The sequence below is a fragment of the Mycobacterium aquaticum genome, assembly GCF_002086485.1.
In the GTDB taxonomy this organism is placed as follows: Bacteria; Actinomycetota; Actinomycetes; order Mycobacteriales; family Mycobacteriaceae; genus Mycobacterium; species Mycobacterium aquaticum.
On sequence record NZ_MVHF01000027.1, the window covers coordinates 56656 to 104162 of the forward strand.

The following is a 47507-nucleotide window of genomic DNA, read 5'->3' on the forward strand; positions in this document are numbered from 1 at the left end:
CGTTGGGCCTGGTGATCCTGTACCGCGTCGGTGCGTCGATCCCGTCTCCCGGGGTGAACTACCCGAACGTGCAGAAATGCATCGAGCAGGTCAGCGGGGGTGACTCGGCGCAGATCTACTCGCTGATCAACCTGTTCTCCGGCGGCGCACTGCTGCAATTGACCGTGTTCGCGGTCGGCGTGATGCCCTACATCACCGCCAGCATCATCGTGCAGCTGCTGGTCGTGGTGATCCCGCGGTTCGAGCAGCTGCAGAAGGAAGGGCAGGCCGGCCAGGCCAAGATGACGCAGTACACGCGTTATCTGTCGATCGCGCTGGCCATCCTGCAGGCCACCAGCATCGTGGCGCTGGCCGCCAACGGTGGCCTGCTGCAGGGCTGCTCGCTGAACATCATCCAGGACAGCTCGATCTTCGGATTGATCGTCATCGTGCTGGTGATGACCGCGGGTGCCGCCCTGGTCATGTGGATGGGTGAGCTGGTCACCGAGCGCGGCATCGGCAACGGCATGTCCCTGCTGATCTTCGCCGGTATCGCCGCCCGCATCCCGTCCGAGGGCAAGACCATCCTGGACAGCCGCGGCGGCCTGGTCTTCACCGCCGTCTGTGCGGCCGCGCTGGCCATCATCATCGGCGTGGTGTTCGTCGAGCAGGGGCAGCGCCGCATCCCGGTGCAATACGCCAAGCGCATGGTCGGCCGCAAGATGTACGGCGGAACGTCCACCTACCTGCCGCTGAAGGTCAACCAGGCCGGCGTCATCCCGGTCATCTTCGCGTCCTCGCTGATCTACATACCGCATCTGATCACCCAGCTGATCCGCAGCGGGAACCCCAATGGCGGCAGTGGCTGGTGGGACAAGTTCGTAGCCAACTATCTGACGAATCCCGCCGACCCTGTCTACATCGCCATCTACTTCGGCCTGATCATCTTCTTCACGTACTTCTACGTGTCGATCACGTTCAACCCGGACGAGCGCGCCGACGAGATGAAGAAGTTCGGTGGCTTCATCCCCGGTATTCGGCCGGGTAAGCCGACCGCGGACTATCTGCGTTATGTGCTGAGCCGGATCACCCTGCCGGGCTCGATCTACCTCGGCGTGATCGCAGTTCTGCCGAACCTGTTCCTGGAGATCGGCAATACCGGGACGGTACAGAATCTGCCGTTCGGCGGAACTGCGGTTCTCATCATGATTGGCGTCGGGTTGGATACCGTCAAACAGATCGAGAGCCAGCTCATGCAACGCAACTACGAAGGGTTCCTGAAGTGAGAGTCGTTCTACTCGGACCGCCCGGCGCGGGCAAAGGCACACAGGCCGAGAAGCTGTCCGAGAAGCTCGGCATCCCGCAAATCTCCACCGGGGACCTCTTCCGCAAGAACATCGGCGACGGCACGCCCCTGGGCGTCGAGGCCAAGCGTTACCTCGACGCGGGTGACCTGGTTCCGGCTGAGCTGACGAATCGCCTGGTAGAGGACCGGATCGACCAGCCGGACGCGGCCGGCGGGTTCATCCTCGACGGCTACCCGCGCTCGGTCGAGCAGGCCCGCGCACTGCACGACATGCTCGAGGCCCGTAACACCAAGATCGATGCCGTGCTGGAGTTCGCGGTCTCCGAGGACGAGCTGCTCGCCCGGCTCAAGGGCCGCGGCCGCGCCGACGACACCGAAGAGGTCATCCACAACCGGATGAAGGTCTACCGCGAGGAGACCGAGCCGTTGCTGGAGTACTACGGCGACGAGGTCAAGACCGTCGCAGCGGTGGGCGCCCTCGACGAGGTGTTCGCCCGCGCCCTGAGCGCGCTCGGTCGGTGATCTCCCTGCCGGGGCTGCGCAGCCGTAAGGTCGTCGCGCAGCGCAGCGCAGGAGAACTCGACGCCATGGAAGTCGCGGGCGCGCTCGTCGCGTCCGCGCTGCGCGCGGTTCAGGCCGCGGCCGCGCCGGGCGTCAGCACACTTGAGCTCGACCGGATTGCCGAATCCGTCATCCGCGACGGTGGCGGCATCCCATCGTTCCTCGGCTATCACGGCTTCCCGGCCAGCATCTGTGCATCGGTCAATGACCGTGTGGTACACGGCATCCCGTCGGCCGGCGAGGTGCTGGCCGCCGGCGATCTGGTCTCGATCGACTGCGGCGCGATCGTCGACGGCTGGCACGGCGACTCAGCCGTCACCTTCGGCATCGGGCCCCTGATCGACGCCGACGAGGCCCTGTCCGAGGCCACCAAAGCCGCCATGGAGGCCGGGATCGCCGCGATGCTTCCCGGCAACCGGCTCACCGACGTCTCGCACGCCATAGAGGTCGAGACCCACGCCGCGGAGGCCCGGCACGACCGCAAATACGGAATCGTCGCAGGCTACGGCGGGCACGGTATCGGCAGGCAAATGCACATGGACCCGTTCCTGCCCAACGAGGGTTCCCCCGGGCGCGGGCCCTATCTGGCTGTCGGATCCGTGCTGGCCATCGAGCCCATGCTGACCTTGGGCACCACCAAGACCGTGGTGCTGGAGGACGAGTGGACCGTCATCACCGCCGACGGGACCCGCGCTGCGCACTGGGAACACACCGTGGCCGTGACCGAGGACGGGCCCCGGATCCTCACCCGCTGATCTCCGCATCAGCAATCGCCCGGCGTGATGTTCCCCGAACTGTCACGCACATGCGGGCGCAAAGGTCTAATTGAACTGGATCACCACCAACGTCGTATCTAAGACGGAGGTTGGTTAATGGACGATCCGGAGGCCGCCATGATGCGGGGGCTCTACGATGAGCATGCCGCGGCCTTGTGGCGATACGCGTTGCGCCTCACCGGCGACCAGGCGCGCGCCGAGGACGTGGTGCAGGAGACGCTGCTGCGCGCCTGGCGACATCCCGATGTCACCGCGGATACCGACCGGTCGGCAAGGGCTTGGCTGTTCACGGTGGCGCGGAACATGATTATCGATGAACGCCGCAGCGCCCGGTTCCGCAACGAGACGGGTGTTCCGGACCCAGAACTGGTGGCCGACCACGCCGCCCCTGACCAGGTGGACACCGCATTGGACCGGTTGTTGCTGAGCACCGCACTCAGTCAACTGTCCGAGGAGCATCGGGCCGTGGTGCGTCGCGCCTATTACCAGGGCTGGACCACCACACAGATCGCGGCCGACCTTCAGATACCCGAGGGCACTGTGAAGTCGCGGCTGCATTACGCCGTTCGCGCATTACGACTCAACTTGCAAGAAATGGGGGTGACACGATGACGCAGTTCGGTGCACCCCGCATTGATCCTGTGGATGGCGACCGCTACCTCACCTGGGACGCGGCCTATGTCCTCGGCTCATTGACGAGCACCGAGCGCCGTGAGTACGAAGGCCATCTCGCGGGATGCGAGCGGTGCCGCGCAGCTGTCGCTGAGCTCAGCGGCATGCCGGCGCTGCTGGCCCTGCTCGACTTCGACGATGTGCGTGCGCTCGATGAGGAGCAGCCCGATCCACCGCTTCGACCCGAAGTGCTGGAGTCGGTGCTCGCCAAGGTCAGCTGGCGGCGGCGCCGGTCCCGGTGGGTGACCTCGGCCGCTGTCGGGTTGGCGGCTGCCCTGCTGGCAGTCGGTCTCGTCGTCGCGATCCGCCCCGAGACGTTCGGTCTGCACACCGGCACCGGGGAGCAGCAGACCGCTCAGATGCTCCAGATGTCCAAAGTGTCGGAGACCCCGATCAACGCCAGCATTGCATTGAGCAGCTACGCGTGGGGTACCCGGATCGACATGGCGTGCACCTACGGGGACTGGGGCAACAAGGATGCGCCGCCGCAGAACCTCGGCATGGTGGTGGTCGGCCGTGACGGAACTCACACCGAGGTCGCGACATGGCTCGGATTGTCCGGTGCGACGGCCCTGCCCAGCGGAAACACGACATTGCCGATCAACGAAATCGCTGCGGTGCAAATGGTTTCGTCGCCCGATGGAAAAGTCCTACTTGAGAAAACCCTGTAAATCCGGCTGCCGGTGAACCGTGCCCCCGCCCGGGCCGTGTCACTAGGCAGAACCGGAAGGCAGGTGGAATATGGCCAGCAGGCACCGAGTGGTCGACCACATCGTCGGCCACCTGGCGGCGAGCGGGGTCTCCCACATCTTCGGCGTCGACGGCGCCAACATCGAAGATCTCTATGATGCGGCGCACTTTCGCGACGACATCACCGCAGTACTGGCCAAACACGAATTCTCCGCAGCCGCAATGGCTGACGGCTACAGCCGCAGCGGGGCGGGGATCGGTGTGGTCGCCGCCACATCGGGTGGCGGTTGCCTGAACGCCGTGCCCGGCCTGGGAGAGTCACTGGCCAGCCGAGTTCCGGTCCTGGCCTTGATCGGTCAGGCCCCGACGGCGCTCGACGGACGCGGGGCCTTCCAGGACACCAGCGGACGCAACGGTGCCATGGACGCCCACGCCCTGTTCTCGGCGGTGTCGGTGTACTGCCGCCGAGTGGTCACCGCTCGAGACATTCTCACGGCACTGCCCGAGGCGCTGGCCGCGGCCCGCACCGGTGGACCAGCGGTGTTGCTGCTGCCCAAGGACATCCAACAGGCCGACCTGGGTGAACCCGTCACCAACGGCAAGGTGAACGGAATGCACGTGGGCGCACAGCTTTCCGATCCCGGTGCACTCGCCACGGCGCTGCGGGAGGCGGCCGGACCGATCACCATCATCGCCGGGGAGCAGGTGGCCAGGGACGACGCCAGAGCCGAGCTCGAGCGGCTGCGGGCCACACTGCGGGCGCGCATCGCCACGGTGCCCGACGCCAAGGACGTCGCTGGCACCCCTGGCCTCGGATCGTCCTCTGCGCTGGGGGTGTCCGGTGTGATGGGCCATCCCGGCGTCGCCACCGCGGTGGCGCGCAGCGCGTTGTGCCTGCTGGTGGGCACCCGCATGACCGTCACCGCGCGGGCGGGTCTCGACGACGTATTGGGCACGGTCCCGACCTATTCGATCGGTTCGGCCGCACCGTACCTGCCGTGCACCCACGTGCACGCCGGCGATCTGCGGGGATCGCTGGCCCTGCTGACGCAGGCACTGTCGGGCAATGGCAGACCCGCACACGTCCGGGTCCCGGATACGGTGCTGCGCAGCGAATTACGGCCGCCGCCGTACCACGGCCCGGGAGTCCGGTACCGCGATGCGATGGCCGTGCTCGACGACGTCCTGCCCGCCGGCACCGACATCGTCGTCGATGCAGGCAACATCGGGGCGTCGGCCATCCACTACCTGCCGGCCCGGCGCGACGGCCGCTTCGTCGTCGCGCTCGGCATGGGTGGGATGGGATACAGCTTCGGTGCCGCGATCGGCATGACCTTCGCCAGGGGCGCGCGCACCGTTGTGATTGCCGGGGACGGCTCATTCTTCATGCACGGCATGGAGATTCACACCGCATTGCAGTACCGGTTGCCTATCACCTTCCTGCTGTTCGACAACCACGCGCACGCCATGTGCGTGACCCGCGAGCAGACGTTCTACGGGGATCGCTACAGCTACAACCGGTTCGGGCCCAGCCACCTGGGGAACGGTCTGGCCGCGATGTTCCCCGGCCTCACCTCACTCGGCGTCGATGACCTCGGGCAATTGTCCGCCGCGTTGCAGTTGGCGCTGGACGACGACGGCCCGTCGGTCATCAGCGTCGAATGCTCCGCCGATGAAATCCCCCCGTTCGCAGCCTTTCTCAACAGATCCACCACGCCGCACACCGAGGAGAACAGAACCCATGTCACTGCCCGCGCTTGATGACATCACCGCCCACCGGGGCACCACCGAAGCCATGGACGGGCTCATCCGTATCGAAACGTCACCGAAAGAGCAGGCCACCCCGATCATCATGGAGATGATGCGGTCGGTGTACCCGCACGACGAGGTGTTCGGCGAGTACTGCACCGTCAACGACTACATCGATTGCCCGCCAGAGGAACTGTTCGACTATTTGTCGGACACCCGCAGCCTGGAGGAGTGGACATACAGCCTGCGCGGATTCACCACCACCGACGAACCGGGCTTGTGGCTGGCGTACGACCGGCTCGGTGCCGGACCGACCGGGCCGGGAAGTGAGATCTACACCCGCACCGTGGCCAACCGCGAGGCGCTGACCGTCGACTACCACTGTGCGTGGGATCAGGGCAAGCACCTGTGGATGATCTACCTGATGCGCATCGTCGACGCCCAGGTGGTGTTCGACAAGCCGGGATCTGTTGTGCTGTGGACGAATTGCCACCACCCGTTCTACGACAACAATCCGTACCCGGAGACCGCACCGCCCGGACGCCCCGTGTGGGTCGGCGACTTCTGGGACATGTTCGGGGCCGGTCACCTGCTCGAACTGCACAACCTCAAAGCGATCGCCGAGTACCGGCACCGCAACGGCCTGCCGGTCACCCCGGCCTGGATGAAATGAGCATGACGATGAGCGCAACCACCAAAACCGTCTCCCTGCTCGACGTGTCGACCTATCTGCCCGGGGAGCCGATCGGCGCCGAATACTACGCACAGTTCGCCGAATCCGACGAGCTGCGAGACAATCTCATGTTCCGGGCGCCCCGGTTTCGACACCACGTGGCGCCCGACGAGACCGCCATCGACATGGTCGAACGCGCCGCCGCGGGACTCATCGACCGGCACGGCCAGGATGCGGTGACCAGTGCCGACATCCTCATCACGCACACCCAGATGCCCGACATGCCGTTCTACGGCGGGGGCGGCGGCATGGCGCATCGCCTTGGCATGAAACCGAACTGGGTGATCGACTTGCACAACGGCGGCTGCGCGGCATTCGTGCTCGGACTCAAGCTGGCGCGCAACCTGCTGGCCTCCGGGGAGGGACGTACCGCGCTGATCGCCGTCGCGCAGAACGCCGCGGGCCAGATCTTCGACCAGGAGAGCATCCGACGCAAGGCCCAGTCCGCTGTGCCCGGTGACGGGGCCGCGGTGGGTCTGGTGGCGCTCTCGGACGTTTCGCCCATCTTGGATGTCGAGTGCCGCACCTACGGCGAGTTCGCCGGCGACATGACCATTGCCGTCGATCCGCCGCGCAAGTGGTGGGAGGCGGGTCCGGGGGAGGGGTGCATCGGGTTCACCGAGAGCAAAATCACCAAGGTGCTGGCCCGCGGCAACCGTCAGGTGCCCGAGGTTTCCTATGCGGTGTGTGATCGAATCGGGGTGTCGCCCAAGGACATCGACCTACTGGTGACCAACCAGCCCAACCGGGCGTTCCTGCGGAACTGGCGTGAGGCGCTTGAGCTGCCTCAGGAGCGGCATGTCGATACTTTCGACGAGTGCGGAAACCTTTTCGCCGCAGGCATTCCGGTGAACTTCGACCGCGCGGTGAGCACCGGTCGGATCGCGGCGGGGGACACTGTGCTGATGGCGGCGTTCGCGCACGCCGGCGACTTCGCCGGAGCAGCCGCCGTCTGCTGGGGCGGGCGCAACTGATGGCCACACCACCCGCCGCACTGCTCGGCGTGGTCGGTTCCATCCCCGATGCGGTCAACCCGTTGGCGTTGTCGCTCAACGAATATCCCTTTCCGCCATTGCCTGCCGTGCGATCGGCGATGGCCGCGTCGATCGATACCGCCAACCGGTACCCCGAGTTCCTGCCGCAGCGGCTGCGGTCGTTGATCGCCGGGCACGTCGGGGTGGCAGAGTCGCAGGTAGTTATCGGATCCGGCGCCACCGGCGTCACCATGCAGGTTCTGCACGCGGTCAGCAGTCCGGGCGACACCATGGTGATGGCGGCACCCACGTTCGACGGATTTCCGATCTTCGCGCAGATGGCCCGGTTACGGTCGGTGACGGTGCCGCTCGACCAGCACGGCCACCACGATCTCGATGCCATGGCCGAGGCCGCCGAGAATGCCAGGGTGGTGGTGGTCTGCCGACCGCACAATCCCACCGGAACCGTCGAACCGGCAGCCGACATCGAACGGTTCCTCACTCGGGTGCCACGGGACACCGTCGTACTGCTCGACGAGGCCTACGTCGAATTCCTGCCCGGTGAACACCGCATCGACGCGCCGAGCCTGGTCCGCCGGTTCGGCAATGTGGTGGTGGTACGGACCTTTTCGAAGGCCTACGGGCTGGCCGGGCTGCGGGTCGGATACGGGTTCTGCGCTCCGGATCTCGGTCGCACGTTGTGGTCCATGCAACTGCCGTTCGGCACCCCGCTGAGCGGTCTCGTCGCAGTTGCCGCCTCATACGACGCGGAAAGTCAACTCCGGCAGCGGATTCGGATGATCGCCGCGGAACGCCGCTACCTACAGCTGCGGTTGCGGTCGATGGGTCTCTACACCACCGAAGGGCAGGCCAACTTCGTCTACCTACCCGCCTGCGGGCGGCGCTGGCAGGCCGTGTTCGACGGTGCGGGCCTGCAGGTCCGGCACTACCCCGACGGTGGTGTGCGAATCACGGTGGGATCGCGGGAGTCGACGCGGGCGGTGCTGCGCGCGGTGCGGACGGCGATGCACTGAGTTCGCCGCGCTGTTCGCACCGCGGGCAACGGTGATGCGGTATGAAGAAGCGTGCCCTCACCACCCGACAAGCGTGATCCCATCGCACTGGCCCGTGCCAACTGGGAGGCGGCGGGCTGGGGTGACGTGGCCGACGGGATGGTCGCGGTGACATCGGTGATGCGCGCGCACCAGATCCTGCTGGCCCGGGTCGAGACCGCGCTGCGGCCCTACGACCTGAGCTTCTCGCGCTTCGAACTGCTGCGGCTGCTGGCCTTCAGCAGGGCGGGTGCACTGCCCATCACCAAGGCGTCGGACCGGTTGCAGGTACACGTCACCAGCGTCACGCACGCGATCCGCCGGCTGGAGGCCAGCGGGCTGGTGGAGCGCATACCGCATCCGACCGACGGCCGCACCACCCTGGTGCAGATCACCGAGCTGGGGCGTGCCACGGTCGAGGATGCCACCGTGACCCTCAACGATCAGGTGTTCGGGGACGTCGGGATGTCCGCGGAACAGTCCCGCGCGTTGGTGGAGTCGATCGAGACGCTGCGCCGCAACTCCGGCGACTTCTGAAGATGTCAGGTCGGGCCACCGCTGCGGGCGTACTGCCGCGGTGAGCTGCCGGTCACTCGCGTGAACGCGGTAGTGAACGCACTCGCGGACTGATAGCCGACCCGGTCGGCGATCTCGGCCAGCGAGAAGCGCTTCTCGCGCAACATGTCCTTGGCCAGTGCTACGCGCCATTCCAGGACGTACTGCATCGGCGGCATCCCGATCGTGCGGGCGAACCGTTCGGCGAACACTGCGCGTGACATGTTCGCGGTGCGCGCCAATCTCTCGACACTCCAGCTTCGTGACACGTTCGCGTGAATCTCACGGAGGACGCCGGCCAGCTGTGGGTCTGAGAGTCCGGCAATCAGGCCGTGCCCCCCGGCGCCGGGATGTTCGGTTCGGAACCGGCAGGCCTCGATGAGCAACACCTCCACCAACCGCTCCAGTATCAGCTCACGGCAGGGATGTTGTGCGACCGCTTCCTCGGTGATGAGGTCGACAATCTGACTCAGGCGGCCGATCCGGGTTCGTCGTGACAGACGAGAACCGTTGGTGGTAAGAGCTTTACCAAAAGCCTGGCGTTGGCTCGATCGAAGCGGAAGTAACCGCCGAGCATTCGCATGGACGCTGGGCCGTCGGCCGGGCCGTAATGCGCGTCGCCGGGCGGGTAGAGCTCGACGTCGGCCGGGGTCAGTGTCGGGTCGCTGGCCATGACGAAGCTCGGCGTTTCCGGGAGCAGTAGGAAATCGCCCTGAGCGAGCTCGAAGGGGTCGATGCCGTCGGGGTGGAGCCAGCAGCTTCCCTCGAGGATCAGGCAGAACGACGGATCGGCGTAGCGCGGCTTGCGGATGCTCCATTGCCCGGTACCGCTCACCACCTTCGACAACACGACTTGCGGGCGCAGCAACGGAATGATCGATTCCAGCGGGTCGGTACTGCGCGCGATATCTGCCGCCATTCCGGCTCCGGGATTCCGGACGTGCATGCCGACAAGATATCGCCTGCGCTGAGCCTATGTTCTAACGCGCCTGCGCATCCGCCAGCGCCACGGCGTCCGCGCCCGCTGGGAACCGGAGGCGGCCGGAATCGTCGGTCGCGGCGCGATAGACGGCCTCTGCCACGTCGGACTCGACTGTGAAGACGGCGGTCTCCCCGAATGCGGCGAAAACCGGCTCGGCGAATGCCCGATACGGCTCGGGAATCAGGCCGTCCATCCGTGACGCCCCGTTGCTGGTGAAGCTCGTCGTCGGCCCGTAGCCCGGTTCGACCAGCTTGGCCGTCACGTTCACCGCGGCGAGCTCGAGTGCGAGCGACGCGGTGAATCCTTCGATCGCCATCTTGCTGGCCGTGTACACGGCGGCCAGCGGCATCGCCGTCAATGTCACGCTCGAGGTCACGTTGACCACTACCCCCGCTCCGCGGTCGCGCATCTGGGGCAGTACGGCCTGCGTCATCGCCATGACACCGAATGTGTTGGTCTCGAACACTTCTCGGATCGTGTCCATCGGCATCGGTTCGAACGCGCCGACCACTCCGATTCCCGCGTTGTTGACCAGGACATCGATCGGACCGCTCTGCTCGATCGCCGAGGCGATACTCTCGGGCTTGGTCACGTCCAGCGCCACCAACCGAATTCGGTCCGACTCGGGCAGAAGGCCTTCGCGGGGCGTACGCATGGTGGCGATGACCTTCCAGCCGTTGGTGTGGAAGTGCCGCGCGGTTTCGAGTCCATAACCTGACGAACAACCAGTGATCAGTACCGTTTTCATGCTTTGACAGTAGGGTCGTCAAATCAGACGATCAATGGGAAGCAATCCGGAAAACATTACTCATCGTCTGGTTGTGCCGCGGCCGCGGCATGGGCGCCGGCTCGACGCACGGATCCGTCTACTCGAGCACCGCGGGCAGCGGAATGCTTGCGGTGACGGCGGTCCCTGCGCCCGGCCGGGAGCGGATGTTCAGCCGACCACCGACGATCTCGGCGCGCTCGGCCATCGACAGCAAGCCGTAACCGCCCATCTCGTCACTGCCCAGCGGATGCTCGAACGTATCGAAACCTTTTCCGTCGTCTACGATTTCGAGCCTGGCCACGTTGTCCTCCAAGGTGAACGTGAGCCGGGCCCGGCTCGCGTCGGCGTGCTTGACCACGTTCTGCAGGCATTCCTGGGCGATCCGGTAGAGGGCCAGCTCGATGTGGTCGGGCACCCGGGTCTCGGCGAGTTCGACTTCGAGATCGATTCCGGGGATGGAGCGCGCCAGGCTCGCCAAGCCGCCGGCCAGGCCGAGGTCGTCGAGTACGGGTGGCCGCAGCCCGCTGATCGCGGCGCGGGCCTCCTGCAGGGTCAGGTCGACCAGTTCTCGTGCCTTGTCGAGTTGTTCGGCCAGCGCGCGGGGGTCGTCGACGGCGCGTGCCGCGGCGTCGAGCCGGTACGACAACGTCACCAGCCGCTGCGAGATGCCGTCGTGGATGTCGCCCGCCAGCCGGCGCCGCTCGATCTCCTGCGCCTCGATGACCTGCTCGACGAAATTCTCGTGGGCCCGTTCGCGGGCCACCAGCTGCCGGTGCAGCCGGGCCTGGTGCAGCGCCCCGGCGATGAGCCGGCCGATCACGACCAGCAACTCGACGTCGCGTTCCCCGAACTCCCGGCGATTGACGGTGTGCACGTTGAGGACGCCCACCAGCCCACCAGGATCGGTCTCCATCGGCACCGACACCATCGAGGTGAAATCGCGTCCGCGCAGCGTTTCGAACGGTAGATAGCGGGGATCGGCCTCCTTGTCGTGGCTGATCACCACAGGCTCGCGGTGGCTGGCCACCCAACCCGAGATGCCCTGCCCGAGCGGCAGCCGGATCTTGCCGACCTCGGCGTCGAACGGCGGGGTGGCGCCGGCCAGCGTCAGGGCCCGGTCGGAGTCGTCGAGCACGTGCACGAAGCACACATCGGTCGCGGTGGCCGCGGTGATCATCCGGGCTGCCGCGGCCGCGAGGTGCTCTACGCCGGGGCCGCTGGAGGTGGCCTGGATGAGCTCCCGCAGCAGCGCGAGCTCGCGGTCGGCGGTGAGCACCATGGGGCCGAATTCACTGGTCATTGGTAGATGCCTTCGCGTAGGGCGGTGGCGACGGCGCCGGCGCGGTCACTGACGCCCAGCTTGCGGTAGATGGACCGCAGGTGGGTCTTGACGGTCTCCTCGCCGATCACCAGCTTGGTGGCGATACCGCGGTTGGAGAGGCCCGCCACCACGAACGAGAGGATCTCGCTCTCCCGCTGGGTGAGGCCCTGCCGGACACCCGGCCAGAACTCGTCGCGCTGCAAGCGCGCGGCCGTGTCGGCGGCGCGGGCGGCCATGCCCGGATCGATCGCGGTGGCGCCACCGTGGGCGAATTCGATCTGGCGGACCAACTCGTCGCTGCTGATGCTCTTGAGCAGGTAACCCGATGCGCCGACCCGCAACGCCTGGAACAGGTACTGCTCGTCGTCGTACACGCTCAGCATCACCACTTTGCGGTCCGGATCACGTTCCCGCAGGTCGCGGCACAGATCCAGACCGCTGGAGCCCTGCATACGGACATCGCACAGCACGATGTCGGGGTCCAGTTCGGCGACAACGCTGAGCGCTCGCTCAGCGCCGACCGCGTGGCCTACCACCAGAACCCGGTCTTCGAACGCGGCGAGCATGGCCTTGAGACCCTCGATGACCATTTCGTGGTCATCGACCAGCACAAGGCGCACTGGGGAGGGCGCCATGGCATCACCTTATGTGGCTGCGCGTGCGAGGAGCAGATACATCCAGCGGACGAAGTTCGCATGCCCAATCACCCCTAGGGGGGAGGCGCAGGGCTTGTGACGTGGGCCACTCTCAGGTGGTGTCCTCACCTCAGGAGAAAACATGGCGTGCCGGACGGTTCTGGTGGGACTGTCCTGAGCCGACAGATGCAGGAGCGTTCCCGCTGCGTGCGGTGATCTTCGATCTCGACGCGCTGTCAGACCTGGATGTCGACGGTCATCGGGTCGTGTTCAACGCGGCATTCGCCGCGCACGGCCTGCCCCTGGAATGGAGCGTGGCGCGGTACCGGCAGCTGTTGGCGCTGCACGACGAACGCCAGCGGGTCGCTGCCGAGCTCCGCAAGCGCTGCGTGGGACCAGAATGCGACGTGCTCACCGAGGTGCTCGCCGACGAGATCTGTGCCACCAAGGACATGATGTTCGACGAGATGATCCTCGACGCCGGCCTGGCTCCGCGGCCCGGTCTGCTCGACCTGGTCATGGACGCCTTCGCCGCCGAGGTACCCGTGGGCGTGGTGTCGAGCGGCCGGCGCCGGTGGGTCGAGCCGCTGGTGCGCCAGCTGGTCGGCGAGGGCCTGGTGGAAACCGTCGTCACCGGTGACGACGTCACCTCGTCGAGGCACGGCGCCGCCCACCAGCACGCCCTGGCCGAGCTCGGCGTGTCCGCGCACGAGGCGCTGGGCGTCGCCGGATCGAGCGCCGGGCTGCGGGCCGCGAACGCAGCGGGGCTGGCCAGCGTGCTCGTCGGCGCCGACATGGGCGCGGCCCTCCCGGCAGTCGCGGTACGCCCGGATTACACGGGCACGGACGACGCGCTGCGGTTGGCGACCTGCCGACGCCTACACGCCTCGTGGTGGGCGCAGCACAGCCCGACGGCCGCCTAGGGTGCTCAGCCCCGCAGCGTCTCGATCACCGCGCTGAAATCCAGATCGGCGTGGTCGACGGCGAACTTGGCGTAGATCTCCGCGGCATGCGTGCCCAATGGCGCCGATGATCCCGTCGACTCAACGGCTGCCATCGCCAGGCCGAGATCCTTGTTCATCAGTGCGGTGGCGAACCCCGGCTTGAAATCATTGTTGGCCGGGGAGGTCGGAACCGGCCCTGGCACAGGGCAATTGGTGTGCACGGCCCAGCAGTTGCCGGTCGCGCCCGTCATCACGTCGAACAACGACTGCTTGTCCAAGCCCAGCTTCTCGGCCAGTACGAATGCCTCACCGACAGCGATCTGCTGCACCGCCAGCACCATGTTGTTGCACACCTTGGCGGCCTGGCCCGCGCCCGTTGCACCGCAGTGAATGATCTTGCCGGCCATGGGTTCCAGCACCGTACGCGCCGCCTCGACAGCGTCGTCGGGGCCCCCGACCATGAACGCCAAGGTGCCGGCCACCGCACCCTTGACGCCACCGGACACCGGGGCGTCGAGCTGGTTGAAACCGTGCTCGCCGGCCAGCTTGTGCACCTCACGCGCGTCGTCGACGGAGATGGTGGAGCTGTCGATGAACAGCGCGCCTGGCGTCGCGGCGGGCAGCACCTCGGCGTAGCAGCTCTTCACCTGCGCGCCGCTGGCCAACATGGTGATCACCACGTCGGCACCCGCAACGGCCTCGGGCCCGCTACCGAAGATGGTGACACCGTTGGCCTTAGCGGCTTCCTGCGCCGCCGGAGCAGGGTCGAACCCACGCACGGTGTGCCCTGCGGCCACCAGGTTGGCAGCCATCGGACCGCCCATGTGCCCGAGACCCAGGAAAGCGATTGTGCTCACGTGCAACTCCTATCCCACGCGGGCTCTGCCCGCTTATGCCGAATTGCGGGCTCGGCCCGCGGTCGCGCGCCCGATCACCACGCGCATGATTTCGTTGGTTCCCTCAAGGATGCGGTGCACCCGTAGATCACGGACGATTTTCTCCAACCCGTACTCCCGCAGGTAGCCGTAGCCACCGTGCAGTTGCAGGGCCTGATCGGCCACCTCGAAGCAGGTGTCGGTGACGTAGCGCTTGGCCATCGCGCACAGCGCCACCTTGTCGGGGTGGTTGCCGTCCAAAGCGGAAGCGGCCCGCCACAACATGTTTCGCGACGTCTCCAGTCCGGTGGCCATGTCGGCCAGGGCGAAGCGGATGGTGGGCTCGTCGAGCAGCGCCCCGCCGAACGCCTGCCGGTCGGCCAGATAGGCCACCGCCTTGTCGTGCGCGGTCTGCGCCCCGCCGAGCGAACAAGCGGCGATGTTGATGCGCCCCCCGTTGAGTCCGTTCATCGCGATGCCGAACCCGGTGCCCTCGGTGCCGCCCAGCAGCGCATCGGCAGGGACCCGCACGCCGTCGAAGATCACCTGCGCCGTGGGCTGGGCATTCCAGCCCATCTTCTGCTCCTGTGCGCCGAAAGTAAGTCCGCGCGTGTCCTTTTCGACCACAAACGCGGAGATTCCCTTCGGGCCCTCTGCGCCGGTACGGGCCATCACCACATAGACATCCGAGCTGCCCGCACCCGAGATGAACTGCTTGTCTCCGTCGAGCACCCAGTCGTCGCCGTCGCGGACTGCCCTGGTGCGCAGCGCGGCGGCATCCGATCCGGCGCCAGGTTCGGTCAGGCAATAGCTCGCGATGGCATCCATCGACGCCAGCCGCGGCACCCAGGTTTTGCGCTGCTCCTCGGTGCCGAAGCTGTCGACCATCCAGGCACACATGTTGTGGATGGACAGGAACGCCGCGATGGCCGGGTCGGCGGCTGCGAGCTGCTCGAAGATGCGCACGGCATCCAGTCGTCGCAGCCCGCTGCCGCCCGCATCCTCCTGGCAATAGATCGCCGCCATGCCGAGCTCGGCCGCCTCACGCAGTACGTCAACAGGGAAGTGGTGCGTCTCGTCCCACTCCAACGCATATGGCGCGATGCGCTTTTCGGCGAACGCGCCCGCCGTCTCGGCGATCACACGTTCGTCGTCATCCAGTTCGAAAAGATCCACGATGGGTCTACTTCATGGTGGGGATGACGAACTCGGCCCCGTCCTTGATGCCCGACGGCCACCGCTCGGTCACGGTCTTGACCTTGGTGTAGAACTGGATCGACGCGGGACCGTGCTGGTTGAGATCGCCGAAGCCGGACCGCTTCCAGCCGCCGAAGGTGTGATACGCCACCGGCACCGGGATGGGCACGTTGACGCCGACCATGCCGACCTGTACGCGGGACACGAAGTCCCGGGCGGCATCGCCGTCGCGGGTGAAGATCGCCACGCCGTTGCCGTACTCATGCTCGGTCGGCAGCCGCAAGGCGTCCTCGTAATCGTGGGCCCTGACGATGCACAGCACCGGGCCGAAGATCTCGTCGGTGTAGATCGACATGTCGGGAGTGACGTGGTCGAACAGGGTGGGGCCGATGAAGTAGCCGCCCTCCAGGCTCACGTCGCCGAAAGTCAGCTCGTCGCTTGTCCGTTCGCGACCGTCGACCACCAGCTCGGCACCGGCGTCGACGCCCTGGCCGATGTAGTCCTTGACGCGATTGAGCGCGGCTTCGGTGACCAGCGGTCCGTAGTCGGCCTTGGGGTCGAGGCTGTGACCGACCCGCAACTGGTTGACCCGTTCGACGAGGCGCGCGCGCAGCCGGTTCGCGGTCTCCTCGCCCACCGGGACGGCGACGCTGATGGCCATGCAGCGTTCGCCTGCACTGCCGTAGCCCGCCCCGATCAATGCGTCGACGGCCTGGTCGAGGTCGGCGTCGGGCATCACGATCATGTGGTTCTTGGCGCCACCGAAGCACTGGGCGCGCTTGGCGTGTGCCGCTGCGGTGGAGTAGATGTACTGCGCGATGTCGGAGCTGCCGACGAAGCCGACGGCCTGGATGTCCGGGTGCGTCAGGATCGCGTCGACGGCTTCCTTGTCGCCCTGGATCACCTGGAACACGCCCGCGGGCAGACCGGCTTCGATGAACAGCTCGGCGAGCCGTAACGGCACCGAGGGATCGCGCTCAGAAGGCTTGAGAATGAACGCATTTCCGCATGCCAACGCGGGGCCTGCCTTCCACAGCGGGATCATGGCGGGGAAGTTGAACGGGGTGATTCCGGCGACCACGCCGAGCGGCTGACGGATCGAGTACACGTCGATGCCGGTGCCCGCCCCCTCGGTGAACTCGCCCTTGAGCAGGTGCGGGATACCCACCGAGAACTCGATCACCTCGATGCCGCGCTGGATGTCGCCCAGCGAGTCGGCGACGGTCTTGCCATGCTCGAGAGACAGCAGCTGGGCCAGTTCGTCGGCGTTCTGATTGACCAGATCGATGAAGCGCATCAGGATGCGGGCCCGGCGCTGGGGGTTGTAGGCGGCCCACGTCTTCTGCGCCTCGACCGCGACGGCGACGGCGGCATCCACATCGGCCGCAGAGGCCATCAGGACCTGGGCCGCAACCTCGCCGGTGCTGGGATTGAGCACATCGGCAGTGCGGGTCGACCCGGCCGCGGACCGCTCGCCGTTGATGAAGTGGGGAATCTGTGTAGTCATGACGTCCGTCCCAGGATTGTGCGCAATGGAGGCAACTCGGGCCACACCCGAGATACTTGCATATCCTAGTAATTGGTCGCGTGGTTTGGCAAGGGCTGGTACCGCAAGGGTTCTGATGCTTCAAGGGCTGCTCGCGCCGCAAAGCGTCGTCAGCCCGACACCATCCACGGGCTGACGCCGTGCTCGTCGAACCACGCCTGCTCGGCCGGGCGGACAGCCGCCAGCAGTCGGGAGTGCAGGGCCGCGCCGCGCTTGCTGAGATTGACGCGGACCTTGCGACGGTCGTCGGCGTCGACCTCCCGGAACACCGCGGCACGGGCCACTAGCCGGTCCACCACGCGGGTCAGGGTCGGGGCGGCCGTCAGGGTCTGCGCGCGCAACTCTGCCATCGTGAGCCCCGGTGAAGCCCCCAGAGCTTCGAGCACCAGCCAGTCGTCGAGGGTCAGGTCCTCGCCGGCGAGCTCACGCTCGATGACCGCGCTGATCATGCGGGCCACCCGCACGACGTCACTGCCGGACGGTGTGACCGGGCCGCCAGGTGGGAGCATGTCTGTCACAGGTCGACCGACCTCCCAACTGACGATTGCCTCGCGCCGCCGACGCGAGGATACTTCCAAGTGGAATGATTCTAGCTGATCGCCTCGACTGCCGGTCCAATTGCTCCTCGCGTGCGCACCGGTCCATTTGCTCCTCGCACCCGGCACCGTCGAAGGGAACACGCGGGTGAGCGCAGGCGTGCGCACGCGGGGCCGCGACGCCGAATGGCGTTTGGGAATGGTGGTGCCGCTGCAGGGGCCCGCCGGTCTGTTCGGCCCGTCCTGCGAAGCCGTCGGCGATCTGGTGGCCCACGATCTCAATGCCGCGGGCGGTGTGCTGGGCCGCGAGGTGCAGATCGAAGTGATCGACGGCGGCGCGCACCCGGCCACCGTTGCCGCCGACGTCAAACGGCTGATCGACGAGGGGCGTATCGACGCGGTCAGCGGCTGGCACATCTCGTCGGTGCGCAATGCGCTGGCGCCCGTCGTCGTCGACCGGGTGCCGTACTCGTATCCGGCGCTCTACGAGGGTGGCGAGCGTCGACGCGGAATCTATTGCTGCGGTGAGACTCCCGACCAGCAGATCGCCCCCGCGCTGCGATGGATGCGCGACAACCTCGGAATTCGCAAGTGGTTCGTCGTGGGGGACGACTACGTCTGGCCGCGCACCTCGCTGGCCGAGGTGCGCCGGTATGTCCGGGAACTGTCACTCGATCTGGTCGGGGGATCGTTCGTGGCGCTCGGGCACGGGGACATCGACCGCCTCGTCGACAAGGTCGCGCAGTCGCGGTGTGACGCCGTGCTCATGCTGCTCGTCGGGCAGGACGCCGTCGAGTTCAACCGGACATTCGCGCGCCGCGGACTGCAGGACGACAAACTCCGGTTCAGCCCGCTCATGGACGAGAACATGCTCATCGCCAGTGGACACGACGCCACACAGGGGCTGTTCGTGGCCGCCTCGTACTTCCGCTCGATGATCGGCCGCAATTCGATGGAGCTGCTCGACCGCTACCTCGAGGTCAACGGGTCGAGCGCTCCGGCACTGGGAAGCGCGGCCGAATCATGTTACGAGGGAGCCTATTTCCTGGCCGAGATGATCCGGCGGGCCGGGGATCCGCTCGAGATCGACGCCGTGGCGGACGGCGTCGCCTATGAGAGCCCACGCGGCACCGTGGAATTCCTGGAGCACCGCACCAGTCAGCCGGTGCACCTGGCCGTGGCGGCCGGCGTCGACTTCGAGATCGTCACGACGCTTCCCGGCAGTCTGATCGGCTGACTGCCTGCGTCTGTTGACACTGTGGCGCCCGTCACTTACTTTCAAATAGATCTATTCCATTTGGAAGTAATTGGAGGTGTCCGGTGGGCAGCGTCGGTCTCCTTTACGTCGGGGCAGTGCTTTTCGTCAACGGGCTGATGCTGTTGGACGTCGTCCCGGCGCGCTCGGCCGCGGTGTTGAACCTGTTCGTCGGAGCCATGCAATGCGTGTTGCCGACCATCATGCTCGTGTTGGCACACGGCGACGCCGCGGCCATCCTGGCCGCCTCGGGCCTCTACCTCTTCGGGTTCACCTACCTCTACGTCGGGATCGTCAACCTCGCCGGCCTGGAACCTGAAGGCATCGGCTGGTTTTCGCTCTTCGTCGCAGGTGGTGCCGTCGTCTACGCCGTGCTGTCGTTCACCGTGGTGCACGACCCGGTGTTCGGGGTCATCTGGCTGAGCTGGGCGGTGCTGTGGCTGCTGTTCTTCCTGGTGCTCGGTCTGCATCGCGATCAGCTGACCCGATTCACAGGATGGTCCGTGGTGCTGTTGAGCCAGCCGACCTGCACGCTGCCCGCCTTCCTCATGCTCAGCGGCACCTACCGCACGTCGCCGGGCATCGCGGCCATCTGGGCGCTGGGATTCGTCGCGCTGTTCATCGCGGCCAAGGCACTCAGTACGCGCCGTTCACACCGATCACACACCGCTGCAACACAACCCGTCTACAGCTGATCGAACAACCAATGACAAGGAGAAAACCATGAGGCACGGAGACATCTCGTCGAGCAACGACACTGTCGGCGTCGCGGTCGTCAACTACAAGATGCCCCGGCTGCACACCCGGGCCGAAGTCCTCGACAACTGCCGCAAGATCGCCGACATGCTCATCGGTATGAAGTCGGGACTACCGGGCATGGATCTCGTTGTGTTCCCGGAGTATTCGACTCAGGGGATCATGTACGACGAGCAGGAGATGTACGACACCGCCGCGACCATCCCCGGCGAGGAGACCGCGATCTTCTCGGCCGCCTGCCGGGAGGCCGGCACCTGGGGCGTCTTCTCGATCACCGGCGAGCGCCACGAAGACCACCCGAACAAGCCGCCCTACAACACGCTCGTGCTCATCGACGACAAGGGCGACATCGTGCAGAAGTACCGCAAGATCCTGCCGTGGTGCCCGATCGAAGGCTGGTATCCCGGTGACACCACCTATGTCACCGACGGGCCGAAGGGCCTCAAGATCTCGCTGATCATCTGCGATGACGGCAACTACCCGGAGATCTGGCGGGACTGTGCGATGAAGGGCGCCGAGCTGATCGTGCGGTGCCAGGGCTACATGTACCCGGCCAAGGATCAACAGGTCATGATGGCCAAGGCCATGGCGTGGGCCAACAATTGCTATGTGGCCGTTGCCAATGCGGCCGGCTTCGACGGCGTCTACTCCTACTTCGGCCATTCGGCCATCATCGGTTTCGACGGGCGCACCCTCGGCGAGACCGGCGAGGAGGAGTACGGCATCCAGTACGCGCAACTGTCGCTGTCCGCGATTCGCGATGCCCGGGAGAACGACCAATCGCAGAACCATCTGTTCAAACTGCTGCACCGCGGCTACTCCGGGGTGCATGCCGCAGGCGATGGTGACAAGGGCGTCGCCGACTGCCCGTTCGAGTTCTACAAGCTGTGGGTGACCGACGCGCAGAAAGCCCAGGAGCGGGTCGAGTCGATCACCCGGACCACGGTCGGGGTGGCGGACTGCCGGGTCGGATCGCTTCCGGTCGAGCAGACCGCCGAAGCCTGAGAGACGACGCATTGCCGTTCCTCACCGATATGTACCACGAGCAGAACCGCAATTCTGCCCGAGTGGCCGATGAGCCCGCCACTGCCGAAACCGTGGATGGCTTTGACCCCGAAGCTCTTTCGCGACGGCTGAACGCCGCGATCCTGGGGCAGGCGCACGCCGTCGACGCGGTGGTCCGCGCGGTGTCCATCGCCCATGTCGGCGTTGCCGACCCCGGTCGTCCCCTGTCCAGCGTGCTGCTGGTGGGGCCGACCGGCGTCGGCAAGACCGAACTGGTCCGCCAGGTCGCCGCGGCGCTGCGCACGGGTCCCGACGATCTGTGCCGCATCGACATGAGCGCACTGGCGCAGGAACATTACGCCGCGTCGCTCTCGGGTGCGCCGCCCGGCTATGCGGGCAGCAAGGAGTCCTTCACGCTCTTCGACAGGGCCAAGATCGAAGGTGGGCCATATATGCCCGGCATCGTGTTGTTCGACGAGGTCGAGAAGGCCGACGCCAGCGTGCTGCGGGCCCTGCTGCACGTACTGGACACCGGCGAGCTGCGCTTGGCCAACGGGCAGCAGAAGATCTCGTTCCGCAACAGCTACATCTTCCTGACCTCTAATTTGGGTTCGCTGGAAGTTGCTGCGCGGCAACGGGCCCGGCGCAAGCGGTGGCAGTGGCCGGCACGCCGCGCGGCGTCGCACCAGAGTGTCGTGCGCGGGGCAGTCGAGGAGTTCTTCGACCCCGAGTTCTTCAACCGCATCGACGAAACCGTGGTGTTCGACGCATTCGACGACACCACAGCCGAACGGGTGACGCGCAAGGAGATCGGCGACCTGGTGCGGCGGCTCAAAGCCCGCGACGTCGCGCTCGAGGTCGACGACAGCGTGGTGGACTTCGTGCAGCGCAGGGGATTCGACCCGGTTTACGGAGCCCGCGGGCTGCGGCGCACCATCCGCACCGAGCTGACCGAACCGGTCGCGTGGGCGGTTCTCACGGCGTCGCGAAAACCCGTCGCGCTCAAGGCGCAGGTGCGCGATGGTGAGCTGACCGTCACCTGACCGGCGCGAGCAGTCACGGCGGTACCCGAAAACCGGCGTGTCGCGGACCTACGTGTCTGCTCGCGGGAAAAGGTGACTTACCCGAGCGGTTCGGTAGGTCCGGCGTGCGCTGTGCGGACCGCGCCGACGCTCGCGACGGTCACCAGTACGACTCCCACGTACCCGAGCACGCCGATCTGCTGGCCCAGCACCACAAGCCCGGCCAGCGCGGCGGTGACCGGTGAGAGGCAGGTGAGCACGGCGAAGGCGGCGGGGGACAACCTTCGCAGGGATATCAGCTCCAACGAGTACGGGATCACCGACGACATCACGCCGACGGCAAGGCCCACACCGAGGACATGCCAGTGCAGCGCGTCGGACAGATTCACCGCGACCATCGCGAACGGCGCCACGACGATCGCTCCCATGGCTGTGGCAAGGGCCAGCCCGTCGACGCGGCGGAACTCGGCCGCGGTGCGTGCCGAGGCCAGGATGTAGCCAGCCCACGCGGCCCCTGCGGCCGCGGCGAACACGAAACCCATCGGGTCGTAGTGCCCGCCGCCGCCGTGCGGAAGGCCGAGCAGCGCGACGCCGGCAAAGGCCAGGACGGCCCACAGCCACGCTATGCGCCGCGTGCTCGTCACGACCGAAAGGATCAGTGGCCCAAGTGCTTCGACGGTCACCGCGACACCGAGCGGGATCCGGGCGATCGCCAGATAGAAGCAGAAGTTCATCACGGCCAGCGTCGCCGCCAGCGCGGCCGCCGAGCTCCAGGCGCGTCGCGTCAAGCCGCGGATCGACGGGCGCACCACCGTACACAAGATGACGCCGGCCACCGCGAAACGAGCGAACAACGCGCCAACGACCCCCAGTGCAGCGAACAGGCCGACGGCGAACGCGGCGCCGACCTCCTGGCTGACCGCGGCGATCACCACCAACGACGCGGCACCGAGCGGGGCTCGCGAGTGGGTGCTCACACCGTGACCGGCAGCTGTGCCCCGGTGGCCAGCTCGGCGTACCCGCGCATGAGCCGCAGCGCCGTCGAACGCGTGATCTCCGGATCCCGCGCCACGATGCGGTAGCCGAGATAGTCCTCCATCGCCATCAGGGTCATGGCGGCGTCGCGGGCGGGTGAACCCAGCCGGAACACACCCGAAGCGGCGCCGGCCTCGAGGACGCGGGTGTAGAGGTCCACCTGCCGGTGATAGATGTGCTGGACGTCGCGGCGCTGGTCGAGCTCGAAGCCTGCGGCCAGCACCGCCCGCCAGATCGCGCGCCACTCCGCGTCCTCCGGGCCGGTTGGCAGGCCTGCGGCGATGGTCAGCGCGAGTTGCTCACGCACGTCGTCGGTGTTCTCGACGACGGCCAGCCGCTCGTCGTAGAACCGGGAGTCGGAGCGTTGGGCCAGTTCGGAGAGCAGCTGGTCCATCTCCTTGAAGTAGTAGCGCACCGCGTTGGCGGTCAGCCCGAGTTCAGCGGCGACGTCGGCGATCCGCAGCGTGGCCAGGTCGTGGCGTTCGATCAACGCGATGGCGGCGTCGAGGATTTCCTCGCGTCGCTCTGCTTGTCGATTCGGCCGTGCCACAGGTTCATCCTTACCCGATTTCGCGGTTTCTCTTGCGCAAGCCGCCGGAGAAGCACATTATTTTCCAAACGTGAAAAGAACTACCGGCCTCCGGAGGTTGAATGTCCGATCACCCCACCCATCCAGAGATGGCCGACCGCTCGCGTCCGCGTGCCCGCGACCTGGGCATCGTTGTCGGCGATAACCCGACCGGCCCGTGCAACGCCATCACCGATGTGCCCGGTGTGCGCATCGGGCACACCACGATTCAGCCGTCGCCTGAGATCAACACCGGTGTGACGGTCGTCGTCCCGCATACCGGCATCTGGGACGAGCCCGTGTTCGCCGGTACCCACCGGCTCAACGGCAGCGGCGAACTCACCGGCCTGGAATGGGTGCGCGAGTCCGGCGAGCTGACCACCGCCGTCGCCCTCACCAACACCCACAGCGTCGGCGTGGTGCGGGACGCGCTGGTCGACGCGCAGGTGCAGGCCCGAGGTGACGGCCTCTACTGGTCGCTGCCCGTGGTCGGTGAGACCTACGACGGGCTGCTCAACGACATCAACGGCCATCACGTGCGGGCCGAACATGTCCACGCCGCGCTGGCCTCGGCGTCCGACGGGCCGGTTGCCGAGGGCAACGTCGGCGGCGGCACCGGCATGATCTGCCACGGTTTCAAGGGCGGCATCGGCACCTCATCGCGCATCACCGACACCGCTGCGGGTCGCTACACCGTGGGTGTTCTGGTCCAGGCCAACCACGGTCGTCGAGAACGGCTGCGGGTCAACGGCGTTGCGGTGGGAGAGCTGATCGGCCCCGGCAGCGTGCCGCTGCCGGAGATGCCGCTGGCCTACGCTCCCGGATCGGGCTCCATCATCGTCATCGTCGCGACCGACGCACCTCTGTTGCCGCACCAGTGCACGCGGCTGGCCCAACGCTCCTCGCTCGCGGTCGGCAGGCTCGGTGGGGCCGGGGAGCAGTACAGCGGTGATCTGATGCTGGCCTTCGCCACCGGCAATCGCGGCATCCCGCCGTACGCCTGGGACGAGGATCCCGATACCGAGCACCCCGAAATCGGGCTGCGCATGGTGGCCCCACGACTGATGACCCGGCTTTTCGACCTCGTGATCGAGGCCACCGAAGAAGCGATCCTGAACTGTCTCGTCGCGGCGGACACCCTCACGGGGCGCGGCGGTCGTACCGCACATGCATTGGACCACAAGATGTTTCGCCACGCACTTCTCCTGGAGGGGCAATGAGTACCAACACTGAAACGACTGCAGACCGCCGGCTGCACGGGAGGCTCGGTCCGGTCGGAGTGGTGTTCATGGTGGTCGCGGCCGCCGCCCCGCTGACCGTCATCGGCGGCAACATGCCGCTGGCAATGGGGCTCGGCAACGGTGCGGGCGCACCGGTCGGATTCCTCATCGCCGCAGCGGTTCTGCTGGTGTTCAGCGTCGGCTTCGTGGCGATGACGCCGTACGTGCCCGAGGCGGGCGCGTTTTTCTCATATGTGACGCTCGGGCTGGGTAACCGGCCGGGAAGCGGCATCGCCGCTGTCGCGTTGATCGCCTACACCGCGATCCAGGTAGGTATCTACGGCTATATCGGCTGGGCCATCGGCGATACCGTGCGGTTCTACGGGGGACCGCAAATACCTTGGCCTGCTTATTCGTTCGTGATACTCGCGATCGTGGCGCTGCTCGGGTACCGCCATATCGACCTCAGCGCCAAGGTGCTCGGGGTGGCGCTGGTGCTCGAGATCAGCGTGGTCGTGGTGCTGGATCTGGTGATCGTCGCCAAGCCAGGTCCCGCCGGGGTGACGTTCGCATCGTTCACCCCGGGTGTCTTCACCCACGGCGCGCTGGGCATCGCGGTGTTGTTCGCACTGACGGGTTTCATCGGTTTCGAGGCGACGGCGGTGTTCCGCGACGAGGCCCGCAACCCCGAACGCACCATACCGCGGGCCACCTATGCGGCGGTGTTGCTCATCGGCGGCTTCTACGCGATCACGTGCTGGGCGTTCGTCGTCGCGATCGGTCCCGACCAGGTCGCCGAAACCGCCCAGCGCACCCTGGCCGGTGACGCCAACATGCTGCTGGACACCACCGATGCCAACCTCGGCAGGATCGGCCGCGACGTCGTCAATGTGTTGCTGCTGACCAGCCTGTTCGCCTGCGTGCTGTCCTTCCACAACGTGATCGCCCGCTACCAGTTCGCGCTGGCCCGAAAAGGGTTGCTGCCCAACCGGTTGGCGACCGTGCACTCGTCGCACGGCTCGCCCGCGGTGTCCTCGGTGGTGCAGACGGTCACGGCCGCAGTCATCGTCGGCATCCTCGCCGCGCTCGGGGTCGACCCGCTGGTCGGTGTGTTCGGCTCGATGGCCGGTGTGGCGACGGTCGGGATGGTGCTGCTGATGCTCACCACCTCGGTGGCGGTACTGGTCTACTTCGCCCGCCACCGCGCCGACGCCGCGGGCCGCACCTGGCAGACGCGCATCGCACCGGCGCTGGCGTGTGCAGGTCTGCTGGGCAGCCTGTGGCTGGTCCTGACGAATTTCACCCTCGTCACCGGTGGCAGCGCGACGCTCAGCGCCATCCTCGCGGCGATCCCGTTCCTGGGTCTCGTGGGTGGTGCGCTGCTGCGGCGCAGCTAGGACTCGTTGCGCAACTCATCGACGAAGGCGCGGGTGTCCTCCCACGTCGGCAGCAGGCCCGCGGCGCGCACCTCTTCGAGGGTGGGCGCCGCGGCGTCGCGCTCGGAGATCACCAGTTCGTGGCCCTCCGGCCAGTCGATGCCCAGATCGGTGGCCAGGATGGTGTGCTCCCGCTCCGGCGAATACGGCGCCGAGCACAGATACATCACGGTCGAATCATCTTCCAGCGCAAGGAAAGCGTGACCCAGACCCTCGGAGAGGTAGACCGACCGACGGTCGCGGTCGTCGAGCAGTACGGAATCCCACTGCCCGTAGGTGGGGGAGCCGACGCGAATGTCGACCACGACGTCGAACACCGAACCACGCACGCACGTCACGTATTTGGCCTGACTCGGCGGCAGTTCCGCGAAATGCACACCCCGCAGCACCCCGGCCGCCGACACCGAGCAGTTGGCCTGGCGCAGATCGAACTTGTGCCCGGCGAAACCGGTGAAACCCGAGTCGGTGAACCACTCGAAAAACATCCCTCGGGAATCACCGTGCAGCTTGGGGGTGAGCTCCCACGCCCCGGGGACCTTGAGTTCCCGTGCGGTCACTGGCCGCGCTCCTGGTAGTTCGCCTCGACCTGTTCTTTGAGTGGGCCCCACCAGGATTCGTTGGCGCGGTACCAGTCGATGGTGTCGCGTAGACCGTCCTCGAAGTCGGTGTGCACGGGTTTCCAGCCCAGCTCGTCGGTGAGTGTCGACGGGTCGATGGCGTACCGGAGGTCGTGTCCTGCGCGGTCGGTGACGTGGTCGAAATCGTCGGGGTCACGGCCCATCAACCGCAGCAGCGTGCGCATCACGGTCAGGTTGTTCTGCTCGCACTGCGCGCCGATCAGGTAGGTCTGTCCGGCCCGGCCGTCGGCCAGGATCCGGCGCACCGCGGCGTTGTGATCGTCGACGTGGATCCAGTCGCGGACATTGGCGCCCGCGCCGTACAGCTTGGGCCGCCGCCTGGTCAGCACGTTGGTGATCTGGCGCGGGATGAACTTCTCGACGTGCTGGTACGGGCCGTAGTTGTTGGAGCAGTTCGACAGCGTCGCACGTACGCCGTAGGACCGCACCCAGGCGCGCACCAGCAGATCGGCGGCGGCCTTGGTCGACGAGTAGGGGCTCGACGGGTTGTAGGGCGTGTTCTCGGTGAACCGGGCCGGATCGTCGAGCGGCAGGTCGCCGTACACCTCGTCGGTGGAGATGTGGTGCAGCCGCACCCCGTGCCGGCGCACCGCCTCCAGCACGGTGAAGGTGCCGACGACGTTGGACTGCACGAAGGGAGCCGGGTCGGCCAGTGCATTGTCCACATGCGTTTCGGCCGCGAAGTGCACCACGGCGTCGGCGTCGGCCGTCAGGCTCGACACCAACGCCGCGTCGCACACATCGCCCTCGACCAAGCGGATCCGGTCGGCCACCGGCGCCAGTGACTCCCGACTGCCCGCATACGTGAGCGCGTCCAGCACCGTCACTGACGCGCCGTCACGGACGGCGTCCTGCACGAAATTCGCACCGATGAACCCGGCACCCCCGGTGACCAGCAACCGCATGGGTCAACTCTAACGGGCTGTCCGATCAGCCTTTCAGGCCCAGCGGGCCGGCCAGCTCCGTCAGCGTCGGAAGCAACTTGTCCCATCCGCCGAGCACCTGGATCGCCACATGGTCGGCGCCCTCGTCGAGGTGTTGCCGCAAACGCGCCGCAACGTCATCGGGCGTGCCGTGAGCGACGACCGCATCGATGAGACGGTTGCTGCCGGGCTTGGCGATGTCATCCTCGCTGAATCCCAACCGTCGCCAGTTGTTCAGGTAGTTGCTGAGATTCAGATAGAAATCGACGGTTTCGCGGCCGACCGCCCGGGCTGCCTCGGCCTGCTGCTCGGATCCGTCGGTCAGCACGACCTTGTGCTCGGGTGCGAGAAACACCCCAGGGCCGATGAGCTCGCGGGCCTGCGCGGTGTGCTCGGGCGTCGTCAGGTACGGATGCGCGCCGGCACTGCGGTCGGCGGCCAGCTTCAGCACCTTGGGACCCAGCGCCGCCACCACGCGCCGCTCCTTCGGTACGCCCTGCTCATCGAGCGCATCGAGGTACTCGACCAGCACGTCGTAGGGCTTGCGGTACTCCTGGGTGTGCTCGGGATGGCCGATGCCGATGCCGAGGATGAACCGGCCAGGGTGCGCCGCCTCGATGCGGTGATACGACTCGGCCACCTGCGCGGCCGGAGCGGTCCACACGTTGACGATGCCGGTGGCCACCTGCAGTGTGTCGGTCGCGGCCAGGATCGGTTCGACGAACGCGAGGTCAGCGGCAGGAGAGCCGCCCGGCCAGATGGCGCCGTAGCCCAGCTTCTCGATCTCGGCAGCCTGCTCGGGCTTCGGTGCACCGAACGTCCACACCCCAAAACGGCCAAGGTTCAAGCTCATTCGCGTCCCTTTCGATTACTTGAGGCCCAGCGGCCCGGCAAGTTCGGCAAGTGCCGGTACCAGTTTGTCGGGCGAGGTGAGAACCTGCACGGGCACGTGGTCAGCGCCGGCCTCGCGGTGTTGCTTGAGGCGCGCCGCCACCGCGTCGACGGTGCCGTGGGCGACCACGGCGTCGATGAACGCATCGCTGCCCGGCTTGGCCAGATCGGCATCGGTGAAGCCCAGTCGCTTGAAGTTGTTGAGGTAGTTGGTCAGTCCGAGATAGAGATCGAGCGCCTTGCGGCCGGCCGCGCGGGCCCTTTCGGTGCCCTCTTCGGATCCGTCGGTCAACACCACCTTGTGCTCCGGCGCGAGAAGCGCGTCGGGCCCGATGATCTCGCGGGCCTGCGCGGTGTGCTCGGGCGTGGTCAGGTACGGGTGGGCACCGGCCGACCGCTCAGCCGACAACTGCAGCACCTTGGGGCCGAGCGCGGCGACCACGCGGCGGTGCCGCGGAACGCCGTGCTCATCGAGCTTGTCCAGATAATCGGTGAGGGCGTCGAGCGGTTTGCGGTATTCACCGATGGCCTCGCGGTGGCCGACCCCGATGCCCAGCAGGAACCGGCCCGGGTAGGCCGCCTCGATGCGATGGAAGGAGTCCGCGACCGCCCCGGCGTCGGCCGTCCAGATGTTGACGATGCCCGTCGCGACCTGCAGGTTGGTGGTCTTCTCCAGAATCGGGTCGACCCAGTCCAGTTCGGCAGGCGGAGACCCACCCGCCCAGATCGCGCCGTAGCCGAGGGCCTCGATCTCCTGCAACTGTTCTGCCGACAGCGGCTGGAACTGCGAGTAGTGCCCGAAAACGCCGAAACTACCGAGGTCAGGTTTGGTGCCCGTGATGTCAGTCATGGTCGGGTCAACCCGCCGTCGCCCGACCGCTATTCCGAAAAACTCAGGGTGATTCCCACCGGTGGCCGACGCGGCAGGTTGAAACTGCTGCATTCCTGGGAGATTGCTGTGTGTCAGGATCGAGGTGATTCGTTGTTGCTCGAGGGGGAGATGTGTTAGTTAACCCAGAACTGTTGCGGGCCCTTGCCGGACAGGTGGATTCTGCAGCCGCGGTGATCGGTCGCGCCGACGTGGGGTCGAAGGTGTCGACATCAGCTGATGGTTTGGCGAGCTCGACCACTCAATGGGCAGCTCATACCGTGGGCGAACATTTCACCGGTGTCGCAAACCAACTCGCACAGAACGTCACCAAGATCGGAACGGCGGTCCGTGGGGCCGGCGACCGGTTCGAAGTTGCCGACAACACGCTGGCCGGCCAGTTCGACGGGTTCTTCTAGCTGATGTTGCCGAACCGCACCACACTGCAAGGTTGGAACCCGGATTCTCTGACGGCGTCGGCAAGCACGATCACTGCGAGCGCCGCGTCGGTCGCAGATGCCGTGACTGGCGTGGATGATGCTTGCCAGCGAATGCCTGAGGCCAGAGGTTGGTCTGGCCGCTCTCACGAAGCGGCAGAGGCAATGTTCGGACGGGCTCGCCGCCAGACGCTGAAGTTCTCCGCGTACGCGAACGCTATTGCCGCGGCCTTGAAGAACGGCAGCGGAACTATCGCTCCGGCACGCAATGCGCTGCTCAACAAGGCCGCGGAGGTCGATCACGGACCATTGAATGTCACCGACCAATGGGTCGTTCTTGTCGACCCGGTAGTCATGTCGGAAGAGGAGTTCGCCAAGCTTCAAGCCTTGGCACGTGAGGAACAGGCCGCCATCAACGGGCTGCTGACGGCGGTTGGCGACGCCGACGACAGCACGGCCAACGCGGTTGTCGCCGCAGGCCGGGATCACGGGTTCGTCGAAGCGGGACCTTCGTCGTCGCCGTTCGACATACCGGCGCCCCAGCGACCGCGGGACCAAGTCCCGAATCCGAAGGACCCGATGGGGATTATCGGTCAAGAAGCGATACGTGCCGGTGATGAGGCAACCGCGGTCCGTGAAACTATCGAGTCGGTCAACGAACATGGCGAAGAGGTGACCACGGTTATTCACCAGGATGGAAGTAAGCAGGTCGGTACCAAGCACAAGTTCATGGACACACCGAGCCGGACGAACTACGTCACCGTCGAGGAGTTCGACAAGCGTGGAAATAGCACGTCACGGACCAGTTCGTGGCATGATCTCGGCAGCAATTGTGATTTCACATCTACTACTTTCCCGGACGGTTCGAATTTCACGATGTCTATGGACCCGGAGGGGCGGGTCAACGCGGGATTCACAACCGCGACCGGCAGGCACTCGGCAGTGCCGGTTGAGTTGATCGACCGGATCTCTACCTATGCCGGTGGTGGCCTGTCCGGTTTCGAGAAGCATGTCAGTCATGGTGGGCGTCTGCCGATGTTGACGGCGGAGTCTCTGGAGAGCTTCGGCAAGGCTGCCCGTGTAGGTGGTCCCTCCCTGGTTATTGCCACTGCGGTTTTCGATATGGCTATGGCAGATACCGGTCGGGATCGCTGTATTGCCGCGGTCGTCGCTGCAACGGGCGGCGGAGGAGGATGGGGCGGCGCCGAGTTGGGTGCTTTGGCCGGCGCTGCCACCGGTCCCTTTGCGCCAGTGGGCGTTCCCGTGCTCACCACCGCGGGCGCAGTGTTCGGAGCTTTCGGTGGCGCTGATGTGGGGAAGTTCCTCGGGAACGTACTGTGTCCGTACTAAAACTCCCTACACCCCCTGGTTGGCGCAACGGTGATGCGCCTCTTGGGTGGGTAAGTGCAGGATTCGTCATCGCACTTTCGGTGCCGTTCTGGTGGGGCCTGGCGGCGGCAAGTCGGGGTGACTATCTGACTGGAACGGTGATGATCGGCGTCACCGTTTCGCCGCTGTTGATTGTGGCGTCGCTCGTGATACCGGTGTTCGGACGGTCGACCGTGCGTACGACCGTTGACAGCTCCGGGACGAGCCTGCGTCCGGGCCGATGGTTCTGCATTTTCTGCTACGTCGGCATGGTGTCGTTCATAGTGAGTGGTTTGCTATTTGTCCGATTCGTGCCAACGGGTGATCTGGACATTCCGATATCGCGTGGCATGCGGATTTTCTCCCCGATGTTGCTTGCATCAGGAGTCGTCGTGGCGATTCTGGCATTGGTCAGTGCCTGGCGCCGCGGCGGAATTGGCTACGTAAAGCTCACCCCAGCCGGGATCGATGTCGCGAATATCGTGGCCACGAAATACGTCGAGTGGACAGACATTGTCGAAATAAGCGACAGCACTGAAACGAAGAGAACCCGCAAAGCGATCGTCCTGCGTTTGAGTGACGACACCGAAGAAATCATCGACGGTGCCGACATCTATGTCCCTCGGGGCACCGCCCTGTACTGGATGGTCCGGCACTATTGGCGCCATCCATCTGATCGCGGCGAGCTCACCGATTCCCGTGCAGTCGACCGTCTGCGTTCCGAGAACTTCGACGTCGAAGTCCGGTGATTCTCACCGCTTGCCCGGGTCAGGCCGGGGCAGGCAGGTCTTCGGGGGCGGGTGCCTCCAACGGCAGCAGCACGATGAACCGGGTGTTGCCCGGCTCGGACTGCACCCGGAGGTCACCGCTGTGCTTCTCGACGACGATCCGCCATGCCAGGTCGAGCCCCAGCCCGGTGCCCTCGCCGAACGGCTTCGTGGTGAAGAACGGCGTGAAGATGCGTTCGATGATGTCGGCGGGAATGCCGGGGCCGTCGTCGCAGATCTCCACTTTGACCAGATCGCCTTCGCGGCCGGTACGTACCGTCAGCGTGCCTTCGCCGTTCATCGCCTGGATCGCGTTGTCGATGATGTTGGTCCACACCTGGTTGAGGTCACCCGGATAGCAGGCCAGCTCGGGCAGCGACTTGTCCCAGTCCTTGACGACTCGAACGCCCTTGCTTTCCTTGCCGATCCGGTCGCCGAACATCATCAGTGTGCTGTGCAGCAGCTCGTGGATGTCGGCGCTCTGGTACGGCGCGCGGTCCATCTGCGAGTACTGCTTGGCGCCGGCCAGCAGCGCAGAAATCCGCTTGCTGGCCTCGGCGATCTGGTTCATCAGCAGTTCGGTCTCGATGGTGTAGCGCAGCCAGCCGATCGCGCTCATGAACGATGCGGTGGCGTCGACGTCGTCGAGTGACGCCGCGACACTCTCGAACCAGTCGATGTCCAGTCCGGCGTCGACGAACGTCGGCGCGTAATCCCAGGCACTGGTGATTCCGCGCTCCTCGAGCCACTCGCCGATCTGCTCCTCACGGTCGGAGGCCTCCAGCGCGGTCAGATCCTGTGCCTTGTGCTTGGCGATCTGCTCGGCCACCCGGTCCTGGATGCTGACCAGCTCACGCAGTGCCGCGGGCGGGACGTGCCCGTCGCCGAGCATCGCCAGCTTGTGGCGCATCTTGCTGACCCGGTCGCGCAGGTCCGCCACCGCGCGCGCGGTCGCCGCGGCGGGATTGTTGAGCTGATGGGTCAGGCCGGCCGAAAGTTGGCCGAGCGCAAGCAGTTTCTCCCGCTGGCCGATGATCTGGCGGCGCCGGAGGCCACCGACCTTGTGGCCCTCCAAGAGGTGTACTGCCATCGGGAATTCGGTGCGCATGAAGTCGGCGTAGGCCTTGGCGTCCAGGACGAAGAACCGGGACGGCTTGGTCACCCGAACGGATGCCTCGTATACCGGCTGCTCACCGGGGATGTACGCCGACCAGGCACCGCAGTAGACCCCGCGCATCGAGGTCCGGTTGGTCTCGATGTCGATGCCGCCCGACTTCATCGTCATCACGAGCTCGCCCTCGATCATCACGTAGAAGCACGTGGCGGGCTCGCCCTCGGTGCAGACCGGGCCCGGCTCGAACGTCGCGATATGACCGTTGGCGCACAGGATGTCGAGTTGTTCGTCGCTCAGAGATTCGAACAGGAACAGGGTCCGCAGTTCTTCGCGCACGCAGCCTTCACCCATCGTTGTCATTCCTCAGGCCTCCGCCAGATAACGGTGCACCAACATGACCGCCATCGACCCTTCGCCGACGGCGGCCGCCACCCGTTTGGCGGATTCTGCACGCACATCACCTGCAACAAACACACCGGGCACACTTGTTTCCAGGTGATGGGGAGGACGTTCCAACGTCCAGCCGCAGACATCGCGCAGGTCGGGGCCGGCCAGGATGAAGCCGTGGTCGTCGCGGGCCACCACGCCGTCGAGCCATTCGGTGCGCGGAGTGGCGCCGATGAAGCAGCACATCCGCGTCGAGGCCACTTCTTCCCGCTCGCCGGTGCGCTTGTCCTGCAGCACCAGGCCGACGAGGTGGTCATCCTCGCCGATCGCCTCGACCACCTCGGTACAGGTGCGGACGTGGATGTTGGGGGTCTGCTCGATCTGCTGGATCAGGTAGTAGGACATCGAGGCTTCCAGCGACGGCCCACGGACCAGCAGCGTCACCGACTTGGCCTCGCGGGACATGAACATAGCCGCCTGCCCGGCCGAGTTGGCGCCGCCCACGATGTAGACGTCCTCACCCTGGCACTCCGAGGCCTGTGAGACCGAGGCGCCGTAGTAGACGCCGCGGCCGACGTAGTTGAGCGGGTTCATCGGGTCGTCCCAGCAGCCCGGCACCGGCAGCTGCCGATACTCGACGCCGGTGGCCAGGATCACCGCCCGGGCGCCGATGGTGTCGCCGTCGGCGAAGGTGATGGTGCGTGCGGCCCCGGCCACGTCGAGCGCGGTGGCCTCGCGGGTGGTGATGACCTCGGCGCCGAAGCGCTCGGCCTGCCTGCGGGCCGAAGTGGCCAGCTCGGCGCCTGACACCCCGGTGGGGAAGCCCAGGTAGTTCTCGATACGGGAGCTGCGCCCAGCCTGGCCACCGGTCGTGGTGCCCTCGATCAAGACGGTCTTGAGCCCTTCAGACGCGCCGTAGACCGCCGCGGCCAGCCCGGCCGGGCCACCACCGATCACAGCCAGGTCGTACATCGTCAACGACGGGCTGGTGGACAGGCCCAGCATGTCGGCGAGTTCACCGTCGGAAGGCTCGACCAGGGTCTGACCTCCCTCGGTGATGACCACGGGAAGCTGCCGACCGTCGAGGCCCGCGGCCTCGAGCAGCTGCCTGCCCTTGGGCTCGTCGGACGTGAACGCCCGATACGTGTGCTGGTTGCGGGCCAGGAACTGGCGGACCTCCCAGGACCGGGCGCTCCACTGGTGGCCGATCACCTTGGTGTGCGGGATGGCCCGGTCGCCGACGGCGTGCCAGGCTTCCAGCAACCCGTCGATGACGGGGTAGAGCTTCTCCTCGGGCGGATCCCACGGCTTGAGCAGGTAATGGTCCAGGTCGACGACGTTGATGGCGTCGATGGCCGCGGTGGTGTCGGCGTAGGCCGTCAGCAGCACGCGGCGGGCCATCGGGTAGAGATCCATGGCCGACTCCAGGAACTCGATACCGCTCATCTGTGGCATGCGGTAGTCCGCCACGAACACTGCGACGGTGTCACCGCGCAGCTTCAGCTCATGCAGGGTCTCCAGGGCATCCAGACCAGACTCGGCACGCATGATCCGGTACCGCTCGCCGTAGTGGCGGCGCAGATCGCGCGCGACAGCACGGGAGACGGCGGGATCGTCGTCGACGGTGAGGATCACTGGCTTACGGGGCGCGGGCGCGGGTCCAGTCATATCGCTCCAATTATGCGCCCCGCTGCCAGCGATTTTCTCGGCTAGGTCGGCGGCTACTCCGTGCGGGATGCGGCAACCTCACCGTCGGACGACGCCGCGGGCCGCGCCGCTCCGTCGATGCGACCCGCGGCGGGCTGCTCACCCTCGATTCGGTTGAGCATCGACGGCAGGTCGATGCCGGACGATTTGAGTGACTCGACGATCTTGGCCACCGCCAGCGGGCTGATGCCGAGGATGCCGCCGATGGCATCCTGCGCATCGCCCGAGCCGCCGATGATCGACAGCCGATCGATGTCGCCGAGCGGCCTGGCCGCGGCCTCGGTGGCCTTGACCATGGACGCCAGGATGTCGGGCAGCATCAGCATCCGTGCGGCCTCGGCGTTGTAGCTGTTCAGGGCGGCCGCGATCTCCTTCTTACCGGTCGCCTCGGCGACCAACTTGGCCTCGATACCGGCCGCCTCGGCCTGCTGTTCGACGCGCAGCGCGTCGGCGAGTTCCTTCTTGCCCGCGGCCTCGGCGACCAGCTTGGCCTGCATGCTGTCGGCCTCGGCCTGCTGCTCGACGCGCAGCGCGTCGGCGGCGGCCTTACGGGCATCGGCCTGTGCCTGCCCGGCCCGTCGCTGCGCCTCGGCGCTGGCTTCCGCGGCGAGGATCGCCGCCTGACGCTGGCCCTCGGCGCGCGCCACATCGGCCCGCTTCTGCGCCTCGGCGGGGGCGATCACGTCGGCCTGCAACGCGGCCTGCGCCTGCTCGCTGCGCCGTTGCTCCACCTCGATGCGTGCCTGCACGCGCGCTGCCTCGGCCTGCTCGATGGCGATGCCCACGTCCTTCTCGGCGCGGGCGTGGGCCAGCGGACCGGCCTGGTCGGCCTGCGCGTTCTCGGCCTCGGTCTGCGCGCGCAGGCGGGCGAGTTCGACGTCACGCTTCTGGTTGGCGGACGCGATCGCGGTGTCGGCCTCGGCCTGCGCCACCGCACCGGCCTGCCGCGCCTTGGCCGACTGGATCTGCGCGTCCCGCTCCGCCTCGGCGGTGCCGACCGCGGCGTCGCGCTTGACCTCGGCGATCCGACGCTGGCCCAGCGACTCCAGGTAGCCGTTCTTGTCCGAGATGCCCGCGATCTTGAGCACATCGACCTCCATGCCGATGCGCGCGAGGTCACCACCGGCCTCCTCGACCACGCTGCGGGCCAGTGTGTCGCGGTTGGAGTTGAGGTCTTCGACCGTCATGGTGGCGGTGATACCGCGCAGGCTGCCGGCCAGGATGTCGTTGATCTGGCGCTGCAGTCCGTCCAGATCGGAGGTCAGGAAGCGCTGCACCGCGGTCTGCACGGCTTCGTCGGCCGAGCCGATCCGGACCAGCCCGACAGCTTCCACGTTGACCGGGACGCCGTTGTTGGACAGGGCGTTCTGCAGGTTGATGCTGACGTTGAACGGCTCCAGGCTCATGATGTCGACGCGTTCGATGCCGGGCATCCGGAACCGGGCGCCGCCGCGCACGACCTTCGGTGCCCCTCGGCCGGTGAATACGGCCACCTCGTTGGGTGGCACCTTGATGTAGTTCTTGACGTACACCATCGGCAGCACCACCAGGATGAGGATCGCGGCGATGGCGGCGACGATGACGATGACCAGCAGGGACACTGTGACGGCCTTTCTCGGAGTTCAGTGCTCGGGTACAGCGATGACGTGCACGTAGTCGGGGTCGATATCGGCGATGTAGACCCGGGTCGATTTGGGGAGTGCGGCGGGCTCGTCGCTCTTGGCCCGGGAGAACACGCGGTTGCCGTCGGCGTCGACGAAGGACACCTCGCCCCATCCGCCCGCCGGGACTTCGAGCGTGACGGTGCCGAGCAGGCCGATGTAGGACGACCGGCCCTTGTGGGAATTGGACTGCTGACGGCGCATGTAGGGCAGTAACAGGCCGTTGAACACGAACACCAGCACCACGGCAAAAGCCGCGGCGGTCACCGCGGTGCCGAAGGTGCCCAGATGCGTCCACGAGCCGATCAGCCCGCCGGTGCCCGCGCCGAGCAGCGCGACCGACAGCGCGGTCAGGTTGATGAAGGGCATGCCGTCGCCGTGACCGATATCGGCCAGCAGCAGTGCGGCCAGGAGCGCGACACCGCCGACGACGAACGCCGCCAGGTACACAGCCGTCATGTGGGCGTCTCCGAAGGCACGGGGTCAGCACCACGGGCGGTGCGGATCACTGGTGACTATTGTCGCCTGTGGCGCGCTGCTACCACGCACAATTTTCTGGGCCGGGCGTCGCTGGCCAGCCATGATTTTGGTGCAGCCCCGAGAGCGGGTAGTGTGGACCAACGGTGCGGCTTCCGCGCCGACTCTCTGCGTGCCCTGTCCTGGAACTTTTAGGAGTTCTTACGATCCAGCTCACGTTTTCAGTCGGTCGTGTGGCGGTGCCACGGGCGCACGATACGAAACGAAAGCAAGGATCGCTAGACAGTATGGCCAAGAAAGACGGTGCCATCGAGGTCGAGGGTCGCGTGGTCGAACCCCTGCCCAATGCGATGTTCCGCATTGAGCTGGAGAACGGACACAAGGTCCTGGCCCACATCAGCGGCAAGATGCGGCAGCACTACATCCGCATCCTGCCCGAGGACCGCGTCGTGGTGGAGCTCTCTCCCTACGACCTGTCCCGGGGTCGCATTGTGTACCGGTACAAGTAACCGCCCCCAACAAGTTCCACCAGACAAGAACGAGAGACAGGATCGCGAAGCCGTGAAGGTGAACCCGAGCGTCAAGCCGATCTGCGACAAGTGCAGGGTGATCCGCCGGCACGGGCGGGTCATGGTGATCTGCTCCGACCCGCGGCACAAGCAGCGGCAGGGCTAGAACGCCCGAGCAGTACCCACAACTGAATGCAGACCTCCCAGTACCACTGAACGGCTGGAATCTTTAGAGATTGGGCCGTTCATCCACGTCCGGCACGGAGGCCGGACCCCGATAGACGGGGAACGGACTGGGAACAGACCTCCGCCAGAAGAAGGAATACCGCCACATGGCAAGGCTCGTGGGCGTTGATCTTCCGCGCGACAAGCGCATGGAGATCGCGCTGACCTACATCTACGGCATCGGCCGTACCCGCTCCCAGGAAATCCTGGACGCGACCGGAATCGACCGGAACATGCGCACCAAGGACCTCACCGACGATCAGGTGACCGTGCTGCGTGACTACATCGAAGGCAACCTCAAGGTTGAGGGTGACCTGCGCCGCGAGGTGCAGGCCGACATTCGTCGCAAGATCGAGATCGGCTGCTACCAGGGCCTGCGGCACCGCCGCGGTCTGCCGGTGCGTGGCCAGCGGACCAAGACCAATGCGCGTACCCGCAAGGGCCCCAAGCGCACCATCGCCGGCAAGAAGAAGGCCAGGTAACCCATGCCACCGAAGAAGGCAGGCGCTCCCAAGAAGGGCGTGAAGACCCGTCGCAGGGAAAAGAAGAACGTCCCGCACGGCGCCGCTCACATCAAGAGCACGTTCAACAACACCATCGTGTCGATCACCGATCCGCAGGGCAACGTCATCGCCTGGGCATCGTCGGGTCACGTCGGCTTCAAGGGGTCGCGTAAGTCGACGCCGTTCGCCGCACAGCTGGCCGCCGAGAACGCCGCCCGCAAGGCGCAGGAGCACGGCGTGAAGAAGGTCGACGTGTTCGTCAAGGGCCCGGGTTCGGGTCGCGAGACCGCCATCCGCTCGCTGCAGGCTGCCGGCCTGGAGGTGGGCGCCATTTCCGACGTCACCCCGCAGCCGCACAACGGCTGCCGCCCGCCCAAGCGGCGCCGGGTCTAGGTCTAGGGAGGAAACAGACTCATGGCTCGTTACACCGGACCCGCGACCCGCAAGTCGCGCCGCCTCGGCGTCGACCTGGTCGGCGGAGATCAGTCGTTCGAGAAGCGCCCCTACCCGCCCGGCCAGCACGGCCGTGCGCGGATCAAGGAGAGCGAATACCGCACCCAGCTGCAGGAGAAGCAGAAGGCTCGCTTCACCTACGGCGTGCTGGAGAAGCAGTTCCGCAAGTACTACGAAGAGGCCAACCGCAAGTCGGGTAAGACTGGCGAGAACCTGCTCCAGATCCTGGAGAGCCGGCTGGACAACGTCATCTACCGGGCCGGGCTCGCCCGTACCCGCCGGATGGCGCGTCAGCTGGTCAGCCACGGCCACTTCACCGTCAACGGTGTCAAGGTGAACATCCCGAGCTACCGGGTGTCGCAGTACGACATCATCGACGTGCGGGACAAGTCGCTGAACACCGACCCGTTCATCATCTCTCGCGAGACCGCAGGCGAGCGGCCGATCCCGTCCTGGCTGCAGGTCGTCGGCGAGCGCCAGCGCATCCTGGTCCACCAGCTCCCCGAGCGGGCGCAGATCCAGGTGCCGCTCGCAGAGCAGCTCATCGTCGAGTTCTACTCGAAGTAACGGTCGCGCAGCCAACCGGCTGAGCGACACCCAGACGGCATCAAATAGTGGGTGCCGAGAAGGAGATAGAAACAATGCTGATTTCTCAGCGGCCGACACTGTCCGAAGAGACCGTTGCCGAGAACCGGTCCAAGTTCGTCATCGAACCGCTGGAGCCCGGTTTCGGTTACACCCTCGGCAACTCGCTGCGGCGCACGCTGCTGTCGTCCATCCCGGGCGCAGCGGTGACCAGCATCCGCATCGATGGTGTGCTGCACGAGTTCACCACCGTCCCCGGAGTGAAGGAAGACGTCACCGACATCATCCTGAACCTCAAGGGCCTGGTCGTGTCCTCGGAAGAGGATGAGCCGGTCACCATGTACCTGCGCAAGCAGGGGCCGGGTGCGGTCACCGCCGGTGACATCGTGCCGCCGGCCGGTGTGACGGTGCACAACCCCGACATGCACATCGCCACCCTCAACGACAAGGGCAAGCTGGAGGTCGAGCTCGTCGTCGAGCGTGGCCGCGGTTACGTCCCGGCCGTGCAGAACAAGGCCTCGGGTGCCGAGATCGGCCGTATCCCGGTCGACTCCATCTACAGCCCTGTGCTGAAGGTGACCTACAAGGTCGAGGCCACCCGTGTCGAGCAGCGCACCGACTTCGACAAGCTGATCCTCGATGTCGAGACCAAGAACTCGATCAGCCCGCGGGACGCCCTGGCGTCGGCAGGCAAGACCCTGGTCGAGCTGTTCGGTCTGGCGCGCGAACTCAACGTCGAGGCGGAAGGCATCGAAATCGGGCCGTCGCCCGCCGAGGCCGACCACATCGCGTCGTTCGCCCTGCCGATCGACGATCTGGATCTGACGGTGCGTTCGTACAACTGCCTCAAGCGCGAGGGTGTGCACACCGTGGGTGAGTTGGTGGCCCGCACGGAGTCCGATCTGCTGGACATCCGCAACTTCGGCCAGAAGTCCATCGACGAGGTGAAGATCAAGCTGCACCAGCTGGGTCTCTCGCTCAAGGACAGCCCGGCCACCTTCGATCCGTCCGAGGTCGCCGGTTACGACGCCGCAACCGGAACCTGGACCAGCGATGCCGGCTACGACCTGGACACCGACCAGGACTTCGCCGAAACCGAACAGCTCTAACCGGGCTTTTCCCGCCCAGCTTTATCCGTCCCGGTCCTACCTGATACGGGGACCGGCCCCATTTAGGAGATAGTCGCAATGCCCAAGCCCACCAAGGGTGCCCGCCTCGGCGGGTCGTCCTCTCACCAGAAGGCGATTCTGGCCAACCTGGCCACGTCGCTGTTCGAGCACGGTCGCATCAAGACGACCGAGCCCAAGGCGCGGGCGTTGCGGCCCTACGCGGAGAAGCTCATCACCCACGCCAAGAAGGGCAACCTGCACAACCGGCGTGAGGTCATGAAGAAGATCCGTGACAAGGACGTCGTGCACGTCCTGTTCGCCGAGATCGCTCCCTTCTTCGCCGACCGCAACGGTGGCTACACCCGCATCATCAAGGTCGAGAACCGCAAGGGCGACAACGCTCCCATGGCGGTCATCGAGCTGGTGCGGGAGAAGACCGTGACCTCCGAGGCCGACCGCGCCCGCCGTGCCGCCGCATCGCAGGCCAAGGCTGCTGACGCCAAGGCTGAAGAGGCCGAGGTCGTCGAGGCCGACGAGGCTGCATTGGCCGAGGAGACCCCGGCCAATGAGGCCGAGGCCGCTGACGAGGCCATCGCCGACGCTCAGACGGCTGAGGCCGCCGAAGCTGAAGACACCAAGGATGAGGCTGACGAAGCCAAGTCCTGAGGACGTTCGCGACATGCCCGCCATCGAATCCGATGGCGGGCATGTTTCTTTGGTCCGTCTTCGTCTCGACATCGCCTACGACGGCACCGAATTCGCCGGGTGGGCGCCGCAAGCCGGGCAGCGCACCGTGGCCGGCGTGCTCGAGGAGACGCTGTCGACGGTGTTCCGCGAGCCGGTCCGGTTGGTGACGGCCGGGCGCACCGATACCGGCGTACACGCCACAGGACAGGTCGCGCACGTCGACGTACCCGGTGACGCACTGGGTTTCGCGTATCCGCGCACACCGCGTCCCGGCGAGCCCGAATTCCTGCCGCTGGTACGACGATTGTCGCGATTCCTGCCGACGGATGTGCGGGTGCGCCAGATCGTCCGTGCACCAGCCGGTTTCGACGCCCGATTCTCGGCGTTGCGCCGACACTACGAATACCGGCTGTCCCTGGCACCGTGGGGCGTGGACCCGCAGCAGGCCCGGTTCGTCACCCCGTGGTCACGGCCGCTGGACCTGGATGCCATGACCGCGGCGTCGCAGGAGTTGTTGGGGCTGCAGGACTTCGCCGCGTTCTGCCGGTTCCGTGAGGGTGCGACGACGATCCGCGATCTGCAGCGCCTGTCCTGGGAACGCCACGGCGATCTGGTGACGGCACATGTCACCGCCGACGCGTTCTGCTGGAACATGGTCCGCTCACTGGTCGGGGCGCTGCTGGTCGTGGGGGAGGGCCGTCGTGAACCGGCCTGGATCGCCGGGCTTTTGGGCGTTGATCGCAGGTCCAGCGAGTTCGCCGCCGCGCCTGCGAGGGGACTGACGTTGGTGGGCGTGGACTATCCGCCCGACGATCAGCTGGCCGCCCGGATCGCCGTGACACGGGACCTGCGCACGCTCTGAGCGCTGTGCTCGCCGAGACGACGGTTTTTGGTGCGAGAGCGCCAGAATGTCGCGAACAACCGTAGTGTCGGCGGGTCAGAGCCGCGCGGAGACGAATCTGGCGGCCTGGGCCACCATGCCCGAACGGATGTAGCCGGGCGCCAGATGGTCCTGCCATTCGGACCGCCACTTGTACGGACTGCTCGGATTGCAGACCGGGTCGTCGGAGTGGCAGAGGTCGATGGTGCGATTCCGGTAGGCCGGACTCAACGCCGTGATCGGCACCGCCCAGTTGGACCCGTTACCGAACAGTGCCACCGCCGCGACGTGCCGATCGGTGCCTGCGGGCAGTGGGCTGTTGAAGGTGAATGCCGAAATAGGTACCGCGAGTACCAGATCGGTCGCCGCGGCACCCAGCGAGTAGCCACCCAGCACGAGCCGCGTGTTGGGGCAATTGCGGGTCATCCACTGGATGTGACGGCTCATGTCGTTGGCGCCCATGTCGACCTGGGTGTCGGCCGGGTAATTGACCGGATACAGGCTGATATTGGGACCACGCAGGGCGCGCAGCGCGTTGACGAACGCAGCGCCGACCTGCCCGGGCCCTGGGGGCTCCATGCGGCCGCGGGCAAACACCACCTCCGCCGGAGGGCACGTGGCGGCCTTTGCGGCGCCAATCATGTTCGGCGCCACCGTCATTGGCACCACGACGGCGGTCAGGGCGGTGATCAGCGCGGCCAACATCCGACGGCCAATCACGCATTCGATGGTATTGACGAACCCGTCGAGAATAGGTGCCGGTCCGGCAACGATCCGGCGACGAAGTCGTCGACCTCAGAGCCGACCCGCCACGAAGTCCGCTGCCTGGTTGACCATCCCGCCGTCGATGTACGCCCCGGCGAGATGATCGGGCCAGTTGTTCTTCCAGGTGTTCGGATCGGCGGGATTGCAGATCGGGTCTGCGCCATGGCACAACTCGATCGTGCGGTCCCGGTAGGCCGGGTTGAAGTTGGTGATCGGGCCGACCCAGCCTGCGCCGTTGCCGAACAAGGCCACCGCGGCGATGTGACCGTCCGCGTCGGCCGGGAGCGGGTTCTTGAACCCGAACGCCGTGAACGGCACGGCCAGAACGACATCGGTGACGGCGGCGCCCAGCGAATAGCCACCGAGGACCAGTCGGGTGTTCGGGCAGTTGCCGATCATGTACTGGACATGACCGCTCATGTCATTGGCGCCGATGTCGACCTCGGTGTCCGCGGGGTAGCGGACGGCGTAGACGCCGATGTTCTTGTTGACCCGCGAGCGCAGAGCATTGACGAACGCATTCCCGAGAGTGCCGACCCCGGCTGGTTCGGTACGCCCACGGGCGAAGACCACTTCGACGTCGGGGCACGGCGCCGCCGAGGCGACCGCAAGCACGTCGGCGCCAGGAACAGCTGACGTGAGGACCGGTAGCGTCGGTGCTGCCAACGCCACCGCTGCCACACTCAACCATCGCCTGACCCGCCGACCGATGGAAAGTTTGACCACCTAAGCGATGCTAGCCGAGCGAATTGACGCCTGCGGAGCTTATGTGGCGAGGACTACACCAGACCTGCGACGAAGCTCGCAGCCTGGTTGACCGGGCCACCGTCATAGGCGCGGTGCGCCTCGACGCTGTTGCCATCGGTGCACACCGGATCGTTCGGATTACACAGGTCGATGGCGCGCGAACCGTACACCGCGCTGGCCGTCATCGGCAGACCGAGCTTGGCGGACGGATTGCCGAACACCGCGACGGCAGCGATGTGGTCCGGAGCGTTGGGTGGCAGGGGCGCATTGAATCCGACCGCCGGGAACGGGACCGCGGAGATCACGTCGATGACCGCGGCGCCCTGCGAGTAGCCGCCGAGCACCAGGCGGGTGTTGGGGCAGTTGTCCATCATCCACTGGACGTGGCCGCTGGCGTCGTTGGCGCCGTCGGCCGCGGCCAGGAAGTCGTAGCTGGCGGGATAGTTCACCGCGTAGGTGCCCACCGAACGCCCGCCCACCTTGCCGCGCAGTGAGCTGACGAACGCGCTGCCGATCCGGCCGAGGCCGGGACTGTCATTGGTGCCGCGCGCGAACACCACCTGGATGTCAGGGCAGTCGTCGGCCGAAGCGACGGCGACGTTGCCGGCCGGAACCGGCGTGACGATTGCGGCGGCGGCGGTCAGCGCTGCGGCGGCAACGAGCGGAGCGTAACGACGAACAAGATCAATGGCCACACCAAATCCTAGCGTCCGGGCGTCGCTAGACGATGCGCGCGACGAAGTTTGCGGCCTGATCCGTCAGGCCTGCCGTCACATAGTCGCTGTGCGCGAACGGGTTCCGGCCGCGCGAGCAGATGGGGTCGCCGTCCTTGCAGAGATCGATGGCTTTGCCACCGAAGACTGATGAGGTGAGCGGATTCCCGAACTTGGCAGCCGGGTTCCCGAATGCCACCACGGCCGCGATCTGCGGCACCAGGCTGCTGGGCAGCGGCGGTGCCGAGCCGATCTCGCCGACCTTGTTGCCCAGCGGTGGTATGCCGGCGAGCATGTCGACCACCGCGGCACCCTGCGAGTAACCGCCGAGCACGATCTTGGTCGACGGGCACGACGCCGCCAGGGACGTGATGCGGTTGGCAGCGTCGTTGGCGCCGTCGGCCGCGGTGAGGAAGTCATAGCTGGCCGGATAGTTCACCCCGTATGTCGACACGCTGCGACCCCCGACCTGGGCGCGCAGCGCGTCGGCAAAAGCCTGTCCCGGGCGCCCGAGGTCGGGTGCATCGTTGGTGCCGCGGGCGAAGATGACCTCGATGTCGGAGCACGGTTCCGCTGCGGCGGGAGCCGAGAAGACGAGCGGCAATGCCGCGCTGACCAGCGTTGAGACGATCGCGGCCACCCGGGCCGACTTCCGAAGAAGACTCACGGACGACATCGTCACACAAAATGGTTAGCCGCGGCTAATCGTTTGCCCGTTCCGGTGTCTCCCGCAGCGGCATGTCGGGCCAGCTCGCGAGTTCGACCTGGCCGACGGACTCGGGATCCGCCTGCTCGCTGCGGTCTCCCTGGCGGGCCAGGGCCAGGCCGAGCAGGACGACGGTGCCACCGATGGCCTGGCTGACGGTCATGGCCTCACCCAGCAGGATCCAGGCCGAGAGCACCGCGAACATCACCTCGGACAGGCCCACCAGCGACGCGAACCGCGGCTTGAGGCGGGCGACGCCGAAGATGCCGAGCGTGTACGCAAGAGCCGTCGGAATCAGGCCCAGCGTGATCACCGGCACCAGCCACGACGTGGTGAAACCCGCGATGACGACGGAGTTCGCCGTGAAGGTCAGCGGCATCACGCCGGTGACACCGAGCAGCGCGACGGCGGCGGTGCCGATGATCAGGCCACCTGCGGCCAGGCTGATGGGGTTGAGGCCTTCGCCGTCGGTACTCACGTGGTTGGACATCATGAAGTAGCAGGCCGCACACACTGCGGCGGCCAGCCCCCAGCTGACGCCGATCATGTTGATGTGGGCACCGCTGAAGACGTTGAGCACGAGCATGATCCCGGCGACGGCCAAACCGACGCCGGCGAAGGTCATCGCACTCGGGCGCCGACGCGTGGTCGCCCACACCCACCCGACCACAAGGATCGGAGCGGTGTACTCGAGCAGAAGGGCCACGCCGACCGAGAGGTGCGCGACAGCGTTGTAATAGCAGAGCTGCGCGCCGGCGATCGGCACCAGGCCGTAGGCCACGACGGTCTTGGCGTGCCGGATGGACTCGCCGACCCAACCGGGCCGCACAAAGCTGGCGAAGATGGCCATCGCCAGAGCTCCGCCCGCGAGCCGCGCCGTGACAGCCCCGGTGGGGCTCCAGCCCGCTTCGATCAGCGCTTTCGCGAACGGACCGGAGGACCCGAAGGCCAGTGCTGAAGCGAGTGCGAACAGCAGACCGAGCCGAAAATGGTTTTCGGTGCTCGGGCGGTCGAGTGCTGCCGTGGCCATGGGTACACCTCCTGAGGGCGTGTCATGAGTAAACTGACGTTTGGTAGTGACGGTACGGCGGAAAGGAGTCACGAGTCAAATGCTTTTCACTTATGACACGGAACTCACACTCCGGGCCGCCGCGGTGCTGGTCAACAGCGATCGGGTGGACGGCGAGCAGCTGGGTGACCTTGCCGCTCTGGACCAGTATCTGAACGAGTTCGGTTGGACGGGGCGCCGCGACCGCAACGACGCCGAACTGGACGCAGTGCACCAACTCCGGACCCGGATAGGGGACATCTGGGACGTTGCCGACGACGAGGAGGCGACGGTGCAGCGGGTCAACGCGCTGCTGGGTGAGACCAAGGCGTCGCCATGGCTGACCCGCCACGTGGAGAACCCCGATTGGCATCTGCACCTGGGCGCCGCCGACGACCCGCTCTGGCAGCGCATGGGTGCCGAGATCGCGATGGCTCTCGCAGACCTGATCCGCGGCGGTGAGCTCAGGCGGTTGAAGATCTGTGCGGCCCCGGACTGCACTGCGGTGCTGACCGACCTGTCACGCAACCGTTCGCGCATCTTCTGTGACACCGGCAACTGCGGCAACCGCCAGCACGTCGCGGCCTACCGCCAACGGCAGCGCGAGGAGGAGTAGAGGTGCTGGTTCGTGGGTGTCCTCAGCCGCCGCGGCAGGAGATGTCGACGTAGACGGTGTCGGACTCGGTCGGATCGATCCGGTTGCCGTTCGGCTGTGAATTGGAGTTGCGCAGCCCTTCGATGCCGGTGACCCGGCACGAGCTCAACGGATACACCGCGGCCCCGTTGAGTTGCACGTCGTAGCCTTGCGCGCGCAACGCGTTGACGGTGTCCTGCGCGTTGCCGTAGCCGTTGTTGAACGCCGACGGATCTGCTGACGCCGTATGTGCCGCTGCGGCGAGCAGGGCAGCCGCCATCGCAGCGGCACTGAGCCAAGTCCTCACCCCGAATCCCTTTCGTCGGCCCGGAAGCACGGCGATTGCCAAGTGCTGCAGGCGGTTCCGAAAGGAGTTAGGCAGTGGGGTTACACCGCGGGCTCAGTCGTCGCGATGTCCGTTGCGACTCTGGTGCTCGCGCACGGCGGCGAGGGCTTTGCGTTCGGAGGCGTGCGTGGCTTCGGTGATGGCGTCGTGTTCGACGGCCGGGTCGGCGTAGAGGAAGCTGCCGGTGCCGGGGGCGCCGCCGGAGCCGAG

Annotated in this window: 53 protein-coding genes and 1 pseudogene (1 of these 54 running past the window's edge); 29 read left to right on the top strand and 25 right to left on the bottom strand. The window is 66.4% G+C overall.

Annotated elements, in window-relative coordinates; genetic code table 11:
- From secY to BST13_RS23485, 10 genes are all read left to right on the top strand, one after another.
- Nucleotides 1–1265, top strand: the 3' portion of a protein-coding gene (secY, locus tag BST13_RS23440; protein ID WP_083166405.1) for a preprotein translocase subunit SecY. The gene continues 61 nt to the left of window position 1, outside the view; the window shows 1265 of its 1326 coding nt (coding positions 62–1326); the start codon falls outside the window, past its left edge; it ends in the stop codon at nucleotides 1263–1265.
- Entirely contained in the window at nucleotides 1262–1807 is a 546-nt protein-coding gene (locus tag BST13_RS23445) for an adenylate kinase (protein ID WP_083166406.1), read from the top strand. The genes secY and BST13_RS23445 overlap by 4 nt, the downstream gene beginning before the upstream one ends.
- Nucleotides 1804–2601, top strand: coding sequence for a type I methionyl aminopeptidase (map, locus tag BST13_RS23450; RefSeq protein ID WP_083166407.1), 798 nt, complete (start codon nucleotides 1804–1806; stop codon nucleotides 2599–2601). The genes BST13_RS23445 and map overlap by 4 nt, the downstream gene beginning before the upstream one ends.
- Nucleotides 2602–2718: 117 nt before the next feature.
- Nucleotides 2719–3234 (top strand): sigma-70 family RNA polymerase sigma factor, encoded by a 516-nt coding sequence (locus tag BST13_RS23455; protein WP_029368392.1) that lies wholly within the window; start codon nucleotides 2719–2721, stop codon nucleotides 3232–3234.
- A complete protein-coding gene (locus BST13_RS23460; RefSeq protein ID WP_083166408.1) occupies nucleotides 3231–3965 on the top strand; it encodes an anti-sigma factor family protein in 735 nt (244 codons plus the stop codon). Before BST13_RS23455 ends, BST13_RS23460 begins: the two co-directional genes overlap by 4 nt.
- Before the next feature lie 70 nt (nucleotides 3966–4035).
- A complete protein-coding gene (locus BST13_RS23465; RefSeq protein WP_170064318.1) occupies nucleotides 4036–5745 on the top strand; it encodes a thiamine pyrophosphate-binding protein in 1710 nt (569 codons plus the stop codon).
- Entirely contained in the window at nucleotides 5726–6406 is a 681-nt protein-coding gene (locus BST13_RS23470; RefSeq protein WP_029368395.1) for a hypothetical protein, read from the top strand. The genes BST13_RS23465 and BST13_RS23470 overlap by 20 nt, the downstream gene beginning before the upstream one ends.
- Nucleotides 6403–7440 carry a 3-oxoacyl-ACP synthase III family protein gene (locus BST13_RS23475; protein WP_083166410.1) on the top strand — a complete coding sequence of 346 codons (1038 nt, stop codon included), beginning with the start codon at nucleotides 6403–6405 and terminating at the stop codon, nucleotides 7438–7440. Before BST13_RS23470 ends, BST13_RS23475 begins: the two co-directional genes overlap by 4 nt.
- Nucleotides 7440–8474, top strand: coding sequence for a pyridoxal phosphate-dependent aminotransferase (locus tag BST13_RS23480; protein ID WP_083166411.1), 1035 nt, complete (start codon nucleotides 7440–7442; stop codon nucleotides 8472–8474). Before BST13_RS23475 ends, BST13_RS23480 begins: the two co-directional genes overlap by 1 nt.
- A gap of 51 nt (nucleotides 8475–8525) precedes the next feature.
- Complete coding sequence (locus BST13_RS23485; protein ID WP_083166412.1) at nucleotides 8526–9029, top strand: MarR family winged helix-turn-helix transcriptional regulator; 504 nt, start codon at nucleotides 8526–8528, stop codon at nucleotides 9027–9029.
- A 5-nt stretch (nucleotides 9030–9034) separates the two neighbouring features.
- Here BST13_RS23485 and BST13_RS40435 read toward each other — a convergent pair.
- From BST13_RS40435 to BST13_RS23505, 4 genes and pseudogenes are all read right to left on the bottom strand, one after another.
- A pseudogene (locus BST13_RS40435) lies at nucleotides 9035–9993 on the bottom strand (AraC family transcriptional regulator).
- Nucleotides 9994–10027: 34 nt separating this feature from the next.
- Nucleotides 10028–10777 (bottom strand): SDR family oxidoreductase, encoded by a 750-nt coding sequence (locus BST13_RS23495; protein ID WP_083166413.1) that lies wholly within the window; start codon nucleotides 10775–10777, stop codon nucleotides 10028–10030.
- 118 nt (nucleotides 10778–10895) lie between these two features.
- Nucleotides 10896–12077 carry a GAF domain-containing sensor histidine kinase gene (locus tag BST13_RS23500; RefSeq protein ID WP_083166451.1) on the bottom strand — a complete coding sequence of 394 codons (1182 nt, stop codon included), beginning with the start codon at nucleotides 12075–12077 and terminating at the stop codon, nucleotides 10896–10898.
- A 17-nt stretch (nucleotides 12078–12094) separates the two neighbouring features.
- Entirely contained in the window at nucleotides 12095–12754 is a 660-nt protein-coding gene (locus BST13_RS23505) for a response regulator (protein WP_062827970.1), read from the bottom strand.
- 119 nt (nucleotides 12755–12873) lie between these two features.
- On the opposite strand from BST13_RS23505, the gene BST13_RS23510 reads away from it, so the two are divergent.
- The gene (locus BST13_RS23510; protein WP_062828078.1) at nucleotides 12874–13677 is read left to right on the top strand and encodes an HAD family hydrolase; all 804 of its coding nucleotides are present in this window, start codon (nucleotides 12874–12876) and stop codon (nucleotides 13675–13677) included.
- Between the two features lie 5 nt (nucleotides 13678–13682).
- Here the strand turns inward: BST13_RS23510 and mmsB are convergent, their stop codons facing one another.
- The 4 genes from mmsB to BST13_RS23530 all read right to left on the bottom strand — a co-directional run bounded on the left by mmsB (nucleotide 13683) and on the right by BST13_RS23530 (nucleotide 17825).
- On the bottom strand, nucleotides 13683–14555 hold the full coding sequence (gene mmsB / locus BST13_RS23515; RefSeq protein ID WP_083166452.1) for a 3-hydroxyisobutyrate dehydrogenase: 873 nt from the start codon (nucleotides 14553–14555) through the stop codon (nucleotides 13683–13685).
- Nucleotides 14556–14588: 33 nt separating this feature from the next.
- Nucleotides 14589–15749 carry an acyl-CoA dehydrogenase family protein gene (locus BST13_RS23520; protein ID WP_083166414.1) on the bottom strand — a complete coding sequence of 387 codons (1161 nt, stop codon included), beginning with the start codon at nucleotides 15747–15749 and terminating at the stop codon, nucleotides 14589–14591.
- A 7-nt stretch (nucleotides 15750–15756) separates the two neighbouring features.
- Nucleotides 15757–17277, bottom strand: a complete 1521-nt coding sequence (locus tag BST13_RS23525; protein WP_083166415.1) for a CoA-acylating methylmalonate-semialdehyde dehydrogenase — start codon at nucleotides 17275–17277, stop codon at nucleotides 15757–15759.
- Nucleotides 17278–17426: 149 nt separating this feature from the next.
- Nucleotides 17427–17825, bottom strand: coding sequence for a MarR family winged helix-turn-helix transcriptional regulator (locus BST13_RS23530; RefSeq protein ID WP_083166416.1), 399 nt, complete (start codon nucleotides 17823–17825; stop codon nucleotides 17427–17429).
- Between the two features lie 226 nt (nucleotides 17826–18051).
- Between BST13_RS23530 and BST13_RS23535 the strand changes: the two genes are divergently transcribed.
- The 4 genes from BST13_RS23535 (at nucleotide 18052) to BST13_RS23550 (ending at nucleotide 21911) form a co-directional block, all read left to right on the top strand.
- Nucleotides 18052–19089: a substrate-binding domain-containing protein gene (locus BST13_RS23535; RefSeq protein ID WP_083166453.1), complete on the top strand. Its 1038-nt coding sequence runs from the start codon at nucleotides 18052–18054 to the stop codon at nucleotides 19087–19089.
- A gap of 83 nt (nucleotides 19090–19172) precedes the next feature.
- Entirely contained in the window at nucleotides 19173–19802 is a 630-nt protein-coding gene (locus BST13_RS23540; protein ID WP_083166417.1) for an AmiS/UreI family transporter, read from the top strand.
- 28 nt (nucleotides 19803–19830) lie between these two features.
- Nucleotides 19831–20868 carry an aliphatic amidase gene (locus BST13_RS23545; protein WP_083166418.1) on the top strand — a complete coding sequence of 346 codons (1038 nt, stop codon included), beginning with the start codon at nucleotides 19831–19833 and terminating at the stop codon, nucleotides 20866–20868.
- Between the two features lie 11 nt (nucleotides 20869–20879).
- On the top strand, nucleotides 20880–21911 hold the full coding sequence (locus BST13_RS23550) for an AAA family ATPase (RefSeq protein WP_083166419.1): 1032 nt from the start codon (nucleotides 20880–20882) through the stop codon (nucleotides 21909–21911).
- 77 nt (nucleotides 21912–21988) lie between these two features.
- Here BST13_RS23550 and BST13_RS23555 read toward each other — a convergent pair whose 3' ends face one another.
- Entirely contained in the window at nucleotides 21989–22867 is an 879-nt protein-coding gene (locus tag BST13_RS23555) for an EamA family transporter (RefSeq protein WP_083166420.1), read from the bottom strand.
- Nucleotides 22864–23475, bottom strand: coding sequence for a TetR/AcrR family transcriptional regulator (locus tag BST13_RS23560; RefSeq protein ID WP_083166421.1), 612 nt, complete (start codon nucleotides 23473–23475; stop codon nucleotides 22864–22866). Before BST13_RS23560 ends, BST13_RS23555 begins: the two co-directional genes overlap by 4 nt.
- A 128-nt stretch (nucleotides 23476–23603) precedes the next feature.
- Here BST13_RS23560 and BST13_RS23565 point away from each other — a divergent pair, with 128 nt between their 5' ends.
- Both BST13_RS23565 and BST13_RS23570 read left to right on the top strand, forming a co-directional pair.
- Complete coding sequence (locus tag BST13_RS23565) at nucleotides 23604–24713, top strand: DmpA family aminopeptidase (RefSeq protein ID WP_083166422.1); 1110 nt, start codon at nucleotides 23604–23606, stop codon at nucleotides 24711–24713.
- Nucleotides 24710–26110 (top strand): APC family permease, encoded by a 1401-nt coding sequence (locus BST13_RS23570; RefSeq protein ID WP_083166423.1) that lies wholly within the window; start codon nucleotides 24710–24712, stop codon nucleotides 26108–26110. Before BST13_RS23565 ends, BST13_RS23570 begins: the two co-directional genes overlap by 4 nt.
- Here BST13_RS23570 and BST13_RS23575 read toward each other — a convergent pair.
- From BST13_RS23575 to BST13_RS23590, 4 genes are read right to left on the bottom strand one after another with little or no spacing between them, the layout of a single operon-like run.
- Nucleotides 26107–26706 carry a dTDP-4-dehydrorhamnose 3,5-epimerase family protein gene (locus tag BST13_RS23575; RefSeq protein ID WP_083166424.1) on the bottom strand — a complete coding sequence of 200 codons (600 nt, stop codon included), beginning with the start codon at nucleotides 26704–26706 and terminating at the stop codon, nucleotides 26107–26109. The genes BST13_RS23570 and BST13_RS23575 overlap by 4 nt on opposite strands.
- Entirely contained in the window at nucleotides 26703–27692 is a 990-nt protein-coding gene (gene rfbB, locus BST13_RS23580; RefSeq protein ID WP_083166425.1) for a dTDP-glucose 4,6-dehydratase, read from the bottom strand. Before rfbB ends, BST13_RS23575 begins: the two co-directional genes overlap by 4 nt.
- A gap of 25 nt (nucleotides 27693–27717) precedes the next feature.
- Nucleotides 27718–28563 carry an LLM class F420-dependent oxidoreductase gene (locus tag BST13_RS23585; RefSeq protein ID WP_083166426.1) on the bottom strand — a complete coding sequence of 282 codons (846 nt, stop codon included), beginning with the start codon at nucleotides 28561–28563 and terminating at the stop codon, nucleotides 27718–27720.
- Between the two features lie 15 nt (nucleotides 28564–28578).
- Complete coding sequence (locus BST13_RS23590; protein ID WP_083166427.1) at nucleotides 28579–29451, bottom strand: LLM class F420-dependent oxidoreductase; 873 nt, start codon at nucleotides 29449–29451, stop codon at nucleotides 28579–28581.
- 152 nt (nucleotides 29452–29603) lie between these two features.
- On the opposite strand from BST13_RS23590, the gene BST13_RS23595 reads away from it, so the two are divergent.
- The 3 genes from BST13_RS23595 (at nucleotide 29604) to BST13_RS23605 (ending at nucleotide 32023) form a co-directional block, all read left to right on the top strand.
- Entirely contained in the window at nucleotides 29604–29888 is a 285-nt protein-coding gene (locus BST13_RS23595) for a WXG100 family type VII secretion target (protein WP_083166428.1), read from the top strand.
- Nucleotides 29889–30071: 183 nt separating this feature from the next.
- Nucleotides 30072–31256, top strand: coding sequence for a hypothetical protein (locus tag BST13_RS23600; protein WP_245839780.1), 1185 nt, complete (start codon nucleotides 30072–30074; stop codon nucleotides 31254–31256).
- Between the two features lie 80 nt (nucleotides 31257–31336).
- Entirely contained in the window at nucleotides 31337–32023 is a 687-nt protein-coding gene (locus BST13_RS23605) for a PH domain-containing protein (protein WP_083166430.1), read from the top strand.
- 19 nt (nucleotides 32024–32042) lie between these two features.
- Here BST13_RS23605 and BST13_RS23610 read toward each other — a convergent pair whose 3' ends face one another.
- From BST13_RS23610 to BST13_RS23625, 4 genes are read right to left on the bottom strand one after another with little or no spacing between them, the layout of a single operon-like run.
- Complete coding sequence (locus BST13_RS23610; RefSeq protein ID WP_083166431.1) at nucleotides 32043–33506, bottom strand: ATP-binding protein; 1464 nt, start codon at nucleotides 33504–33506, stop codon at nucleotides 32043–32045.
- Nucleotides 33507–33518: 12 nt separating this feature from the next.
- Nucleotides 33519–35210 (bottom strand): NAD(P)/FAD-dependent oxidoreductase, encoded by a 1692-nt coding sequence (locus tag BST13_RS23615; protein ID WP_083166432.1) that lies wholly within the window; start codon nucleotides 35208–35210, stop codon nucleotides 33519–33521.
- 53 nt (nucleotides 35211–35263) lie between these two features.
- The gene (locus tag BST13_RS23620; protein ID WP_083166433.1) at nucleotides 35264–36850 is read right to left on the bottom strand and encodes a flotillin family protein; all 1587 of its coding nucleotides are present in this window, start codon (nucleotides 36848–36850) and stop codon (nucleotides 35264–35266) included.
- 21 nt (nucleotides 36851–36871) lie between these two features.
- Nucleotides 36872–37369 carry an NfeD family membrane protein gene (locus BST13_RS23625; protein WP_083166434.1) on the bottom strand — a complete coding sequence of 166 codons (498 nt, stop codon included), beginning with the start codon at nucleotides 37367–37369 and terminating at the stop codon, nucleotides 36872–36874.
- A 305-nt stretch (nucleotides 37370–37674) separates the two neighbouring features.
- Here BST13_RS23625 and infA point away from each other — a divergent pair, with 305 nt between their 5' ends.
- The 8 genes from infA to truA all read left to right on the top strand — a co-directional run bounded on the left by infA (nucleotide 37675) and on the right by truA (nucleotide 42320).
- Nucleotides 37675–37896 (top strand): translation initiation factor IF-1, encoded by a 222-nt coding sequence (infA, locus tag BST13_RS23630; protein WP_003418601.1) that lies wholly within the window; start codon nucleotides 37675–37677, stop codon nucleotides 37894–37896.
- Nucleotides 37897–37948: 52 nt separating this feature from the next.
- Nucleotides 37949–38062 (top strand): 50S ribosomal protein L36, encoded by a 114-nt coding sequence (gene rpmJ, locus BST13_RS23635; RefSeq protein ID WP_003879483.1) that lies wholly within the window; start codon nucleotides 37949–37951, stop codon nucleotides 38060–38062.
- A 166-nt stretch (nucleotides 38063–38228) separates the two neighbouring features.
- Nucleotides 38229–38603, top strand: a complete 375-nt coding sequence (rpsM, locus tag BST13_RS23640) for a 30S ribosomal protein S13 (protein ID WP_018601786.1) — start codon at nucleotides 38229–38231, stop codon at nucleotides 38601–38603.
- Between the two features lie 3 nt (nucleotides 38604–38606).
- On the top strand, nucleotides 38607–39017 hold the full coding sequence (gene rpsK, locus BST13_RS23645; protein ID WP_019972253.1) for a 30S ribosomal protein S11: 411 nt from the start codon (nucleotides 38607–38609) through the stop codon (nucleotides 39015–39017).
- Between the two features lie 21 nt (nucleotides 39018–39038).
- Nucleotides 39039–39644 carry a 30S ribosomal protein S4 gene (gene rpsD / locus BST13_RS23650; protein ID WP_029368428.1) on the top strand — a complete coding sequence of 202 codons (606 nt, stop codon included), beginning with the start codon at nucleotides 39039–39041 and terminating at the stop codon, nucleotides 39642–39644.
- A gap of 74 nt (nucleotides 39645–39718) precedes the next feature.
- Nucleotides 39719–40771, top strand: a complete 1053-nt coding sequence (locus tag BST13_RS23655; protein ID WP_018601783.1) for a DNA-directed RNA polymerase subunit alpha — start codon at nucleotides 39719–39721, stop codon at nucleotides 40769–40771.
- A gap of 78 nt (nucleotides 40772–40849) precedes the next feature.
- The gene (rplQ, locus tag BST13_RS23660; protein WP_083166435.1) at nucleotides 40850–41437 is read left to right on the top strand and encodes a 50S ribosomal protein L17; all 588 of its coding nucleotides are present in this window, start codon (nucleotides 40850–40852) and stop codon (nucleotides 41435–41437) included.
- A gap of 13 nt (nucleotides 41438–41450) precedes the next feature.
- Nucleotides 41451–42320, top strand: a complete 870-nt coding sequence (gene truA, locus BST13_RS23665) for a tRNA pseudouridine(38-40) synthase TruA (protein WP_083166436.1) — start codon at nucleotides 41451–41453, stop codon at nucleotides 42318–42320.
- 75 nt (nucleotides 42321–42395) lie between these two features.
- Here truA and BST13_RS23670 read toward each other — a convergent pair whose 3' ends face one another.
- The 5 genes from BST13_RS23670 to BST13_RS23690 all read right to left on the bottom strand — a co-directional run bounded on the left by BST13_RS23670 (nucleotide 42396) and on the right by BST13_RS23690 (nucleotide 46299).
- Nucleotides 42396–43067: a cutinase family protein gene (locus tag BST13_RS23670; RefSeq protein ID WP_245839782.1), complete on the bottom strand. Its 672-nt coding sequence runs from the start codon at nucleotides 43065–43067 to the stop codon at nucleotides 42396–42398.
- Between the two features lie 66 nt (nucleotides 43068–43133).
- Nucleotides 43134–43814 (bottom strand): cutinase family protein, encoded by a 681-nt coding sequence (locus BST13_RS23675; RefSeq protein ID WP_425437042.1) that lies wholly within the window; start codon nucleotides 43812–43814, stop codon nucleotides 43134–43136.
- Between the two features lie 68 nt (nucleotides 43815–43882).
- Nucleotides 43883–44545 (bottom strand): cutinase family protein, encoded by a 663-nt coding sequence (locus BST13_RS23680; protein WP_083166439.1) that lies wholly within the window; start codon nucleotides 44543–44545, stop codon nucleotides 43883–43885.
- 25 nt (nucleotides 44546–44570) lie between these two features.
- On the bottom strand, nucleotides 44571–45239 hold the full coding sequence (locus BST13_RS23685; protein WP_083166440.1) for a cutinase family protein: 669 nt from the start codon (nucleotides 45237–45239) through the stop codon (nucleotides 44571–44573).
- A gap of 25 nt (nucleotides 45240–45264) precedes the next feature.
- Nucleotides 45265–46299 carry an EamA family transporter gene (locus BST13_RS23690; RefSeq protein ID WP_083166441.1) on the bottom strand — a complete coding sequence of 345 codons (1035 nt, stop codon included), beginning with the start codon at nucleotides 46297–46299 and terminating at the stop codon, nucleotides 45265–45267.
- A gap of 79 nt (nucleotides 46300–46378) precedes the next feature.
- Between BST13_RS23690 and BST13_RS23695 the strand changes: the two genes are divergently transcribed.
- Complete coding sequence (locus BST13_RS23695) at nucleotides 46379–46933, top strand: CGNR zinc finger domain-containing protein (RefSeq protein ID WP_083166442.1); 555 nt, start codon at nucleotides 46379–46381, stop codon at nucleotides 46931–46933.
- A gap of 22 nt (nucleotides 46934–46955) precedes the next feature.
- Here the strand turns inward: BST13_RS23695 and BST13_RS23700 are convergent, their stop codons facing one another.
- Nucleotides 46956–47258: a hypothetical protein gene (locus BST13_RS23700; protein ID WP_245839781.1), complete on the bottom strand. Its 303-nt coding sequence runs from the start codon at nucleotides 47256–47258 to the stop codon at nucleotides 46956–46958.
- A 93-nt stretch (nucleotides 47259–47351) separates the two neighbouring features.
- A partial coding sequence (locus BST13_RS40440) for a hypothetical protein (protein ID WP_170064319.1) occupies nucleotides 47352–47507 on the bottom strand: 156 nt, incomplete at its 5' end.

What these genes read in the sequence shown, in the direction of transcription:
- BST13_RS23565 (WP_083166422.1), top strand. Translation starts at nt 23,604, where the DNA reads ATGGCCGACCGCTCGCGTCCGCGTGCCCGCGACCTGGGCATCGTTGTC.
- BST13_RS23655 (WP_018601783.1), top strand. Translation starts at nt 39,719, where the DNA reads ATGCTGATTTCTCAGCGGCCGACACTGTCCGAAGAGACCGTTGCCGAG.
- BST13_RS23495 (WP_083166413.1), bottom strand. Translation starts at nt 10,777, where the DNA reads ATGAAAACGGTACTGATCACTGGTTGTTCGTCAGGTTATGGACTCGAA.
- BST13_RS23615 (WP_083166432.1), bottom strand. Translation starts at nt 35,210, where the DNA reads ATGACTGGACCCGCGCCCGCGCCCCGTAAGCCAGTGATCCTCACCGTC.
- BST13_RS23455 (WP_029368392.1), top strand. Translation starts at nt 2,719, where the DNA reads ATGGACGATCCGGAGGCCGCCATGATGCGGGGGCTCTACGATGAGCAT.
- BST13_RS23505 (WP_062827970.1), bottom strand. Translation starts at nt 12,754, where the DNA reads ATGGCGCCCTCCCCAGTGCGCCTTGTGCTGGTCGATGACCACGAAATG.
- BST13_RS23460 (WP_083166408.1), top strand. Translation starts at nt 3,231, where the DNA reads ATGACGCAGTTCGGTGCACCCCGCATTGATCCTGTGGATGGCGACCGC.
- rplQ (WP_083166435.1), top strand. Translation starts at nt 40,850, where the DNA reads ATGCCCAAGCCCACCAAGGGTGCCCGCCTCGGCGGGTCGTCCTCTCAC.
- rfbB (WP_083166425.1), bottom strand. Translation starts at nt 27,692, where the DNA reads ATGCGGTTGCTGGTCACCGGGGGTGCCGGGTTCATCGGTGCGAATTTC.
- BST13_RS23600 (WP_245839780.1), top strand. Translation starts at nt 30,072, where the DNA reads ATGTTCGGACGGGCTCGCCGCCAGACGCTGAAGTTCTCCGCGTACGCG.
- BST13_RS23625 (WP_083166434.1), bottom strand. Translation starts at nt 37,369, where the DNA reads ATGACGGCTGTGTACCTGGCGGCGTTCGTCGTCGGCGGTGTCGCGCTC.
- BST13_RS23685 (WP_083166440.1), bottom strand. Translation starts at nt 45,239, where the DNA reads ATGTCGTCCGTGAGTCTTCTTCGGAAGTCGGCCCGGGTGGCCGCGATC.
- BST13_RS23470 (WP_029368395.1), top strand. Translation starts at nt 5,726, where the DNA reads ATGTCACTGCCCGCGCTTGATGACATCACCGCCCACCGGGGCACCACC.
- BST13_RS23465 (WP_170064318.1), top strand. Translation starts at nt 4,036, where the DNA reads ATGGCCAGCAGGCACCGAGTGGTCGACCACATCGTCGGCCACCTGGCG.
- rpsK (WP_019972253.1), top strand. Translation starts at nt 38,607, where the DNA reads ATGCCACCGAAGAAGGCAGGCGCTCCCAAGAAGGGCGTGAAGACCCGT.
- BST13_RS23545 (WP_083166418.1), top strand. Translation starts at nt 19,831, where the DNA reads ATGAGGCACGGAGACATCTCGTCGAGCAACGACACTGTCGGCGTCGCG.
- infA (WP_003418601.1), top strand. Translation starts at nt 37,675, where the DNA reads ATGGCCAAGAAAGACGGTGCCATCGAGGTCGAGGGTCGCGTGGTCGAA.
- BST13_RS23525 (WP_083166415.1), bottom strand. Translation starts at nt 17,277, where the DNA reads ATGACTACACAGATTCCCCACTTCATCAACGGCGAGCGGTCCGCGGCC.
- BST13_RS23585 (WP_083166426.1), bottom strand. Translation starts at nt 28,563, where the DNA reads ATGAGCTTGAACCTTGGCCGTTTTGGGGTGTGGACGTTCGGTGCACCG.
- BST13_RS23590 (WP_083166427.1), bottom strand. Translation starts at nt 29,451, where the DNA reads ATGACTGACATCACGGGCACCAAACCTGACCTCGGTAGTTTCGGCGTT.
- BST13_RS23480 (WP_083166411.1), top strand. Translation starts at nt 7,440, where the DNA reads ATGGCCACACCACCCGCCGCACTGCTCGGCGTGGTCGGTTCCATCCCC.
- truA (WP_083166436.1), top strand. Translation starts at nt 41,451, where the DNA reads ATGCCCGCCATCGAATCCGATGGCGGGCATGTTTCTTTGGTCCGTCTT.
- BST13_RS23570 (WP_083166423.1), top strand. Translation starts at nt 24,710, where the DNA reads ATGAGTACCAACACTGAAACGACTGCAGACCGCCGGCTGCACGGGAGG.
- BST13_RS23500 (WP_083166451.1), bottom strand. Translation starts at nt 12,077, where the DNA reads ATGGTGCTCACCGCCGACCGCGAGCTCGCGCTGCTGCGGGAGCTCATC.
- BST13_RS23475 (WP_083166410.1), top strand. Translation starts at nt 6,403, where the DNA reads ATGAGCATGACGATGAGCGCAACCACCAAAACCGTCTCCCTGCTCGAC.
- BST13_RS23695 (WP_083166442.1), top strand. Translation starts at nt 46,379, where the DNA reads ATGCTTTTCACTTATGACACGGAACTCACACTCCGGGCCGCCGCGGTG.
- BST13_RS23690 (WP_083166441.1), bottom strand. Translation starts at nt 46,299, where the DNA reads ATGGCCACGGCAGCACTCGACCGCCCGAGCACCGAAAACCATTTTCGG.
- rpsD (WP_029368428.1), top strand. Translation starts at nt 39,039, where the DNA reads ATGGCTCGTTACACCGGACCCGCGACCCGCAAGTCGCGCCGCCTCGGC.
- BST13_RS23610 (WP_083166431.1), bottom strand. Translation starts at nt 33,506, where the DNA reads ATGGGTGAAGGCTGCGTGCGCGAAGAACTGCGGACCCTGTTCCTGTTC.
- rpsM (WP_018601786.1), top strand. Translation starts at nt 38,229, where the DNA reads ATGGCAAGGCTCGTGGGCGTTGATCTTCCGCGCGACAAGCGCATGGAG.
- BST13_RS23535 (WP_083166453.1), top strand. Translation starts at nt 18,052, where the DNA reads ATGGTGGTGCCGCTGCAGGGGCCCGCCGGTCTGTTCGGCCCGTCCTGC.
- BST13_RS23530 (WP_083166416.1), bottom strand. Translation starts at nt 17,825, where the DNA reads ATGCTCCCACCTGGCGGCCCGGTCACACCGTCCGGCAGTGACGTCGTG.